This is a genomic window from Flavobacterium sp. FlaQc-47, assembly GCF_044006475.1.
Taxonomy (GTDB): Bacteria; Bacteroidota; Bacteroidia; order Flavobacteriales; family Flavobacteriaceae; genus Flavobacterium.
Genome location: NZ_JBIPCQ010000010.1, coordinates 1 through 57671 on the forward strand (window position 1 = coordinate 1; position 57671 = coordinate 57671).

55 protein-coding genes (1 of these 55 running past the window's edge) are annotated in these 57671 nt (G+C 31.8%); 35 read left to right on the plus strand and 20 right to left on the minus strand.

Annotated features, from left to right (window positions below):
• Positions 1–124: 124 nt before the first annotated feature.
• The gene (locus ACHRVX_RS22655) at positions 125–1294 is read right to left on the minus strand and encodes a proline dehydrogenase family protein (RefSeq protein WP_395336587.1); all 1170 of its coding nucleotides are present in this window, start codon (positions 1292–1294) and stop codon (positions 125–127) included.
• A gap of 408 nt (positions 1295–1702) precedes the next feature.
• On the opposite strand from ACHRVX_RS22655, the gene aroB reads away from it, so the two are divergent.
• From aroB to recQ, 6 genes are all read left to right on the plus strand, one after another.
• On the plus strand, positions 1703–2770 hold the full coding sequence (gene aroB, locus ACHRVX_RS22660; protein ID WP_395336589.1) for a 3-dehydroquinate synthase: 1068 nt from the start codon (positions 1703–1705) through the stop codon (positions 2768–2770).
• A gap of 57 nt (positions 2771–2827) precedes the next feature.
• Positions 2828–3007, plus strand: a complete 180-nt coding sequence (locus ACHRVX_RS22665; protein ID WP_395336591.1) for a hypothetical protein — start codon at positions 2828–2830, stop codon at positions 3005–3007.
• A gap of 57 nt (positions 3008–3064) precedes the next feature.
• Positions 3065–4468, plus strand: coding sequence for an arginine decarboxylase (locus ACHRVX_RS22670; RefSeq protein WP_395336593.1), 1404 nt, complete (start codon positions 3065–3067; stop codon positions 4466–4468).
• A gap of 105 nt (positions 4469–4573) precedes the next feature.
• Positions 4574–5542: a deoxyhypusine synthase family protein gene (locus ACHRVX_RS22675; protein WP_056253513.1), complete on the plus strand. Its 969-nt coding sequence runs from the start codon at positions 4574–4576 to the stop codon at positions 5540–5542.
• Between the two features lie 7 nt (positions 5543–5549).
• Positions 5550–5957 carry a DNA primase gene (locus ACHRVX_RS22680; protein ID WP_395336595.1) on the plus strand — a complete coding sequence of 136 codons (408 nt, stop codon included), beginning with the start codon at positions 5550–5552 and terminating at the stop codon, positions 5955–5957.
• A gap of 143 nt (positions 5958–6100) precedes the next feature.
• Positions 6101–8425, plus strand: a complete 2325-nt coding sequence (gene recQ / locus ACHRVX_RS22685) for a DNA helicase RecQ (protein WP_395336597.1) — start codon at positions 6101–6103, stop codon at positions 8423–8425.
• A gap of 114 nt (positions 8426–8539) precedes the next feature.
• On the opposite strand, the gene ACHRVX_RS22690 is transcribed toward recQ, so the two are convergent.
• The 4 genes from ACHRVX_RS22690 to ACHRVX_RS22705 form a co-directional block, all read right to left on the minus strand.
• A complete protein-coding gene (locus ACHRVX_RS22690) occupies positions 8540–9055 on the minus strand; it encodes a DinB family protein (RefSeq protein ID WP_395336600.1) in 516 nt (171 codons plus the stop codon).
• A gap of 51 nt (positions 9056–9106) precedes the next feature.
• Positions 9107–11692, minus strand: coding sequence for a phosphoenolpyruvate carboxylase (locus ACHRVX_RS22695; RefSeq protein WP_395336602.1), 2586 nt, complete (start codon positions 11690–11692; stop codon positions 9107–9109).
• Between the two features lie 88 nt (positions 11693–11780).
• Complete coding sequence (locus tag ACHRVX_RS22700) at positions 11781–12260, minus strand: Lrp/AsnC family transcriptional regulator (RefSeq protein WP_007805990.1); 480 nt, start codon at positions 12258–12260, stop codon at positions 11781–11783.
• A gap of 77 nt (positions 12261–12337) precedes the next feature.
• Positions 12338–13492, minus strand: coding sequence for a M14 metallopeptidase family protein (locus tag ACHRVX_RS22705; RefSeq protein WP_395336604.1), 1155 nt, complete (start codon positions 13490–13492; stop codon positions 12338–12340).
• A gap of 312 nt (positions 13493–13804) precedes the next feature.
• On the opposite strand from ACHRVX_RS22705, the gene ACHRVX_RS22710 reads away from it, so the two are divergent.
• Positions 13805–14257 (plus strand): helix-turn-helix domain-containing protein, encoded by a 453-nt coding sequence (locus ACHRVX_RS22710; protein ID WP_395336606.1) that lies wholly within the window; start codon positions 13805–13807, stop codon positions 14255–14257.
• Positions 14258–14338: 81 nt separating this feature from the next.
• On the opposite strand, the gene ACHRVX_RS22715 is transcribed toward ACHRVX_RS22710, so the two are convergent.
• Positions 14339–14890 (minus strand): 1-acyl-sn-glycerol-3-phosphate acyltransferase, encoded by a 552-nt coding sequence (locus tag ACHRVX_RS22715; protein ID WP_395336608.1) that lies wholly within the window; start codon positions 14888–14890, stop codon positions 14339–14341.
• Between the two features lie 64 nt (positions 14891–14954).
• Here ACHRVX_RS22715 and ACHRVX_RS22720 point away from each other — a divergent pair, with 64 nt between their 5' ends.
• From ACHRVX_RS22720 to ACHRVX_RS22745, 6 genes are all read left to right on the plus strand, one after another.
• Positions 14955–15620 carry a spermidine synthase gene (locus tag ACHRVX_RS22720; protein WP_395336610.1) on the plus strand — a complete coding sequence of 222 codons (666 nt, stop codon included), beginning with the start codon at positions 14955–14957 and terminating at the stop codon, positions 15618–15620.
• A gap of 12 nt (positions 15621–15632) precedes the next feature.
• Positions 15633–16310, plus strand: coding sequence for a peptidoglycan DD-metalloendopeptidase family protein (locus ACHRVX_RS22725; protein WP_395336612.1), 678 nt, complete (start codon positions 15633–15635; stop codon positions 16308–16310).
• Between the two features lie 6 nt (positions 16311–16316).
• A complete protein-coding gene (locus ACHRVX_RS22730; RefSeq protein WP_395336814.1) occupies positions 16317–16793 on the plus strand; it encodes a hypothetical protein in 477 nt (158 codons plus the stop codon).
• An 8-nt stretch (positions 16794–16801) separates the two neighbouring features.
• Positions 16802–17326 (plus strand): hypothetical protein, encoded by a 525-nt coding sequence (locus ACHRVX_RS22735; protein WP_395336614.1) that lies wholly within the window; start codon positions 16802–16804, stop codon positions 17324–17326.
• A 53-nt stretch (positions 17327–17379) separates the two neighbouring features.
• The gene (locus tag ACHRVX_RS22740) at positions 17380–17850 is read left to right on the plus strand and encodes a nuclear transport factor 2 family protein (RefSeq protein WP_395336617.1); all 471 of its coding nucleotides are present in this window, start codon (positions 17380–17382) and stop codon (positions 17848–17850) included.
• Between the two features lie 131 nt (positions 17851–17981).
• The gene (locus tag ACHRVX_RS22745; RefSeq protein WP_395336619.1) at positions 17982–19724 is read left to right on the plus strand and encodes an APC family permease; all 1743 of its coding nucleotides are present in this window, start codon (positions 17982–17984) and stop codon (positions 19722–19724) included.
• Between the two features lie 317 nt (positions 19725–20041).
• On the opposite strand, the gene ACHRVX_RS22750 is transcribed toward ACHRVX_RS22745, so the two are convergent.
• Entirely contained in the window at positions 20042–21529 is a 1488-nt protein-coding gene (locus ACHRVX_RS22750) for an aminotransferase class V-fold PLP-dependent enzyme (RefSeq protein ID WP_395336622.1), read from the minus strand.
• A 179-nt stretch (positions 21530–21708) separates the two neighbouring features.
• Here ACHRVX_RS22750 and msrA point away from each other — a divergent pair, with 179 nt between their 5' ends.
• Together msrA and ACHRVX_RS22760 are read left to right on the plus strand one after the other, a co-directional pair.
• Complete coding sequence (gene msrA, locus ACHRVX_RS22755; protein WP_395336624.1) at positions 21709–22242, plus strand: peptide-methionine (S)-S-oxide reductase MsrA; 534 nt, start codon at positions 21709–21711, stop codon at positions 22240–22242.
• A 13-nt stretch (positions 22243–22255) separates the two neighbouring features.
• The gene (locus tag ACHRVX_RS22760) at positions 22256–23824 is read left to right on the plus strand and encodes a YdiU family protein (RefSeq protein ID WP_395336627.1); all 1569 of its coding nucleotides are present in this window, start codon (positions 22256–22258) and stop codon (positions 23822–23824) included.
• Positions 23825–23910: 86 nt separating this feature from the next.
• Here ACHRVX_RS22760 and ACHRVX_RS22765 read toward each other — a convergent pair whose 3' ends face one another.
• On the minus strand, positions 23911–24879 hold the full coding sequence (locus ACHRVX_RS22765; protein WP_395336629.1) for a YpdA family putative bacillithiol disulfide reductase: 969 nt from the start codon (positions 24877–24879) through the stop codon (positions 23911–23913).
• A gap of 4 nt (positions 24880–24883) precedes the next feature.
• Positions 24884–25360: a CYTH domain-containing protein gene (locus tag ACHRVX_RS22770; RefSeq protein ID WP_395336631.1), complete on the minus strand. Its 477-nt coding sequence runs from the start codon at positions 25358–25360 to the stop codon at positions 24884–24886.
• Positions 25361–25565: 205 nt separating this feature from the next.
• On the opposite strand from ACHRVX_RS22770, the gene ACHRVX_RS22775 reads away from it, so the two are divergent.
• The gene (locus ACHRVX_RS22775) at positions 25566–26474 is read left to right on the plus strand and encodes an OmpA family protein (RefSeq protein WP_395336633.1); all 909 of its coding nucleotides are present in this window, start codon (positions 25566–25568) and stop codon (positions 26472–26474) included.
• Positions 26475–26492: 18 nt separating this feature from the next.
• Positions 26493–27035, plus strand: coding sequence for a hypothetical protein (locus tag ACHRVX_RS22780; protein ID WP_395336635.1), 543 nt, complete (start codon positions 26493–26495; stop codon positions 27033–27035).
• Between the two features lie 128 nt (positions 27036–27163).
• Here ACHRVX_RS22780 and ACHRVX_RS22785 read toward each other — a convergent pair whose 3' ends face one another.
• The 7 genes from ACHRVX_RS22785 to ACHRVX_RS22815 all read right to left on the minus strand — a co-directional run bounded on the left by ACHRVX_RS22785 (position 27164) and on the right by ACHRVX_RS22815 (position 35021).
• A complete protein-coding gene (locus ACHRVX_RS22785; protein WP_395336637.1) occupies positions 27164–28198 on the minus strand; it encodes an o-succinylbenzoate synthase in 1035 nt (344 codons plus the stop codon).
• A gap of 95 nt (positions 28199–28293) precedes the next feature.
• Positions 28294–29496 (minus strand): tetratricopeptide repeat protein, encoded by a 1203-nt coding sequence (locus tag ACHRVX_RS22790; RefSeq protein WP_395336817.1) that lies wholly within the window; start codon positions 29494–29496, stop codon positions 28294–28296.
• Positions 29497–29866: 370 nt separating this feature from the next.
• Positions 29867–30544, minus strand: a complete 678-nt coding sequence (locus ACHRVX_RS22795; protein WP_395336639.1) for a metal-dependent hydrolase — start codon at positions 30542–30544, stop codon at positions 29867–29869.
• Positions 30545–30573: 29 nt separating this feature from the next.
• The gene (menA, locus tag ACHRVX_RS22800; RefSeq protein ID WP_395336641.1) at positions 30574–31536 is read right to left on the minus strand and encodes a 1,4-dihydroxy-2-naphthoate octaprenyltransferase; all 963 of its coding nucleotides are present in this window, start codon (positions 31534–31536) and stop codon (positions 30574–30576) included.
• A gap of 114 nt (positions 31537–31650) precedes the next feature.
• Entirely contained in the window at positions 31651–32484 is an 834-nt protein-coding gene (locus tag ACHRVX_RS22805) for a 1,4-dihydroxy-2-naphthoyl-CoA synthase (protein WP_395336643.1), read from the minus strand.
• 750 nt (positions 32485–33234) lie between these two features.
• The gene (locus ACHRVX_RS22810) at positions 33235–34005 is read right to left on the minus strand and encodes a hypothetical protein (RefSeq protein ID WP_395336645.1); all 771 of its coding nucleotides are present in this window, start codon (positions 34003–34005) and stop codon (positions 33235–33237) included.
• A 161-nt stretch (positions 34006–34166) separates the two neighbouring features.
• The gene (locus ACHRVX_RS22815) at positions 34167–35021 is read right to left on the minus strand and encodes a S1 RNA-binding domain-containing protein (protein WP_395336647.1); all 855 of its coding nucleotides are present in this window, start codon (positions 35019–35021) and stop codon (positions 34167–34169) included.
• 167 nt (positions 35022–35188) lie between these two features.
• Between ACHRVX_RS22815 and ACHRVX_RS22820 the strand changes: the two genes are divergently transcribed.
• Positions 35189–36538, plus strand: a complete 1350-nt coding sequence (locus ACHRVX_RS22820; RefSeq protein ID WP_395336650.1) for a M28 family metallopeptidase — start codon at positions 35189–35191, stop codon at positions 36536–36538.
• A gap of 56 nt (positions 36539–36594) precedes the next feature.
• Here ACHRVX_RS22820 and ACHRVX_RS22825 read toward each other — a convergent pair whose 3' ends face one another.
• Positions 36595–36936: a DUF2853 family protein gene (locus tag ACHRVX_RS22825; protein WP_395336652.1), complete on the minus strand. Its 342-nt coding sequence runs from the start codon at positions 36934–36936 to the stop codon at positions 36595–36597.
• A 92-nt stretch (positions 36937–37028) separates the two neighbouring features.
• Positions 37029–38690 carry a 2-succinyl-5-enolpyruvyl-6-hydroxy-3-cyclohexene-1-carboxylic-acid synthase gene (gene menD / locus ACHRVX_RS22830; RefSeq protein WP_395336654.1) on the minus strand — a complete coding sequence of 554 codons (1662 nt, stop codon included), beginning with the start codon at positions 38688–38690 and terminating at the stop codon, positions 37029–37031.
• Positions 38691–38867: 177 nt separating this feature from the next.
• On the opposite strand from menD, the gene ACHRVX_RS22835 reads away from it, so the two are divergent.
• The gene (locus tag ACHRVX_RS22835) at positions 38868–40046 is read left to right on the plus strand and encodes a thioredoxin family protein (protein WP_395336657.1); all 1179 of its coding nucleotides are present in this window, start codon (positions 38868–38870) and stop codon (positions 40044–40046) included.
• Positions 40047–40143: 97 nt separating this feature from the next.
• Positions 40144–40641 (plus strand): GNAT family N-acetyltransferase, encoded by a 498-nt coding sequence (locus ACHRVX_RS22840; RefSeq protein WP_395336660.1) that lies wholly within the window; start codon positions 40144–40146, stop codon positions 40639–40641.
• A 238-nt stretch (positions 40642–40879) separates the two neighbouring features.
• On the opposite strand, the gene ACHRVX_RS22845 is transcribed toward ACHRVX_RS22840, so the two are convergent.
• Positions 40880–41467: a glutathione peroxidase gene (locus ACHRVX_RS22845; RefSeq protein ID WP_395336662.1), complete on the minus strand. Its 588-nt coding sequence runs from the start codon at positions 41465–41467 to the stop codon at positions 40880–40882.
• A 987-nt stretch (positions 41468–42454) separates the two neighbouring features.
• Here ACHRVX_RS22845 and ACHRVX_RS22850 point away from each other — a divergent pair.
• The 8 genes from ACHRVX_RS22850 to arsB all read left to right on the plus strand — a co-directional run bounded on the left by ACHRVX_RS22850 (position 42455) and on the right by arsB (position 47624).
• Positions 42455–42985, plus strand: a complete 531-nt coding sequence (locus tag ACHRVX_RS22850; protein ID WP_213296380.1) for an RNA polymerase sigma factor — start codon at positions 42455–42457, stop codon at positions 42983–42985.
• Positions 42985–43773: an anti-sigma factor domain-containing protein gene (locus ACHRVX_RS22855; RefSeq protein ID WP_395336665.1), complete on the plus strand. Its 789-nt coding sequence runs from the start codon at positions 42985–42987 to the stop codon at positions 43771–43773. The genes ACHRVX_RS22850 and ACHRVX_RS22855 overlap by 1 nt, the downstream gene beginning before the upstream one ends.
• 104 nt (positions 43774–43877) lie before the next feature.
• Positions 43878–44042 carry a hypothetical protein gene (locus ACHRVX_RS22860; protein WP_395336667.1) on the plus strand — a complete coding sequence of 55 codons (165 nt, stop codon included), beginning with the start codon at positions 43878–43880 and terminating at the stop codon, positions 44040–44042.
• Positions 44043–44277: 235 nt separating this feature from the next.
• Complete coding sequence (locus tag ACHRVX_RS22865) at positions 44278–45012, plus strand: DUF3667 domain-containing protein (RefSeq protein WP_395336669.1); 735 nt, start codon at positions 44278–44280, stop codon at positions 45010–45012.
• A gap of 82 nt (positions 45013–45094) precedes the next feature.
• A complete protein-coding gene (locus ACHRVX_RS22870) occupies positions 45095–45427 on the plus strand; it encodes an ArsR/SmtB family transcription factor (RefSeq protein WP_395336671.1) in 333 nt (110 codons plus the stop codon).
• An 18-nt stretch (positions 45428–45445) separates the two neighbouring features.
• Positions 45446–45919, plus strand: coding sequence for a DUF6428 family protein (locus tag ACHRVX_RS22875; protein ID WP_395336673.1), 474 nt, complete (start codon positions 45446–45448; stop codon positions 45917–45919).
• A gap of 15 nt (positions 45920–45934) precedes the next feature.
• The gene (locus tag ACHRVX_RS22880) at positions 45935–46564 is read left to right on the plus strand and encodes a protein-tyrosine-phosphatase (RefSeq protein ID WP_395336675.1); all 630 of its coding nucleotides are present in this window, start codon (positions 45935–45937) and stop codon (positions 46562–46564) included.
• Between the two features lies 1 nt (position 46565).
• Complete coding sequence (gene arsB, locus ACHRVX_RS22885; protein WP_395336677.1) at positions 46566–47624, plus strand: ACR3 family arsenite efflux transporter; 1059 nt, start codon at positions 46566–46568, stop codon at positions 47622–47624.
• Between the two features lie 298 nt (positions 47625–47922).
• Here arsB and ccsA read toward each other — a convergent pair whose 3' ends face one another.
• Positions 47923–51129 (minus strand): cytochrome c biogenesis protein CcsA, encoded by a 3207-nt coding sequence (ccsA, locus tag ACHRVX_RS22890; protein ID WP_395336680.1) that lies wholly within the window; start codon positions 51127–51129, stop codon positions 47923–47925.
• Between the two features lie 389 nt (positions 51130–51518).
• Between ccsA and ACHRVX_RS22895 the strand changes: the two genes are divergently transcribed.
• From ACHRVX_RS22895 to ACHRVX_RS22925, 7 genes are all read left to right on the plus strand, one after another.
• Positions 51519–52280, plus strand: a complete 762-nt coding sequence (locus ACHRVX_RS22895; protein WP_395336682.1) for a Rossmann-like and DUF2520 domain-containing protein — start codon at positions 51519–51521, stop codon at positions 52278–52280.
• On the plus strand, positions 52264–52791 hold the full coding sequence (locus ACHRVX_RS22900) for a KdsC family phosphatase (RefSeq protein WP_395336684.1): 528 nt from the start codon (positions 52264–52266) through the stop codon (positions 52789–52791). Before ACHRVX_RS22895 ends, ACHRVX_RS22900 begins: the two co-directional genes overlap by 17 nt.
• 140 nt (positions 52792–52931) lie before the next feature.
• Positions 52932–53858 (plus strand): geranylgeranylglycerol-phosphate geranylgeranyltransferase, encoded by a 927-nt coding sequence (locus ACHRVX_RS22905; RefSeq protein ID WP_395336686.1) that lies wholly within the window; start codon positions 52932–52934, stop codon positions 53856–53858.
• Entirely contained in the window at positions 53851–54435 is a 585-nt protein-coding gene (locus ACHRVX_RS22910) for a Maf-like protein (RefSeq protein ID WP_395336688.1), read from the plus strand. The genes ACHRVX_RS22905 and ACHRVX_RS22910 overlap by 8 nt, the downstream gene beginning before the upstream one ends.
• 10 nt (positions 54436–54445) lie before the next feature.
• On the plus strand, positions 54446–54976 hold the full coding sequence (locus ACHRVX_RS22915) for a mechanosensitive ion channel domain-containing protein (RefSeq protein WP_395336690.1): 531 nt from the start codon (positions 54446–54448) through the stop codon (positions 54974–54976).
• Between the two features lie 827 nt (positions 54977–55803).
• Positions 55804–56904 (plus strand): AI-2E family transporter, encoded by a 1101-nt coding sequence (locus ACHRVX_RS22920; protein WP_395336692.1) that lies wholly within the window; start codon positions 55804–55806, stop codon positions 56902–56904.
• An 84-nt stretch (positions 56905–56988) separates the two neighbouring features.
• Positions 56989–57671 carry the start of a hypothetical protein gene (locus ACHRVX_RS22925; protein ID WP_395336694.1) on the plus strand. The gene runs 1153 nt beyond the window's last position, so the window shows 683 of its 1836 coding nt (coding positions 1–683); the start codon lies at positions 56989–56991; the stop codon falls past the right edge of the window.

Below are 57671 nucleotides of genomic sequence, written 5' to 3' on the forward strand. Positions count from 1 at the left end.
AAAATCTAAAATCTAAAATCTAAAATCTAAAATCTAAAATCTAAAATCTAAAATCTAAAATCTAAAATCTAAAATCTAAAATCTAAAATCTAAAATCTAAAATCTAAAATCTAAAATCTAAAATCTATTTTCCCTTTCTGCGTTTACGTTCTGCTTTAATCATCGATAATTCGCGGCTTGTTTGACCAGCTACCGAAGTATTTTCTTCAGCGCGACGAATTAAGTATGGCATAACATCTTTTACAGGTCCAAAAGGCAAATATTTAGCCACATTATAACCGTTTTCGGCAAGATTGTAACTAATATTATCACTCATTCCGTATAGTTGTCCAAACCAGATTTTGTTATCGTTTTTGGCGATTCCTCTTTCCTGCATCATTTCCATCAATTTATAAGAACTTAATTCGTTATGAGTTCCTGCAAAAATGGACATAATCTCTAAATGCTCTAACATATAATGTACAGCAGCATCATAATTAATATCTGTAGCTTCTTTAGAAACACAAATTGGCGAAACATATCCTTTTTCTTCTGCTCTTTTGTTTTCTTTTTCCATGTAAGCGCCACGAACTAATTTCATTCCAATAAAAAATCCTTCATTTTTGGCCACTTCATGCAATTTTTTTAAATAATCCAAACGATCCCAACGGTACATTTGTAATGTATTAAAAACTATCGCTTTCTCTTTATTGTATTTACGCATCATTTCGGTAACTAAATCGTCAGCAGCATCTTGCATCCAGCTTTCTTCACCGTCAATCAATAAAGCAACATCTTTTTGGTGAGCAACACTGCAAACGTGATCAAAACGGGCTACTACTCTATCCCATTCTGCCTGTTCATCAGGAGTTAACGCTTGTTTTTCTCCTACCTTAGTATATAAATCAAAACGACCAAAACCTGTTGGTTTAAATACAGCAAACGGAATAGCTAATCTTTCCTTAGCAAATTCAACTGTTTTTAAAGTCATTTGTAAAGCAGCATCAAACTGTTCTTCTTCTTCTTTTCCTTCAACTGAATAATCGAGCACAGATGAAACACCTTTGGTAAACATTTTGTCAACCACTGTTATACAATCATTTTCGTTTACACCACCACAAAAATGGTCAAAAACAGTTGCACGAATCAATCCTTCTACAGGAAGTTTAGCTTTTATAGCAAAATTAGTAACAGCAGTTCCTATTCTTACTAAAGGCTGGCTGTCAATCATTTTAAAAAGAAAATAAGCTCTATCAAGTTCTGTATCGCTTTTTAACGAAAATGCAACTTGGGTGTTGTCGAATATTTTTTCCATTAAGGTCAGTTTTTTGTGCAAATATAGATAGAGTTTTAAATATTATTTACTAAAACGATGCCTATTTTTCAATATCGGTAATAATGATATGGAAAAACATAATGATTTTAGTGAAGTTTTGTTGCTTTGTTTCCTAAAACATTATCTTTTAAATGTTTTAAAGTATCCTGAATTAAACAACGGCAGTAGTGAATTTTTTATTGGCAAATATTATTTAATCAGTAATGATCGTATTTTTGGTTATTAAGTAAGAGTTTACTTTCTCTCCGTACTGATTCAGTTTTAAAAATAAATAAATGATCTAAATTCTAATTTAGAATCATTCATTTTTAAACAAATTAGAATAAAACTATGAATATTATTTAGTTAAAAATGCCTTATTTTGCGGTTATAATTAACTACAGAAATATGCAATCTATTCAAGCCAATAATTATCACGTACATTTTAATCAAAATGCTTACGAAGTCTTAAATAATCATTTGAAAGAAAATAAGTACTCTAATCTGTTTATTATAGTTGATAATGAGACAAATGAATATTGTTTGACAAAATTTTTACCTTTACTTGAAACTGATTTAACGATAGAAATTATTGAATTTGAATCAGGAGAAATCAATAAAAATATTGAAACCTGTATTGAAATCTGGAAAGTGCTTACTGAACTTGGTGCCGACAGAAAATCGCTTGTAATTAATCTTGGCGGTGGCGTTGTAACTGATTTAGGAGGTTTTGTAGCTTCGACTTTTAAGCGTGGAGTTGACTTTATAAATATTCCAACCACATTACTATCAATGGTTGATGCTTCTGTAGGAGGAAAAACCGGTGTTGACTTAGGAAATCTTAAAAACCAGATTGGTGTTATCAACGTTCCTCAAATGGTATTAATTGATACCGATTATCTTGAAACATTGCCTCAAAGTGAAATGCGTTCCGGTCTTGCCGAAATGCTAAAACATGGTTTAATTTATGATGCCGATTACTGGAAACAGTTTTTAGATCTAAAAGCAATTGATTTTGCCGACTTCGACGAATTAATTTATCGTTCTGTCGAAATTAAAAATGAAATCGTGATTCAGGATCCAACGGAGAAAAATATTCGCAAAGCATTGAATTTCGGACATACATTAGGGCACGCTATCGAAAGTTACTTTTTAGAAAGCGAAACTAAAAAAACATTATTGCATGGTGAAGCTATTGCGATAGGAATGATTTTAGAAAGTTATATATCTCTGCATAAAAACTTAATTACAGCAGAAGAATATGCTGAAATTAAAACAGCTATAAAAGGCATTTATGATGATGTAAAAATTGAAGAAAATGATATCGATCCGATCTTGGAATTACTCATTCATGACAAAAAAAATGAGTATGGTTTGATTCAATTTGCATTAATTGAAGGAATCGGAAAAATAAAAATTAACCAATCCGTTGAAAATAAATTGATTCTAGACGCGTTTCAAGATTATAAATCTTAAACTTTTTTTAATAAAAAGCTTTGCTTTAGGTATATATTATTTTTTACATTTGCCACAATGAAAACAAACAGAAAACAAAGACAATTCAGTTCTTATAGAAACCGACTCAATAGTTCCCTATTAAGAATATTGGATCGTTTTTATAATAGTAAAAGTCCGTTTTCTTGTGATGTTTTTTTATACTCAAAAGCAGAAAATGAAAAACTGCAAATTGTATTTGCGAATATTAGGGTTTGAATTTAAGATTTAGCACAGTTTTCTAAATTAAAAATGACAATCTTAAACATCGACTAAATGAATACAAAATATTCTGATCTAATTAATCAAACCTACTACTTTCCACAAGAGGAATTTAAATTAAACAAAGACAACTTACAATTTCACAATATCGATTTGATGAAATTAGTAGAACAATATGGTACACCATTAAAATTCACTTATTTACCACAGATTTCTGAAAATATCAATAAGGCTAAATCCTGGTTCAGAAAATCAATGGAAAAAAATAAGTATGATGCTAAATATTTTTACTGTTATTGTACAAAAAGTTCTCATTTTGAATATATTATGAATGAGGCTTTTAAAAATAACATTCATATTGAAACATCATCAGCTTTTGATGTGAATATTGTAGAGAATTTACTTGAAAATGGTAAAATCAATAAAAGTACTTATGTTATTTGCAACGGTTTTAAAAGAGATGAGTATATATCTAATATTGCACGATTAATTAATAACGGACATAAAAACACTATTCCGATTATTGATAATTATGAAGAACTGGATTTACTTCAGGCAGAAATCAAAGGAAAATTTAAAATTGGAATTCGTATTGCAGCCGAAGAAGAGCCTAAATTTGAATTTTATACGTCAAGATTAGGAATTGGATACAAGAATATAGTAGCTTTTTACAAGAAACAAATTCAGGAAAATGATAAATTAGAGCTTAAAATGCTTCACTTTTTCATTAATACCGGAATTAACGATACAGCATATTACTGGAATGAGTTAGTAAAATGTATCAAAGTATATATTGCACTTAAAAAAGAATGCCCTACTCTTGATGGCTTAAACATTGGTGGTGGTTTCCCAATTAAAAATTCTCTTGCATTCGAATACGATTATCAATACATGATTGATGAAATTATCAATCAGATCAAAATAGCATGCGACGAAGCCGAAGTTGATGTTCCTAATATCTTCACAGAATTTGGATCATTTACAGTAGGTGAAAGTGGTGGCGCCATCTATCAGATTTTATACCAAAAGCAACAAAATGATAGAGAAAAATGGAATATGATTGATTCATCATTCATTACGACTTTGCCGGATACATGGGCTATAAACAAACGTTTTATTATGCTGGCAGTAAATCGCTGGAATGATACATATGAGCGGGTTTTATTAGGAGGTTTGACTTGTGATAGTGACGATTATTACAATTCAGAGCAAAATATGAACGCCATTTATTTACCTAAGTACAACAAAGAAAAACCTTTGTATATTGGTTTCTTTAATACTGGTGCGTATCAGGAAACTATTGGAGGTTACGGTGGTTTACACCACTGTTTGATTCCGCAGCCTAAACATATTTTAATAGATCGTGACGAAAACGGTATTTTAGCTACTGAAGTTTTTTCAGAGCAGCAAACTTCTGATGATGTATTAAAGATTTTAGGATATACTAAAAAAGTATAAAAAAAAACCTGCAAAATAAAAGTTAATAACTATAAAATTATTAATTTGCAGTACCATCTAAAAGGTTAAACTTTTAATTCAAAAAAACAAAAAAACAAAAACAAAATGAAAGGACCAATCAGTCAGTTTATTGAAAAACATTATTTACACTTTAACTCTGCTTCACTTGTTGATGCAGCAAAAGCATACGAACAACAATTGGCAAACGGTGCTAAAATGATGGTAAGTATGGCCGGAGCTATGAGTACAGCAGAAATTGGTAAAATTTTTGCCGAAATAATCAGACAAGATAAAGTACAGATTATTTCATGTACAGGAGCCAATCTGGAAGAAGACATCATGAATTTAGTAGCACACTCTCACTATGAAAGAGTGCCTAATTATCGCGATTTAACGCCGGAAGATGAATGGGCTTTGCTTGAAAGAGGACTAAATCGTGTTACAGACACTTGTATTCCTGAGCATGAAGCGTTTCGTCGTTTACAAAAGCACATTTACAAAATCTGGAAAGATGCTGATGACAAAGGAGAACGTTATTTCCCGCATGAATTCATGTATAAAATGTTATTATCAGGCGTTTTAGAAGAATATTACGAGATAGATTTAAAAGATAGCTGGATGTATGCCGCTGCCGAGAAAAACTTACCTATTATTGTACCGGGATGGGAAGATAGTACGATGGGAAATATCTTTGCTTCATACGTAATCAAAGGAGATTTAAAAGCTTCTACGATGAAATCCGGAATTGAATATATGGTTTTCTTATCAGACTGGTATCCAAAAAATAGTGCTAACGGTATTGGATTTTTCCAAATTGGTGGTGGTATTGCAGGAGATTTCCCAATTTGTGTGGTACCAATGTTGTACCAGGATATGGAAATGCATGATATTCCGTTTTGGAGTTATTTCTGTCAGATTTCAGATTCGACAACCAGTTACGGATCATATTCAGGAGCTGTTCCAAACGAGAAAATTACTTGGGGTAAATTAGACATTAAAACCCCTAAATTTATTATTGAGTCGGATGCTACAATTGTTGCACCGTTAATTTTTGCTTACTTATTAGATTTATAGGATATTTATGAAAAGAGTTATAGTAGACTACGCTAAACTTACCAATGAAATTTTGAACCTTTTGGTTGAGAAATTTCCTGATGGTTATGATGATTCGGATGTAATCCGTTTTAGAAATGCTAAAAACGAATTGATCGAAGCTGTTGAAGTTCGTACTGAAGACACTATTTATTTAGTAAAAATTAGTACTAAACTTGCTGACAGAATCGAGAATTACGATGAAGATGATGATATCGACGTAGATGTTGATGTAATCGAACCAGTAAAAGGTCTTGATCTTGATGATGATATTGATGATGACGATGATGACGACAATCTGGATAAACCAGATATCGACGGTGGAGATGACGATGATGATGATGACAAAGATCCGGATGATATCGCTGACGAAGATGATGAAGACGATGAAGATTAATCTAAATCTTTCAAAATAAACTAAAGGAACTCCATTCGAGTTCCTTTTTTTATTAATTACAAAAAGTTTGAATATTTAAATATAAGAAAAATACTATATTTAATAAATTTGATTATATTTAGCTATCTATAAATATCAGCATAATGACTTCAGAAATTCTACACGCCAAATTAAAAGAAAATTTTGGATTTGAAAAATTCAGACCCAATCAGGAAACCATAATCAATACGATTCTTTCAGGTCAGGATACCTTGGCAATTATGCCTACTGGCGGAGGAAAGTCGATTTGTTTTCAGTTACCGGCCTTAGTTCTGCCAGGAATTACAATTGTTATTTCTCCTTTAATAGCCTTGATGAAAGATCAGGTGGATAGTTTAAAAACCAATGGAATTAATGCCTGCTATATAAATAGTAGTCAGACAAGTCAGGAACAGCAATTTTATATTGATAATTTAAAATCAAATAATTTCAAGCTTGTTTATATTGCTCCGGAAAGTCTATCTTATTTAGATGTTGTATTTAATGAGTTGACAGTCAGCTTGATTGCAATTGACGAAGCGCATTGTATTTCTTCATGGGGACATGATTTTCGTCCGGCGTACACTAATTTAGGATATCTAAAAAGTCGCTTCCCTTCTACTCCAGTTTTAGCTTTGACTGCAACGGCAGATAAAGCAACCCGAACTGATATTACAAAACAGCTAAAATTAAGAAATCCAAAAACTTTTGTAGCTTCTTTTGATCGAAAAAATCTAAGTCTGGAAGTTCGTCCGGCTTTAGATCGTGTCAAGCAAATTATTGATTTTGTAGAAAATAAACCCAATGAATCCGGAATAATTTACTGCTTGAGCAGAAAAACAACCGAAGAATTGGCTCTGAAATTGCAAAAAAATGGTGTTAAAGCAAAAGCTTATCACGCAGGTCTGGAAAATAAACTTCGTGCTAAAACACAAGATGAATTTATAAATGATGATTGTCAGGTAGTTTGTGCAACAATAGCATTTGGAATGGGAATTGATAAATCAAATGTTCGGTGGGTAATACATTATAATTTACCCAAAAATATCGAAGGTTATTATCAGGAAATTGGTCGTGCCGGTCGTGATGGATTGCCTGCAGAAACCGTTTTATTTGAAAGTTATGCCGATGTGATTCAGCTCCAGAAATTTGCTTCAGAAGGTTTGAACTCAGATGTTCAGTTGGCAAAACTCGAAAGAATGAAACAATATGCAGATGCTTTGAGCTGCAGACGAAAAATTCTGCTCTCCTACTTTGGCGAATTGGTAAAAGAGAATTGCGGAAACTGCGATATTTGCAAAAATCCTCCAACATTTTTTGATGGGACGATTCTCGCGCAAAAAGCATTGTCTGCAATTAGCCGCTTACAGGAATCTGAGCCTTTGGCGGTAATCGTAGATTTTTTAAGAGGCTCGAAAAACGCGTATATCTACGAAAAAAATTATCAAAGCTTAAAAACGTACGGAATTGGCGATGACATTTCATGGTATGATTGGAACCAATACCTGATTCAGCTTATAAATTTAGGCTATTGCGAAATTGCTTTTCATCAACACAATAAAATATTACTAACTCCTTTTGCCAGAAAAGTTTTGTTTGAAGGCGAAAAAGTAAAATTAAATACAGTTGTTAAAAAAGTAATTGATAAAAACGAAATCAAAGAAACAAAAACTAAAGCGGCAAAAAATTCTCTTTTTGAAATATTGAGAAAATTACGTTATGAAATTTCAAAAGATGAGGAAGTTCCTGCTTATGTAATTTTTAGCGATGCAGCTTTAAGACAAATGGAAACTTTGCGCCCAATGAGCGACGAAGAATTCCTGGCGATTGATGGTGTTGGAAAAGCAAAACTGGAAAAGTATGGTTCTGAATTTATTGATGCTATCGTTTATTATGAAAAAGTAAAAAAAGAAAATGCTAAGTCCAAACCTAAAAAAGAAGGAAACACCTATAAAACAACTTTAGAATTATTTCAAAGTGGAGTTTCTGTTGAAGAAATTGCCGAAAAACGAAATTTAGGTCATACAACAATTATCTCACATTTGGCCAAATTATATGTTGACGGAAATGATATTGAAATAAGTCAATTTGTTGGAGAAAAAGAAATTTCTGAATTGCAAAAAGCGCAAATCGAACTTGAATTTCCAACTGCATTGAAACCTTATTATGATTACTTTGAAGAAAAAATGTCTTACGATAAAATTAGATTTGGATTAGCTTTTCTTGAAAGGCACAAAAATGAAGATGAAAAGCTAAAAATTAAAGCTTATTCATTAGATGAGAAAAGATTAGAAAATCCTGAAGCCTATAAAAAATGGAGTTCAGGGGAAGATTCAGATCTTGTTCATAATTTTTATCTAGGAAAGAAAGTGAAAGAAATAGCGCTTTTGTTAGGAAGAAATGAAGGTGCAATAAACTCCAGATTGAAAAAATTAGAATTGAAAAAATAATTTTCTCGGTTTTTTTTTAAATTTTTGACGTGGTAGAAATTATAAATTATCTGTGAAATAAAAATCCTGTGAAAATAAACTTCACAGGATTTTTTATATGATAAAAAGACAAACTTACAAATATCGCTCTTCAAAAACTTTTTGATGATGTTTTTGATGACCAATTATGACAAAACCTAAAGCTCCAGCAGAAATTTGATGCGTTGATGCCGTTCCTGTTCTTTTAAGCTGCTCCTCAGATAAACTTTTATAAAACAATAAGGTTGAGTGTCTTACTGCAGAAAGTTCAGTCAATAAATCCTGAATACTCCTTTTGTCAGCTTCAGTATTATCTACATAATCATTTTCTTCAAATCCAGGCAATGCAGTTTTGTCATTTCTTGAAAAACGCAAAGCGCGATAAGCAAAAATACGTTCGCAATCAATCAAATGCTGAATGATCTCTTTAATAGTCCATTTTCCTTCTGCGTAACGGTAATCAAATTTATCAAGTGGAATATTTTGAACAAACCTGATGAAATCATGAAGAGAAATTTCTAACTCTTCGATTAAATTAACTTCTCCGGCTTCACGAACATAATTAGCAAAAGGACCGGAATATTCTGTTTCTGATAATTGACTTGAATTCATTTCTATGATTTTTACAATTTTTATACTACGTTCAAATTCTCTTAAGCTAATTTATGCCGAGTTTCTGCTTGCGTTAGTATTTCCGAAAAGAGATCTTGTAACAATTTTTTCGTATACTTTTACCAGTTCTTCATCGACTTCATTTTCTTTGTTCAATTCATTAATTCTCAACAAAGCATATTGTTGTATTGTTAACAATGGCAGTACAATACGCTCTCTTACCTGAATAGATGCTATACCATCAGGATAATTTTCCATTAAGGTTTTATGCCCAGCAATTTTCAGTAATAAACGCTTTGTCTCCTGAAATTCATCGAAGATAATTTGCCAGAATTCACCAAATTCAGGATCATTTCTCATGTATGCCGTTAGTGGTAAAAATGATTTTGCCAATGACATCATACTGTTTTCAAGCAACGTTTTAAAGAACAATGAATTGTGATACAAATCATGAATTTTGTCCCATTGATTCGTTTCTTCAAAATGTTTCAACGCAGTTCCAACTCCAAAGAATCCTGGTACGTTTTGTTTCAATTGACTCCACGATCCCACGAACGGAATCGCTCTTAAATCAGCAAAATCTAATGATTCAGATTTGCTTCTTTTTGACGGACGACTTCCTATATTTGTTTTAGAGTAATATTTTAACGTACTCATTTTTTCTAAATACGGAATAAATTTTGGGTGATTTTTGAAACTTAAATATTTTTCATAGCCTAAATCAGCTAATTGGGTCAAAATCTGAGTTTCATCTGCACTTAATTCATTTTTCTCTTTACTAAATACCTGATTTGTTACACCGGCAGTCAATAAATTTTCAATATTATAACGGCACGAATCTAAAGTCCCGAAATTTGAACTGATTGTTTGTCCCTGTACAGTAATCTGAATTTCGTTATTTTCAATTTTTGGTCCTAACGAGGCATAGAATTTATGCGTTTTTCCACCACCACGTGCAGGAGGTCCGCCACGTCCATCAAAGAAAATAACTTTAATGCCGTATTTTCTTGATATTTCAGTAAGAGCAATTTTTGCCTGATAAATACTCCAGTTTGCCATTAAATATCCACCATCTTTGGTTCCGTCAGAGAAACCTAACATAATAGTTTGCTTATTTCCCCTTTGTTTTAAGTGTTTAGAATATTCAGGATTGGTGTATAATTGTTCCATAATATGATGCGCACTTTGTAAATCATCAACAGATTCAAAAAGTGGAATAACATCAACACTCGGGTTTTCCCAATTGTTTAAACGAATCATTGCAAAAGTCTCCATAACATTCAGTGCACTTTCATTGTTACTAATAATGTAACGATTTGCACCAAATTCACCATTAGCTTTCTGAATGCTTTTAATAGCCTGAACAGATTCTAAAGTTAATCTTGTTATTTCATCCTCAAAGTCGGCAGGATTTAAATCTCCTTTTACTTTTGATAAAACAATTAATTTTTCATCTTCAGATAATTCAAAATAATTTTTAGGGAATATTTCAGAACCTGAATTCAAATAATGATTTACAACATCCTTAAAAACAACATTATGAATTTTGCTGTTTTGACGAATATCCAAAGTGGCAAAATGAAAGCCAAAAAGATTAATTTTTACCAAAAATGCTTCCAGTTCATCTAAATAAAGAGACTGATGCTTTTCTATAATGATATCACGAATAAGGTTTAATTGTGATAATAACTCTTCTAAAGTAATATAAATTTCCCCTTTAGAATAGAAAACAGAACGATAAAGTTTATGTTCAAGTTCAGATACCAAAGTATCTACACCTGAGAAGGTTAATTTACGTTTTAGATTTCTCATTTCAACATAATAACATTTCAAAATTGAGGTACGTAAACGTTCTGCAACTTTTAAGGTAATTTCAGTTGTAACAAACGGATTTCCATCACGATCTCCACCCGGCCAAAAACCAAGCTTGATTAATTTATTCTGAATGGCTTTTCCATGTAGAATATTTTTCTGCAAATAATGAACTATTTCTCCGGATGTAGCATAGAAAACATTCTCTAAATACCAAATCAAAGATACCGCTTCATCATAAGGATTTGGTTTTTCATTTTGTATAAAAGGAGTTTTTCCTAATTGAGCTAATAATTCTTTAATCTTTAATAAATCATTTGAACGAATTGCATCAGTCAAATCATTTATAATCCCTAAAACAGGTCCCGGATAAAATTGAGTTGGATGCGCTGTTAAAACAGTTCTTACATTGAAGTTTTCAAGGAATTCGATCAATTCACCGTCTTTTTCCTTAGCATCTGATTTTTCCTTAATATCACGTAAAGATCCACGGCCTTCCATGTTATTAACTTCAGGAAAAGCAGCATCTTCAATAGCATCAAATAATACAATCTGACGTTCTGTGTACTGAATAAATCGAAACATCAAATCAATTTTTTCTGCTTCGGAAGGGTTGTTTAAATATCTGTCAGAAAAGAAATTAAAAATTTCTTTCGGTGTTTCATGTTTTTTAAATCCTGTTTCGCAAGTTTCTGTAAATAAAGGAAGTAAGGCTCCCGTATTATCTATAGAATCAAAAGGTAAAGTTATAAATACACTATTATAAATGTGATATTTTGAGAGAACATCTTGATTAAAACGTTCTATTTTAGGCAACGTATACATAATCTATTGTAGTTGGTGGTTAATTAGTCATAAAAAAACCCCAAGAATAAACTTGAGGTTATATTTTAATATAGCATTCAAGAAAATATTACATATTTTTAAATATAGTATGCATCAAACGCTTCTTATCGTTTATACTTTCTTCTAATGAAATCATAGTTTCTGTTCTGTAAACACCTTCGATATCATCAATCATGAAGATAACCTCTTTTGCGTGTTTAGTATCTTTTGCTCTAATTTTGCAAAAAATATTGAATTTTCCTGTCGTTACAGAAGCTACTGTTACGAACGGGATTTGATTGATTCGCTCTAATACAAATTTAGTTTGAGACGTATTATTAAGGAATACACCAACATAAGCAATAAATGAATACCCTAATTTATCGTAATCTAAGGCTAGTGAAGATCCCATTATTATCCCGGCGTCCTCCATTTTTTTTACTCTAACATGCACTGTACCAGCAGATATCAATAGCTTTTTTGCAATGTCAGTAAACGGAACTCTCGTATTGTCTATTAACATATCTAAAATCTGGTGATCTACTTCATCTAAACGAAATTTACTCATAATTCTTTAATTAATATTACTAATTGCTATAACAAAGTATAAAAATATATATAAAAAACAACAAATTCACATAAAAATTAACTTTTTATCAATCCGTTAACAAATTTAACATTTTTATTTAAATAAAAATTTGCTTTTTGATGCAATTTCGGAAAACCACTGTAGTCATCGGAATAAATAGCTTCTTTACCATCATATTCATAATGTCCAAAATAATTTTCCAATTCGCCCACTTCAACAATATATGCGTTAAAATGAATCTTATTTTCAATCAATTCTTCTTTGTATTGTGCGACAAAATTCGTAATAATTTCGATACCATCATAATTTATTTTGATATTTTTATACATAAAATCATAAAAAACCACTTTATTTTGTGAAATATTCAAATAATCATTAATTCGATTATCAACTAAATCGTTTTCGCTGATAATTTCAAAACTCGAAATAAGTGAGAAAAAGATTAATTTTCTCGTAATTTCCCGATTGTAATCATTCTCAAAGTGCCCTGCTTCAAATAAAATGGTTGGTACTCCCATAAATTGAAACGTATCGCCTATACAGTTTATATTAAACGAATCATTAAAACGGCCCACTTGTCCAGGAATATATTGCTGCAAGACATCATTAATACCAGCTATCACATTTATCGCTTTTAGACGGTTTTCATTTACTTCTCTTTCCTCATTATAGGAAGGTGCCAGGAATGATACTGTTGCAGGTTTTCCTGTTGCTCCTGCACCAAAAATAGTACGCTGATCATGAAGATTAAAGCAATAATGAGGCTTGAATGATTCAAATGCCTCTCTTAAAACTTTACTTTCCGGCTGCGTTAGGTTTTGGGAGTCACGGTTTAGATCTATCTTATTAGCATTTTCACGAGTATATAATCTTGCGCCATCAGGGTTTAAAATTGGAATACTATAAAAGGTAAATGTTTTAAGCATTTTCTCAGCAAATTCAGATTCGCTGTTTAGTACGTTAATAAAGTCAAACAACGCTTTTGTTGTAGTGCTTTCATTTCCATGCATTTGTGACCATAAATAAACACGGGTTTCTCCAGTTCCAATTTGGTAACTATATATAGGTTCATCTAAAACGGATCGACCAATTATTTGTAGTTGATTATTAGTATTTAGTTTATCTAATAAAGGTTGGATATGATCTAAAGTCAAGTAACGACCTTGAATGCTTTGTTCTTTGTATTGGTTGAATAATTCTTCTAAATTCATTGTGTTTTGATTTGTTTACAAAAGTAAACATCTTTATTTTTACAATTGTAAACAATTAAAAAATGCAATAATTTATAATTGTAAACAGTATTTTAGGGATATATTATATATTTACGATCGTATGGGTTAACATTTGTTATTACTTTATATATTAATGTACTGTTTACTGTATTTCAATGATTTAAATACTATTATATAAAGTTATTATGAAGGTTATAATTTTACTAAACCACTATTTACAACTGTAAAATTGCTTAATTGATTTCTTTTAGTTACATTTGTAAACAACTGTTTTAAAAACAATAATTTACAATGGTAAACATCGATGATTTTGTAAAACGTCTTGAAATAATACTTGATTATTATGCCTTGAATGCCTCTACTTTCGCTGACAGAATTGGTGTGCAACGCTCAAGCATGTCACACCTGCTTTCTGGAAGAAACAAACCGAGCCTGGATTTTGTAATGAAAATTTTAGAAGTTTTTCCGGATGTAGATTTGTATTGGATTCTAAACGGAAAAGGAAGTTTCCCTAAAAGCAATGAACAAGTTCCTGCAGACATTAAAACTTCTGCTCCTATTTATGCAAATGAAAATTTTGCCGGACCGGATTTGTTTTCGGAGATTAATTATATGAAAACTGAAAAAGCAGAAACAAGAACAAGTCCTGAAATTAAAAATCAAAATTTAAATTCTGAAGAAGGGGAAATTGAGAAAATTGTTATTTTTTATAAAAACGGAACTTTTAAGGCCTATCATCCGTAAAGTGAAAAATCGCGTATTTGAAATAAATTAAAAATTATTTTCATTTAAGCGATTCTCCTGCACGATTGAAAATATTGAAAACTAGAGTTGAAATCCATTATCAGGAATTTTACCAATAACAGTTTCATAATGTTTTTTCAAAATCTGTAAATCCTCTTCGTAATTTCCTGTTGGAAAAAAAGCTTTACCAAAACTGACTTCTTTTTTGCCCCAATCAAATGCCACCGGAATAATTGGCACATTTGCTTTGAGTGCTATATAATAAAATCCACTTCTGATTTCATTCACTTCTTTGCGTGTTCCTTCGGGAGCAACAGCAAGACGAAAGACTTCTTTTCGGGCAAAAATTGCAGCAATCGAATCTACCTTATTTAATCCACCAGAGCGATCAAGCGGTTCTCCTCCTACACTTCTGAAATAATACCCAAGCGGAAATTTAAATAATTCCTTCTTTCCAACCCAGTTCATCTCTAATCCAGAGATGCCACGAGTAAATATTCCCAAATAAAAATCATGATTACTTGTATGTGGCATCACCATCATCACACATTTTTTCACTTCCGCATTTTCAATTCCTACTATTTTCCAGCCCATTAGCTTAAAAAAGATGAATTTATACAATCGTTTCTTCATTAAAATTTATTTTTTCATGCAAAATAAAAGATTTAAATGGTATTTTTGAGTAAAAGCATTTAAAATGATTCAAAAATTATTTAGTTATATAATTCCTATAAAAATATTCAAGAAAAAATCAGAAAGAAGTAAAATCATTGAAGTTACGTGGGCAAATGGAGAATTGGTTCTGGATTCTGAAAACACAAATTATTCATACGGAAGTTTACAACGCATATTAAGATACGGTTTAAGAACTATTGGTTATTCAACAATTCTTAAAATGGATCATATTTTATTATTAGGAGTTGCCGGCGGGAGCGTAATTAAAACTTTGGTTGACGAGATTGAATATAAAGGTAAAATTACAGGTGTCGAAATTGACTCTGATATAATTCAGATCGCGAATCAATATTTTAACCTGGATAAAATAAAACAACTGGAAATTATTATTGATGATGCTTTTGAGTTTGTTTTAAAAACAAAAAACAAGTATGATCTTATTATAATTGATATTTTTGAAGATATCAAAATGCCCAATTTTTTATTCGAAAGTTTTTTTAGTGAACGTATTTGTTTTCTTTTAAAAAACAATGGATTTGTTTTATTCAACACCATGATTTTAGATGAAGCTCATAATGTTCGAAACAGGAAATACGTTTCGGAAATAAATGCAGAATTATTTACTTCAAAAATGCTGCCCCGCGTAGAAGTTCATAATGAATTAATAATTATTGAAAAAGTCGCCTAAATTTTACATTTTATGAAACCTCTTGTGTCCATTTTAAAAGCCTTGCCATCTACTAAGATTATTGATTCCAGTATAGATTTCTCAAAATACATTCCGCTGGATTTATCTGTAACGAATCACGAATTAATGGAGAGTAAACCTGAAAATCCTATAGAATTTGAACGTTTCATTTCAAATTATTTAGAAAAAAACAATGCCGAAGTTGCCTTTGGCGGATATATTGAAGGACGGACTTTATATCAACGAAGTACGATTTTCAAAAATGATTCAATACCGGAACGCAATATTCATATTGGTCTGGATTTGTGGACAAAAGTTGACACCGCGGTTTTGGCGCCATTGAACGGAACAGTTCACAGTTTTAAAAACAACATTGGTTTAGGAGATTATGGGCCTACAATAATTTTGGAGCACATTGTTGAAAATGAAAAATTTTATACTTTATACGGACATTTATCGTTAGAAAGTATAGAAAACCTTAATGTTGGGACAGTTTTTAATAAAGGTGATAAAATTGGAACCTTAGGAAATTCAGACGTTAATGGTGATTATGCGCCACATGTACATTTTCAGATTATAAAAAATATTGAAGAGTACTTTGGTGATTATCCCGGAGTTTGCAATACAAACGATTTGAATTTTTACATAGAAAACTGCCCTGACCCTAACTTATTATTAAAAATTACTTAAATGATTATGAAGAAAGCAGGATTGATTATATGTTTGTTGTTGTTAATTGGATGTAAATCCAAAAACATTAGTAGAGACACTGAAGATTTGAAAATTAAGAAAATTTCCGGTGCAGAAATTAATGCCAATCAACAGCAAAAAGCCTACGAATTAGGTAAACGAGTTTTAGAAACTTGTAACACATCAAAATTCAAACCTTTTAATGAAACCGAAGTTACGTCATCAGTCAGAGAAAACACGACCGAAGAACGATTGACAAAAACATGTCAGCGATTTAGACAATACTACGGTAATTTTATAGATTTAAAATTAGATGGTGTTTACAAAACAAAACAAGAAGTGGTTTATCGTTATCACGCCTTATACACAAAAAAAGTTGCCAATAAAGAATTGCGCGTTTTTGTGAATGAAGATAATTTGGTTTCAGCCATTAAGTCAATGGATTGGGATGAAAAATTTGATTCAAAACTAACAGAACAATAAAGTAAACTATGAATTTAAAATTATCTCTTTTTATCCTACTGTTAATTTCGACTTTTGCAAATGCTCAGGAAACAATGAGCATAAAAGGTTCCAAGCCTTTTCCTGCAACACAAACGTATACTTTTATTTGCGAAAAATATGTTTATACAGGTGAAGCAAATGTTCAGATTGCAAAAACAGATAAGGGAGGAGTTTTAAAATTAAGCATTGGGACAACCAATGATAAAACAAAAATTTCAGGAGGTCTTTATGTTGATTTAGCAAACGGCGATGTGATTCCGTGCGTTGATAAAAACAGTAATGAAACTGTTGAAGGCAAAACATCTTCCTACTATTACTTTACTCCTGCTGAAATGGTTAAACTTAAAAAAAATGATATCAAAGGCATTAGATTTATTGTTACAGGAAATTCTAATGCTTTTGGTGATCAAACAGGATATTTTACTGCTTCAAATAAAATGACCTATTTTTCTACAGCCTTCGATAAATCTAAAAAATCATTTGATACGGCAAATGCAATTAGTGCTTTGTAAATAAATTATTTTCTTTAATAAATCTTATATTTATACTCTAATTACAATATCCTATGAATGCTAACGAAGCTTTAATTACAAAATTCTACACTGCTTTTTCTAATGCCGACGCTAAAACAATGAGCGAATGCTACCATCCTAAAGTTCATTTTGTTGATCCTGCATTTGGCTTATTGAAAGAGGATCAGGTTTCTAAAATGTGGGAAATGCTAATTATTAGAAGTAAAGGCAATCTTAAAATTGAGTTTTCAGATATAAAAGCAGATGATTCTACAGGTTCTGCAAGATGGATTGCGACCTATAAATTTACTAAAACCAATAGAAACGTAATTAATAGAATCTCAGCAGAATTTGCGTTTCAGGATGGACTAATTATCAAACATACGGATAGTTTTGATGTTTGGAAATGGTCAAAACAAGCCTTCGGTCCTACTGGATATTTATTAGGCTGGACAGGATTTTTTCAAAACAAAATTCAGGAACAAGCCCTATTGTCACTCAAAAAGTTTCAGCAATCCAAATAATTTCCATAATTTAGAACTTCAAAAATGCACATTAGCTAAAATACTTTTTAGTTCAATTTATCTGCCTTCCTTTAAGAATTTGCTTGTTGCTACATTTTGTTGAGTTAATCGTGTTTTAATCCTGAAGAACTATGAAAGAACTTGTACACAAAAAATTAAATCAATTACAGGCAACAGCAATTTGCGGTAATGATATTAGTTCCTCTTGTTTATATGTTTCGGCATTAACGATATTATATGCAGGACAATATGCCTGGATTTCATTGTTGATTGTTGCAGTAGTTTTGTATTTATTCAGAAAAATTTATGGAGAAGTTGTTGGTGCAATTCCTTTAAACGGAGGCGCTTATAACGTTTTATTAAATACATCCACTAAACGATTGGCCTCATTAGCTGCCACATTAACTGTTTTGTCTTATATGGCAACCGCAGTAATTTCGGCATCAGAAGGCATGCATTATCTACACGGAATATTTGAAAGTTTAAATATAACAATTGCAACCGTAGTCGTTTTAGTGCTATTTACAGGACTTGCAATTTTAGGAATTGGCGAATCAGCATTTGTGGCGGTTATTATTTTTATCACACATTTAGCTACTTTAAGTTTATTGGTTTTAGCCTCACTTTGGTTTGTTTTAAATAATGGCTTAGAAACTTTTCAGATCAATTGGGAAACCCCTATCGCATACGGAAACATTAAAACGGCTCTTTTTTTAGGATTTTCAGCAGCAATGCTCGGAATCTCTGGTTTTGAGAGTTCAGCTAATTTTGTGGAAGAACAGGAACATGCCGTTTTTCCAAAAACGCTAAGAAACATGTGGGCAATTGTCAGTTTCTTCAATCCTGTAATTGCCATTTTAATAATAAGTGTGATTCCGCTAACGGAAGTTGGAGCTAATAAACAAGCTCTTCTTGCCTATTTAGGACAAACCACAGGTGGATCCTGGCTGGCGTGGCTAATTTCTATTGATGCTGTTTTAGTATTATGCGGAGCCGTATTAACTTCATTTGTAGGAGTTTCCGGATTATTAAACCGAATGACGTTAGACAGAATTCTCCCAAATTATTTCCTAAAGCAAAATGCAAGAGGTTCTCATTATAGAATTGTAATTAGTTTTTTGGTTTTATGTATTTCTGTGCTATTTGCCACAAAAGGACATTTAGAATCTTTGGCAGGAGTTTACACATTTTCATTTTTAGCAGTAATGGCATTATTCGGAATCGGGAATTTATTACTCAAATTCAAGCGCCGAAAATTACCAAGACCGGAACGTGCCAAAGGAATTGCGGTAGTTTTAGCAGTTTCATTTATCATTGCTGCTTTTATCGGAAACATGAAATTGAATATCAATTCATTTTATACCTTTTTGAAATACATGGTTCCCTCCTTACTTTTCATCGGAATCATGCTTAATCGTGTCTTTTTAATTCGGCTTTTAATTGAAGCTTTAGAATATTTTTATCAGCCTTTAAGGAAAATGGTGATTTTGAGTAATCGCTATTTGCAGAAAATGAGTGTCGAAATTAATTCGCAGGAATTCGTCTTTTTTACCAAAGGCGATGATATAGCCATTCTCAACAAGGTTTTACAATATGTACAGGGAAATGAAACTACCAATAAATTAAAAATCGTTCATGTCAAAAACGATACCTCAAATAATGACGCGCTTATAAAAGATCTCGAAGTTTTAGATCGTGCCTATGATGAAATTGATCTCGAATATCTTGAAATTCAAGGAGTTTTTGGTCCTGAAATTATAGATGAACTTTCTAAAAAATGGAAAATTCCCAAAAACTTTATGTTCATAGGTTCTCCCGGAAATAAATTCTCGTACAGGGTTTCTGATTTAGGCGGAGTTCGATTAATTATGTAGCTGATTTTTAGGAGCAAACCAATCTAAATATAAAAACCTTTTGTCCCGCTTTCGCCTTAATCTTTGCTCGTTCCTCTCAAAGGATATCGGCTCTATCAGGGCTAAATAGAAAATATTGTGTTTTTTTTAAGTAACATTAAACTTTGCAAACGAAAATGTTTTTTACCGCAAAGCACGTAAAGTTTTTTTATTAAGAGTTCTATTAAAAATAAAATTCGCAAAGCTTTGTGTTTAAATAGCTTTGCGAACTTTATGTTTTCTAAATAAACGTAAACTAAAAATCTTAGCGACCTTTGCGGTTAATTTCGAAGTTCTAATTAAGATTTAAACCATCCCGCAACTAATTCATCTTCAAATGAATTCGCGTTTTTATGAACAAACTCATTCGTGTTTTTATTATAAGAATAGTCCAAAGCCCAAGTTTCATGATTCTCCGCTAAATCTTTGATACTAGCGCAAACAAAAGCAATTTCTTGATCAGTTGTTGTTGGGTGAATCGACATTCTGATCCATCCCGGTTTTTTAATTAAATCACCAATTGTAATTTCATCAACCAGTTTATTCGAAGTTTCCTGATCTACGTGCAATAAAAAATGCCCATAAGTTCCCGCACAGCTGCATCCTCCTCTGGTTTGAATTCCAAATTTATCATTCAGTAATTTTACGCCTAAATTAAAATGAAGATTTTCGATAAAAAATGAAACCACACCCAAACGATTTTGATGTTGTCCCGCCAAAATCTTAATATTAGAAACAGCATCTAATTCATTAAAAACAAAATCAACTATTTCATGTTCACGCTGCAAAATGTTTTCAATACCCATTTCTTCCTTTAGCTCAATCGCCAGTGCCGTTTTAATAACCTGTAGAAAGCCAGGAGTTCCGCCATCTTCGCGATCCTCAATATTATCGATATATTTATGTTCACCCCAGGGATTTGTCCAGCTTACGGTTCCACCGCCGGGACAATCAGGAATCATATTATTGTATAATTTTTTATTGAAAATTAAAACTCCCGAAGTTCCGGGACCGCCTAAAAATTTATGTGGTGAAAAGAAAATAGCATCAAGGTACGACTCAGGATCTTCAGGATGCATATCAATTTCTACATAAGGTCCTGAACAGGCGAAATCTACAAAACAGACTCCATTATTTTGGTGCATTAATTTTGCCGCTTCATGAAAAGGCGTTTTTAAACCCGTAACATTTGAGCATGAAGTAATAGAAGCAATTTTTATCGTTCTGTCAGCATATTTTTCAAGCAGCAAAGCTAAATTATCCAAACAAAAAAGTCCTTTTTCGCAAGAGGGAATAATTTCAACTTCAGCAATCGTTTCTAACCAGGACGTTTGATTAGAATGATGTTCCATATGCGAAATAAAAACAATTGGTTTTTTTTCTGCAGGAACAGTAACAAAATCTTTCAGATTCTCAGGGATTTTTAATCCTAAAATACGTTGAAATTTATTGACAACACCAGTCATTCCGGTTCCATCAGTAATTAAAACATCATCATTATTTGCATTTGTATGACGTTTGATAATATTTCTGGCATGATGATAGGCTTTTGTCATGGCAGTACCTGACACAGTAGTTTCTGTATGAGTATTGGCTACAAAAGGGCCAAAATTATTTAAAAGTTTTTCTTCAATTGGTCTATATAATCTTCCGCTGGCAGTCCAATCAGTGTAAATAATCTTTTTTTTGCCATAAGGCGAAGAAAATTCCTGATCGATTCCGACAATATGCTGTCTAAATTCCTGAAAATAAGTTTCTAAAGTGGTGGTACTATTTTTGCTATTCATTAGTGTGCCTGAGTTTGATTGCAAATATATTGCTTTTTTAGAGAATTGCGAATTTATCAATTGCAAACTTCAAACATTCAATAACCGTTTAGTATATTTAAGTAAATTGCTATTTTATTAATAATTTATCATAATATTCTATCGGATTAATAGGGCAAGTAAAATTAAACAATACTTTTATGGAAAATTTATCGGTCGCTACTTTTGGTGGTGGATGTTTTTGGTGTATTGAAGCAATAATTCAACGTTTGAAAGGGATTAAATCCGTAAAATCAGGTTTTTCGGGAGGTTTTATTAAAAATCCGCCATATCGTGAAGTTCGTACAGACAGAACCGGTCATGCGGAAGTTATACAAGTTACTTTTGATCCTGACATTATTTCATATCATGATTTAGTTTATATTTTTATGACGAGCCATGATCCAACAACTTTAAATCGTCAGGGCGCAGATAAAGGAACACAATATCGGTCGATTATTTTATATCATGATGTGGAACAAAAAGAGATTGTACAACAGGTTTTCGAAGAAATAAAATCATTATATGAAGATTCAATTGTAACCGAATTAAAACCTTTTGAAGTCTTTTATAACGCCGAAGACGACCATCAAAATTATTACAATAACAATCAGGATGCGCATTATTGCCAAATCGTAATCGATCCAAAAGTGCAGAAATTAAAGAAAATGTATTCTGATAAACTGGTTGATTAAATAAAAAAACAAAATGAAAAATTTAAAAATAAATAACAGATTTACTACTGAATTACCGGCTGATCCGGATGAAACTAATGAAATCCGTCAGGTAAAAAATACCGTTTTCTCTTATGTAGATCCTGTAAAACCATCAAATCCAACTTTAATTCATGCTTCAAAAGAAGTAGCTGAATTGATAGGGATTTTAGCTGATGAAATCCAGTCAGAATCTTTTTTGAATGTTTTTTCCGGCAATGAAATTCTTCCCGAAACCCGACCGTATGCAATGTGTTATGCAGGACATCAATTTGGGAATTGGGCGGGACAATTAGGAGATGGACGTGCCATTAATTTAACTGAAGTAGAACACAATAATAACTTTTTCACACTTCAGTTAAAAGGTACAGGAAAAACACCCTATTCCAGAACCGCAGATGGTTTGGCAGTATTACGTTCTTCAGTTAGAGAATATTTATGTGCCGAAGCAATGTATCATTTAGGCGTTCCCACTACCCGATCACTGTCGCTGATGTTATCCGGTGATGAAGTATTACGAGATATTTTATACAACGGAAATCCGGCTTATGAAAAAGGCGCTATTGTTTGTCGTGTTGCTCCATCTTTCATTCGTTTTGGAAGTTTTGAAATGCTGACAGCGCGAAACGAACTTAAAAATTTAAAAGAGTTTACAGAATACAATATCAAACATTATTTCCCTGAAATTACTGGCGAACCAAAAGAACAATATATACAATTCTTCAAATCCGTTGCCGATAAAACACGCGAAATGATCTTGCATTGGCAACGTGTCGGTTTTGTACACGGAGTTATGAATACTGATAATATGTCGATTCACGGCATCACGATTGATTATGGTCCTTACGGATGGCTGGAAAATTACGATCCAAATTGGACGCCAAACACAACCGATAGTCAGAACAGAAGATATCGTTTTGGAAATCAGCCTGAAATTGCACAATGGAATTTGTACCAGTTAGCAAATGCTTTGTATCCTTTAATCAATGAAGCTGAACCTCTCGAAAAAATATTAGAATCTTTTATTATTGATTTTGAATCAGATTATAAAACAATGTTTTTAAGTAAATTAGGAATCTTTACTTCAACTGAAACTGATGATAAATTAATTACTGCTTTAGAAACAGTTTTACAATTATCTGAAACTGATATGACAATATTTTTTAGAAATCTGAGCCAGATTCAGAAAAAAGATTCAGTTGATATTGTCATTAAAAAGATAAAAGATTCTTTCTATATTCCTGAAGAAATTAAAGGTGATATTCTTGAATCCTGGGAAAAATGGTTTACTGTTTATATCGAAAGATTACAGACTGAAGAAGTATCAGATGATGTTCGTTCAGAAAAAATGAACACTATAAATCCTAAATATGTATTGAGAAATTATATGTCACAACTGGCAATTGACGCAGCAGATAAAGGAGATTACTCTTTAATTGATGAGTTATACTTATTATTGCAAAACCCTTATGAAGAACAGCCGGAATATAAAAAATGGTTTGCAAAACGACCTGATTGGGCAAGATCAAAAGTAGGTTGTTCAATGCTTTCCTGCAGTTCATAAAAATTAACTAACTAAAAAGATGTCACATTGAGCGAAGTAGAAATACTCATAAAGTGTTCTCGACTTCGCTCAAACTGACAACAATTTTACTTAGAGGTAATGTAATCCACAATCATATTGGCGTGAACGCGCGAATTTTCAATAAACCATTTATGCGTGTGCATTCCGCCGCAAATAACTCCTGCCAAAAATAAACCATCAACATTTGTTTCCATCGTTTCAGGATTATAAGTTGGCGTTTTTAATTCATCGTCAGATAATTGAATTCCCATATCTTCAAGAAAAATCAAATCTGGTTTGTATCCGGTTAGCGCTAAAACAAAGTCATTTTCGATAGTAACTTTTCCATTTGGAGTATCAATTTCAACTTCATTTTCTCTAATTTCAGTAATATTAGATTGAAAATAAGCTTTTATACTTCCCTCTTCAATTCGGTTTTCAATATCTGGTTTTGCCCAATATTTTACCCTGCTGTTGATTTCATTTTTACGAATGACCATCGTTACATTTGCTCCTTTTCTCCAGCATTCCAAAGCAGCATCAACAGATGAATTATTGGCTCCTACAACTAAAACATTTCTAAAAGCATATTCGTGCGCTTCTTTATAATAATGACGTACTTTACATAATTCTTCTCCTTTTACGTTCATTTCGATAGGAATATCATAAAAACCCGTTGCAATCACCACATTTTTAGATTCGTAATTAGATTTGTCTGTTATAACTTTAAAAAAAGTATTTTCTAATTTCTTAACCTGAATTACTTTTTCGAATAAATTAATGGAAAATTTAAAATAGCGATGAATATTTCGATAATATTCTAAAGCTTCCTGCCGACCGGGTTTTGGTGCGAGACAGCTAAACGGAATATCACCTATTTCAAGTCTTTCGGCTGTCGAAAAAAAGGTCATATATAAAGGATAATTAAAAATACTATTTACAATTGCACCTTTTTCGATAATCAGATAACGTAAATTTTTATTTTGAGCTTCTATTGCACAGGCAAGACCAATTGGACCTCCTCCAACAATGATTAAATCATATTGTTCTGTCATAACTTTATTGTTTCCCCCAGTCTTTAAAAGGATTTTTGCTCAGATAAGCGTTGTAATATCTTTCGTCGTTGGTTACTTCTTCGCCCAGCCAATCCGGTTTTTCAAAGGAATCAGTTTCTGATTTTAATTCGATTTCGGCCATAATCAAGCCTTCATTTTCTCCATAAAACTCATCAACTTCATAAATATGATGTCCGGATTTTATTTCAAAACGAGTTTTCTCTATTTTACCTTTTTCACATAATTTAAGTAATTCCTGCGCTTCATCAACCGGTATTTCATTTTCCCATTCAAAGCGGGACATTCCCCCATGCTGACTAATTCCTTTAATTGTAATAAAGCCCTTATTTCCTTTAATTCTGACTCTGACAGTTCTTTCGGGAATTGAACTTAAATAACCCTGTGCAATATTATTTTGAGTAAAAGCCTGTTCTTTAAAATCATTAGATTTTACAAGAAATTTTCTTTCTATTTCGACCATTTTATTTCTAAAATTAATTTTTATGCAAGTTACTTATTTTCATCAAAATGAAAGGCATTTCATTTGATATCGTTGCAATGTATTCTATTTCTCTATAGTTCTGATGCTATTTATGATTACCCTATAATGATACAAAAATAGCTTATAGAAGTAAAAAATCATTTGGTGTGTAGCTAAATTTGGCACAACTTTAAATTTATTTTTTATGTCTAAAAAAGCGCTTTATTTACTAGGCATTGCTATAACAATCATTTTGGGTACTTTTTTGTACGTGAAATTTTGTTGCAATTGCTGTGTAAAAACACCAACATTTGGTAATGATAAAAACACCGATGTAACGGTTTCGAAAGGAGAACTTTCCCCCTTTATTCTTAATGGCTCCTCATTTGAGTATCGAACAACAGATAATCTCAAATTTCTAAAAAATAGTTCCGGCTTAATTTTGCCTGTTAGCGATTCTGTGACAATTGGAGTTGAAAAACTCAAAGAATTTTTAATTGCCAATCCAGATCAAAAAATTATTTTGACCGGTTTTGCTCTTAATAGCGAAACAAATAATACAGCGCTTAATGATCTTGGTTACGGAAGAGCAAACGAAGTCAAAAGATTTTTTATTTCTAAAGGATTAAACGAGTCTCAGTTAGATACTAAACAAGAATTAATTGATAGCTGGATTACAGACAATGATATTCTTTTAGGACCTGTAACATATAAATTTGAAAATACGGAAAGTGCAAATACAAATGACAAATGGAATGTTTTGAAAGAAAAAATAAATTCAGATCCATTAATTTTTCATTTCAATACTAACAAAAGCAGCAATCAATTAAGCAACATCGAAAAACAAAAAATTGATGAACTTAATACCTACATGAAAAATGTTAAAAATGCGGTTATGCTAGTAGTTGGGCATTCAGATAATGTTGGAGCGCGCAATTTAAATGTCGCTCTTGCGCAAAAACGTGCCGAATTTTCTAAAAAATATTTAACTAAACACGGTATAGAATCCGTCCGGATTGTAACCGAATCTAAAGGTCCTGATGAACCAGTTCAGGAAAACACAACACAAGAAGGAAAAGCAAAAAACAGAAGAACTGTAATTACAATAAAATAACAATTAAAAAATAGTATTATGAATTTACCTTGTATATTAATACCTATAGTAGTAGGATTAATTTGTGGAATTTTGGGTTACTTATTGGGCAAAATGAATTCTAATGGAGATTCATCTATATCATTGCAAAACAGTTTAGATGAATGTAATAAAAACACAAAGAAATTAGACGCTAAAATTGCGGTATTAGAAGCAGATTTAAAAGAAAAAACTTCTGTAAATTTCAAAAAGCGATCTTTTACAGATGCTGCTCCGTCAATGCTATTTGACAGCCTTTATTTCACCACTGTTTATGGAAAAAAAATAAAAGAAAATGATTTGAAAATAATTGAAGGAATAGGTCCAAAAATAGAAGGTTTGTTTCATGCTGCCGGAATTACTACATGGAAACATATGTCTCAATTATCAATCGAAAAATTACAGGACGTATTAGATACAGGCGGAGAAAATTACACAATACATAATCCGGGTACCTGGGCCAAACAAGCATTACTTGCCTATGAAGGAAATTGGAAGGAATTGAAAGACTGGCAAGATAATTTAATTGGAGGAAAAGAGTAAAAAACAGGTACTAAGGTTTTAAAAAATAGGTGCCTAGGGACAAAGGTTCAAAGAAATAAACTTACTCAGTTAAAGAGCTTTGTTACTTTGCACCTTTGCACCTTTGTACCTTTGTTACTTTGAACCTTCTAAAAAAAAGAATCCCACTTCTTAGCCGTATTATACCACAATTGACCTTCTGATACTTCAAGGGGACAATCAAAATTATTGGTATAAAGAGCTCCGGTTCCTAATCCTTGTGGCATTTTTGATTTTTGAATAAATGTCCATTGTGCAATAGCATTCAGTCCAATATTGCTTTCTAATGCTGATGTAATCCACCAGCCAATATTATATTTATCCGCAAGATCAATCCATTCTTTTGTTCCTCTAAAACCACCTATAAAACTTGGTTTGAGAATAATGTATTGGGGTTTGATCTCTTGTAGTAATTTTTCTTTTTCATTTAATGTAAAAATTCCAATTAGTTCTTCATCTAATGCAATAGGAAATGGTGTTGTTTTACATAAATCAGACATTGCTGCTATATTGCCTTTTTTGATGGGCTGTTCTATACTATGAAGTTGGAATTGATTTAATTGATTCAGTTTATTTAAAGCTTCATTTAAAGTAAAAGCTCCATTGGCATCAACTCTGATTTCGATTTGATCTGCTGAAAAATGGTTTCTGATAAAGTGCAACAACTCTAATTCTTTTTCAAAATCGATAGCGCCAATTTTGAGTTTAATGCAATTAAAACCATCGGCTAATTTCTCCTCGATTTGTTGTTTCATGTACGAAGCTTCGCCCATCCAAACCAAACCGTTGATAATAATTGATTTTGAATTATTAGTAAAATCCGAAGGAAATAACAAATAGGGATTATCGCTTTTAAGAGATAAAAAGGCTATTTCAATCCCAAATTGTATTGACGGAAATTCTAATAATGCTTCCCATAATTCGGCTTCCCCAAGATGAATATTTTCGCAGGTCCATTTTAGTTTTTCTTCATAATCATTGCGATCATCAGCACTTAAGCCGCGCAGGATTCCGCACTCGCCTATTCCTTTTTTACCGTTTTCTTCAAGAATAATAAACCAGGTTTCTTTTTCGGTCATAACACCTCTGGAAGTTCCGGAAGGACGTTTAAAATCGAGCATGTATTTATGGTAAGTCGCTTTCATGTTTTTTTTATCAAATCACATATGTGATAAGTTTATTTAAATTATGCTCACGCTGACTTATAATAACTTATATCACTTATATGGTGAAAAGAATTTTAATTATAAAGTTTTAAAACGCGTTCAAAATCTTTTGATGGTAATCCCGCTTTTTCAAAAACTGCAAAATCCTGTTTTGTTTTTTCTTTCCAGCTCAAACTATCGGTGACGTTTTGAGTTTGGTATTTTTTGTAGATTGCTTTGGCTTCGCTGTAATCATCGCTTACTAAATAAACGTGTGCTAAATTAAGTTTCACCATTAATTCAGTATCGTCTAATTTTTCACCTTCTTTAAGTGATTTTATTGCTTTTGCATATTGTTTCGTTAAAATATAGCCATAACCAATTGAACTATAGTCTAATGCAGTTGCTTTGCCGTCGTTAATGATGGTATTTAATTTTTGAATTGCTTCGTTGTATTTTTTTAATTTTATTAATGCAGAAGCCTGAGTTCTCAAATCATTGTAAACGTTTTTAGAAATATCGGCATCTTTATAACAGGCATTACCGAAATCTTTATATGCTTTTGTTTTTTCGATTGCCAATAATTTCTGAAACTCTGTATAACGATATTGTTTCATTATTTTTTCGAGGATACAAACACAAAAATCATCAGAATTCGCCATTTTTTGCGCCATCGTTGATGTTTTACAAAGACTTATGATTTCGTTTTTATTATCTTGATTCCAACCGCGATTTAATTTTGTATCCACCCACGGCACCACTTCCAAAACCACTTTTTGATTTAAAACCCAGTTTTTACTTGTAAAGCCGAACCAAATTGTAGTACTGTTTTGTTTAATACACGATGATTTATCGATAGACAATCTTTTAGCATCTTTGTTAACCGGATCAACCTGAGCATAACATGCTTTATCAGTTTTTCCGTCATCAACGTATTTTTTTGCATCATCATTTGAAGTAAATAATGCGTAAGTACAGGAATCATCTCCGGAAATTTTTGACATTAAAAAAACAGCGCCTGCAGAACCTTGTCCGATTCCATAAGGATCGGGAATGGCTTTTAACATAGAAACCAAACTGCTTGTCATTTGTTGGTTTTCATCCAGAAGTGTAATTCTATAGACTATTTCAGTGGTTCCTACGGGCAAATCTTCCGTTTTAATGGTAATTCTGTCACGTGCTGAAACGATAATTTCTTTTGTTGTAGCGCGTTCTTTGTCCCAATAACCGTCTTTTTGTGCAAACGTATTATAAGAAGCTGTTATTAAAAAGAATAGGGCTATCTTTTTAAAAGTCATATTGATATTTTTACCACTCATAACGCTAATTTTCTCTAATTTTTTGTTTGCCACAGATTTATAGATTAAAATGATTAAGTTTTGAATTACTTTGAGGGAGACTTCGACTCCGCTCAGTCTGACAAGTTGATTTCAATTTAGTCTCAAATTTGACTGCGATCACTCTAACAAGTTAATTTCGATCAATCTGATAACTTTATTTGCACGAACTAACACAAATATCAAATTTCTCTTCTATAGAAATGACATATATTGTGCCAAAAATAATTTTTATTTTGAAAACTAAAGCACTAGCCCCGATAGAAGCGATATCCTTTTGTGCCGGGGTTCGGCACAAAAGATATAGCGTATAGCGGGAAATAGCTCCTTACTACAATTCGATTGATGCTCCGATTTCAAGAAGCATTAAATCTTTTCCTTTATCAAAAAACTTACGAATAGCATCTTCATGATTGATTTCGATGTAACCGAAAGTATCAAAATGATATCCTAAAATTTTATCACATTCAACGAAATCTGACGCAATAATAGCATCTTCAACATCCATAGTAAAGTTGTTTCCAATTGGGAGAATTGCCAAATCTAATTTTGTGCGTAACGGAATCAATTTCATATCAAATGTAAGTGCTGTATCACCGGCGATATAGATATTTTTATGTTCGCTTTCGATTACAAAACCACCCGGATTTCCGCCGTAAGTTCCGTCAGGGAAAGAACTGGAGTGAATTGCATTTACATATCTTACTTTTCCGAAATCAAAATTCCAGCTTCCACCATGATTCATTGGGTGCGCTTTTAGCTCTCTTTGAGCATAATAACTGGTGATTTCTGCATTAGAAACAATAGTTGCGTTAGTACGTTTTGCAATGGCTTCAACGTCAAGAACGTGATCTCCATGTGCGTGTGTAAGCAAAATATAATCTGCTTTTATGGTGTTTATGTCTACTGTTGAAGCTTTTGGATTTCCTGTAATAAATGGATCTACAAGAATGTGTTTTCCTCCAACTTCAATGCCTAAAGATGCGTGTCCGTAAAATGTAATTTTCATTTTTATAAAATTTTAAAGTTGAACTTTGTTTATCTTCCGCCTAAGAAAAGATTCACGATAATGTCTGAAATCAATGAAATCATACATATTGTTAATAATAAAGAAAGTAAAAATGTACTTAATGCCAGTTTTTTTAATTCAGGATCTAACAACTTGGGATCTTGATTTTTATAAACGGTAATTAAATGTTTAGTTAAAGGAATAAATGCCAATAAAAACAAATACTGGTCGAAATTATAATCGCTTAAAATGGCAAAAATAACTACCAGAAGCATAGCTGTAATTATTAAAGTAAAATGATAAATTTTAGCTTTTGCTCCGCCAATTTGTACTACGATTGTATTTTTTCCTGATTTTTTATCTGATTCTTCATCGCGCATATTGTTCAGGTTTAAAACTCCTACGCTTAATAAACCAACAGAAATTGCTGGAAGAATCAAAAGGGGATCAACTTCTTTAGAATATAAAAAGTTAACGCCTAATGTACTGACAAGACCAAAGAATACAAAAACAAATACATCTCCAAATCCTTTATATCCGTAAGCCGAATTACCAACTGTGTAACGAATTGCTGAAGCGATTGCGGCAATTCCAAGCAATAAAAAAAAGATGGAATAACCGAAATTAGTTTCGCCAAATGCAAAATAAATCAAGGTTATTGCCGACAATAAAGTCAATAATGACGTTATAATTATTGCTTTTTTCATGGCTTGCGGCGTAATAACTCCGCTTTGTATCGCACGCTTTGGTCCTATTCGATCTTCATTATCAGTTCCTTTTACACCATCTCCGTAATCATTTGCAAAATTGGATAAAACCTGTAGACCAAGTGTTGTTAATAAGGCAAAACCAAAAATTTTCCAGCTAAATACTTCTGTTGGTGTATTGATGGCTTCGGTTGGATTTGAAAGCGCATAAATACTTCCAACTATAATTCCGGAAACTGATAAAGGTAATGTGCGCAAACGCGCGGCTTCAATCCAGTGTTTCATTATGTTTTGTTTAGTTAAATTTCTGTTTCAGGTTTCAAGTTTCAGGTTCTTGAAAAGTTTCCAGTCTCAGTCTCTGCTGTCAAACTGAGACTGAGACTAAAAACTAAGTACTTTTTATGGTAACCATTTATTATCGCCAAAATTTGGTTTTCTTTTTTCTAAGAAAGCGTTTCTTCCTTCTTTTGCTTCTTCGGTCATGTAGGCTAAACGAGTGGCTTCGCCGGCAAAAACTTGTTGTCCTACCATTCCGTCATCTGTTAAATTCATGGCGAATTTTAGCATTTTTATAGAAGTTGGTGATTTTTGAAGGATTTCCTGTGCCCATTCATAAGCTGTATCTTCTAATTCGTCGTGTGGAATAACGGCATTTACCATACCCATATCCATGGCATCCTGAGCGGAATAGTTTCTTCCTAAAAAGAAAATTTCACGTGCTTTTTTCTGTCCTACCATTTTAGCTAAATAAGCAGATCCGTAACCACCGTCAAAACTGGTAACGTCAGCATCTGTTTGTTTAAAAATAGCGTGTTCTTTGCTTGCCAGAGTCAAATCACAAACCACATGCAAACTATGTCCGCCACCAACTGCCCAACCCGGAACTACGGCAATGACTACTTTTGGCATGAAACGAATTAAACGCTGAACTTCAAGAATATTCAAACGATGCTGACCGTCTTCACCTACATATCCCTGATGTCCGCGTGCATTTTGATCTCCTCCGCTGCAAAAAGAATATACGCCGTCTTTAGTTGATGGCCCTTCTGCCGAAAGTAACACTACTCCTATCGAAGTATCTTCTTGTGCGTCGTAAAAAGCCTGGTATAATTCTGAAGTTGTTTTAGGACGAAAAGCATTTCTAACATTGGGTCTGTTAAATGCGATCCTTGCAACTCCGTTACATTTTTTATACGTTATATCTTCAAATTCTCTGGCAGTTATCCAATCCATTTCTATTTGTTTTATTTTAAATAATTATAGTGTAAAAATAAACCATTTTTATATTTTTACCTACTCAATTTAATTTAAGTCTGTGAGAAAATGACTTCTAATGTTAACAATTAGTATTACCCTACAAAAAATAACATTTTTTAACATTAGTTTTAAAAAATAATAAGTAATTTTACACCCTAGAAATCAATGAGATACATTTTATTTCATCGATTTAAGATTGAATTTCTTTCACTGATTTATTAACCTAAAAAATGATTTTTTTGAGAAAATTTAAAAAATTTGTCGCTCATTTTTTTACGGTTCTTATTAGTAACCCCTTAAATAATGAGCAAATGATTTATTCATTTGTTGAAACTTCGAAAAGGAGATAGTAACACCTAAGGTTAAATGCTGGATTGTTTGTGTAATTAGTATAAAATTGATTACGAAAAGAGGAAAAATGCTAATTCATACTTTCCATAAGTTATTTTATCAAACCAATGGCTGAGCCGTGAAATTGATGTTTCGTTTTTAATATGAATGTATAGATTGTTTAAAGACATACCGTTTCAGGAAGTAATTTCTAAAATTTTTAAAGTTTTACTTTTTGAAGGATTCGAATTTATTTTATTTCTGTTTTTTTTTAATTACAATTTTTTTTAAAACTAGAATAAAAAGGGAAAGGCTACTTGTAATGAGTAGCCTTTCCTGTTTTAGAAAAATAAATTCCAAAATAAAAATTCCAAATTCCAAAACAGTATCAACGTTTTAAATCTTTATTAGTTTAACCGGAACTTTGTTGGAGTAAATAATTCCATCAAATAAAATATATCCATTTTCTGCAATATTCTTTTTTTCATCCTGACTGATTTTTCTATTTGTAAAAATCGAATCATTCTGTAAAGAAAGTGATCCTAGGTTTGGTTTTTTCTTCTCAATATTCGAAAACCATTTTTCATTTTTTCTATAAGGCAAATTAACAATAGATGTAAAGTATTTTGTTTCTCCGGGCTGAAGAAAATAACCCTGAACAGAATCATTAAGTATATTTATAAATTCTACTTTGCATATCTTTTCAATTCTATTCTTTCTAAGAAATTTATAGACTATCGTGTCTAACTCTTCTATTTTATTTGATTCAAAAATATTACCACACATGCTTTCCATTTTTGTTGAACTGCCGTGTAGAACATAATTATTTTTATAAAGAGTTAAGGCTACACAATTTGGATTAATATAGTTTTTTTTACCCATTGCTTCCTTATAAAGATCAGGCTCTAGAGTTTCTAATATATTTTCGTTCAGCATTATAAAATACTTTTTGTTTGAAATATTTGTTATTTTATAACGAAGAATGTTTTTTGAAAGACTATCATATGTTGCATTTGGTTGATAAACGACTTCATAAAAATCATTTTGCTTAACGTTTTCAACGCAAATAATCTCATTGGTTAGTAGTTCAAGTTTTAAATCTTGTTTGTTTTTTTGACATGAAAAAAGAATTGTAACAAAGAAACTTAAAGAGATTATTTTTTTCATACTGCGCTATTTTAGTAAAGAAAATTCCAAAATTTTTAAATTCCAAATTCCAATTTTTGAATTCTGGCAAAATAAAAAATTCCAATTGACTTACATGACAATTGGAATTTGGATTTTTTATATTGGAATTTCTTCTTTTAGGAATTTGGAATTTAAAAAAACTATTCTTTAACCAGATAAATTCCGTCTTCCTTGATTTCTATGAGTTTATCTTTGTATAAAGCACCAATTGCTTTTTTGAAAGTTTTTTTACTCATTTTCAAAACTGTCTTAATATCTTCAGGATGTGAAGCATCGTTTAAACGTAAAAAACCACGATTCGCTCTTAATTCATCTAATATCTTTTCTGCATTTGGTTCAATACTTTGATATCCCTGCACTTGCAGTGCCACATCAATTTTATTATCAGGACGAATATTTTTGATAAATCCTATCATTCTGTCTCCGGTTCTGATAGCATCGTCATAAACTTCATCTTTGTACAACAAACCTTTGTGTTGCTCATTAATGATTACATTGATACCTAATTCGGTAATATGTGAAACTATTAAATCAACTTCCTCGCCTTTTTCAACTGTAAGCTGATCGTTCTTTAAAAATTGGTTCAATTTACTTGATGCAACTAAACGATTGGTTTTTTCGTCCATATAAAGGTAAACTAAGTAGCGTTTTCCTTTTTCCATTGGGCGGGCTTGTTCTTTAAAAGGAACAAGAATGTCTTTTTCCATTCCCCAATCCATAAAAGCACCAACCTGATTGATGTAATTCACGCGTAAAAGTGCAAATTCATTCAGTAATATATAAGGTTCAAGCGTTGTAGCAACCGGACGTTGTTCGTGATCTAAATAAACAAAAACGATTAGTTCTTCGCCTATTTCAAATTCGTTTGGAACGTATTTATTGGGTAATAATATATCGTGAATTCCTTCAGGATCTTCTTCAGGATTTCCTAAAAATAAACCAACTTTGGTATCACGTAATATAGTAAGGGTATTATATTTTCCTATTTCAATCATATTCTTGAGATTCTAAGCTGTAAAGCAGCTGAGTTTTTAAAGTGCAAATGTACGAAGTTTGAAAATGGTACGACGAAAAATGTTTTAGATAAAAATGCTTCTCAACATCTTTTTCAGGTTTGTCTTTTTTTTAATTAAATTTGAGGATCTAAATTAATACCAATTCAATGAAAAAGACCATTTTTTATTCTGTTTTTACCTTTCTGTTTTTTACACAAATTGCTATTTCACAAGTTGTAGAAGATCCTGAAATAAAAAAGATGATTGCTGAAGTTAAAGCTGAAAACCTTGAAATTACAGTTCGGAAATTAGTTTCTTTTGGAACAAGACATACTTTAAGCGATACAAAAAGCAAAACAAAAGGAATTGGCGCAGCTCAACAATGGGTAAAATCTGAGTTTGATAAATTTGCGTTGGAATCTAACGGAAGATTAACCTCTACAATTGATTATTTTACTGTAAAAGCTGACGGAAAACGAATTGCAAAAGACAGTCAGCTTGGGAATGTGATGGCAACATTAAAAGGAACTGATCCTAATGATAACCGCGTACTTATTATAAGCGGACATCTTGATTCGAGAGTTTCTGATGTTATGAATGTAAAATCAGACGCTCCGGGCGCAAATGATGACGGATCCGGTGTTGCAGCGGTAATAGAGCTGGCAAAGGTTATGAGTAAAAGATCATTTCCTGTAACAATCATTTTTGTTGCTGTAACAGGTGAAGAACAAGGACTTTATGGCGCTCGCCATCTGGCAGAATTTGCCCGTGAATCGAACTGGAATATTGTTGCAATGCTGAATAATGACATGATTGGAAATAGTTTATCAAGCGGAACATATTTAAGAGATAACACCCAAATCAGAATATTTAGCGAAACGATTCCGTTTATGGAGACCGAAGACGAAGCTAAGATGCGTAAAGCGACAAGCCGTGATAATGACAGCCCTTCGAGATTATTGGCACGATATATAAAAACGTTTACCGAACAATATGTAGATCAATTAAAAGTGAAACTGGTGTATAGAAACGATCGTTTTTTACGTGGAGGCGATCATACTCCTTTTAGTCAAAACGGATTTACAGCGGTTCGCTTTTGTGAAATGAATGAAAATTTTGATCATCAGCATCAGGATTTAAGAACTGAAAACGGTATTAAATACGGAGATCTTGTTGAATTCATGGATTTTGACTATTTAAGAAAAAATACCTGTTCTAACTTAGCGACTCTTGCAAATTTAGCATGGTCGCCAAAAGCGCCAACAAATGTGGGTATTGAAGTTAAAAACCTATCAAATTCTTCTTCATTTTCGTGGACTGCTCCTGAAGGAAAAGCACAGTACGGATATCAGATTTTGATGAGAGAAACGTCATCACCACATTGGGAAAAAACTTTTTTTGTAAAAGATACTAAAGCAGAAATTCCGTATTCTAAAGATAATTACTTTTTTGCTATTCAAGCTGTTGATGCTTTGGGACATGCAAGTCTGCCGGTTTTTCCGATTCCGATTCGTTAAGTTACCACATAAAAGAAGCGCCAATTGGCGCTTCTTTTTTTTAATTTAAGGATGTTTTATTTATAAACACTTTCTTTTTTAAAATGCAATGTCAGTAAATAATACACAACTGCTCTGTATTTATGTTTATTCGAATGTCCGTATTTTTCAAGAACGGCATGAATTGCAGCTTCTAACTCCGGACCGTTTGGTAATCCTAACTTTTTAATCAGGAAATTGTTTTTAACTGTATCTATTTCTGAATGTTGAGTTGCTGCAACTGTCGATGCATCCGCATTATAGATACTTGGTCCACAACCAATAGTAACTTTTGTAAGCAAATCCATATTGGGAGTTACTCCGCATTTTTCTTTTAAATCTGTAGCATACTTTTTAATTAACTCTTCTCTTGCGCTCATAATAAATTTTTAAATTAGACTATATTTTGAATAGCCAAATTTAAAGATATATCTTACATAAAATATTATTTTGTGTTAATTTATTTACAAAATTAAATTAGTTGCTTAAAGTAGTTTTTCAAAATCACATCATTTTCAAATGTTGGGGTGAAAACTTCTAATATCGCCGCAGCATTATCATCATTATAAAGTGATGTAATATTTTTCTCTAAAGATGGTACGTCAGTTGCAGTGTAATAAGTCATTTTATACATTTTGGCTAAATGTTCCGCGGTTAGTTGGTGTGACGTTTCAAAATAGGTATTGAAAACAGGTTTTTCCTCATGTCCGGGTAAAATTCTGAAGATTCCTCCTCCTCCATTATTAATTAAAATGATTTTAAAGTTTTTTGGAATATAAGCGTTCCATAATGCATTACTATCGTATAAAAAACCAATATCGCCTGTAATAAAAATAGTTGGTTTGCCGCTTCCTACAGCTGCGCCAATTGCGGTTGATGTACTTCCGTCGATTCCGCTCGTTCCACGATTACAAAATACTTCTATTGATGGATCAAGATGAATTAACTGTGCGTATCGAATTGCCGAACTATTGCTAATTTGCAACTGACTGTCAACTGGTAACGTTTCCAGTACTTTTTCGAATACTTTAAAGTCTGAAAATGAAATTTTATCTAAATATTCCTGTCTTCTTATTTTTCTTAAAGAATAAATCGTATCAATTTTAGAAAAATAATCACTTTCTACTTGTACAGATTGAGGCAGTAACGCTTTGAAAAAATCATTTGGCGTCATCACAAAATGTTGTGTCAAAGCCCCAAATGTATCATAGGCGCGTAATGTATCAATGTGCCAATGGTGTTTTGGTTTGTATTTTCGTAAAAATGCCTTGATTCGTTTAGAAACAATCATTCCTCCAAAAGTGATCAGAATTTCGGGCTGAAAAGCTTTAAAATCAGTATCGTCAAATGGCGTTATTAGCGTGTCTATACTGTTGATAAAGCTTGGGTGGTGTAAATTTGATGTTGTTTCTGTTAAAACCACAATTGACGGATCATTGGCAAAATTATCAACGATTTCCTGATCTATTGAATTGGCTTCGTTTACTCCTACTAGAACTAATTTACGTTTAGCCGAATTCCAAATAGAAAGTACATCTTCGATATTTTCAATTATTTTTGTTCCGATAATTTCTTCAGAATGTGTAATTTTTGACTTTACCGAAAGTGTATCGACTGTTTCATATAATGGTTCTTCGAATGGCGCGTTGATGTGAACCGGTCCTTTTTGAAGAATGGCGGTTTCGATCGCTTTATTGATTTTTAAATCATTTTCTACAGAAGCATCTTCGTTTAAATTGGCATTAAATACAGAATGATTCTGAAAAACATTTTCCTGACGAATGGTTTGTCCGTCGCCAATATCAATTTTGCTTTGCGGACGATCTGCCGAAATTACAATCAAAGGAATCTGACTGTAAAATGCTTCAGCTACAGCCGGATAATAGTTTAATAATGCTGATCCTGAAGTACAAACAATCGCAGTTGGTAATTTAGTTTGTTGCGCAATTCCTAATGCAAAAAAAGCAGCGCAGCGTTCATCTGCAATGCTGTAACATTTAAAATTAGGATTTTGTGCAAACCCAATTGTTAAAGGTGCGTTTCTGGATCCGGGAGAAATGATAATATTGGTGATTCCTTTTGCTAAACAAATTTCGATAATGCTTTGTGCAAGCGCTATTTTGGGGTAAATCATTATGATGGCGTATTACTTTTTTAAAGAAAATCTAAAAAGTACAAGATTTCTTTTTTGATATCACAAAGTTACAAACTTCGCACTGGATTTAACTTATAAATAGGAAGATATTAAGGGTTGAATTTAGAAAAAGGGGATATATTTGTAAAATAGATTCTTTAATAAAAATTACTCTTTATGCGTTTCTTTTCTATATTTTTCCTTTTTGTTTCGTTACAAATCTTACATTCTCAAAATCAGTTTGTTCCTGATGATGTTCCCTATAAAACGGCTTTAGAAAATGCAAAAACAAAGGGAAAACCGCTTTTTATAATGCTTTACGCCGATTGGTGTCCGCATTGTAATCAAATGAAAAAAGAAGTTTTTAGCGATCCCGCTGTAATGGAATTTTTGAATAAAAACTATGTTTGCATCTGGAAAAATATAGAAAAAGAAGAAGGAACGGCATTAAAGAATAAATATAATACAAAATCACTGCCGACTTTTTTATTTTTAGATCCTAATACCGAAACGCTTTTATATGCTTTAAAAGGAGAGTCAAAAAAAGCCGAATTTTTAAATGAAGCAAATTATGCATTGAATCCAAAATTGCAATTGCCTTATTTAGAGAAAGAATTTATGGCTGATCCCGGCAACTCAAATACTTTTTTTAACTATTTGAATACTTTAAAGAAAGGAAAAGACAGAACTGATTTATCGATTCCTACTCATATTTACCTTAATACACAATCTGATACACAATTAGTAAACGAAACAAATTGGCGCATTATTGCAAATGGTGTAACTGATATTAAGTCAAGAGAATTTCAATATGTATTACACCATCAGAAAGATTTTGCGGCTGTGGCTTCTCAAAATCGGGTTGATCGTAAAGTAGAAAGTATTGTAACAGAATTACTCCGACCTGATGTCGATAATTTAGATACTATTAATTATTATAAACACAGGGAAATTGCGAAATCGATAAAATTGCAGAAAACGGATTCTCTTGTTTTTAAATTTGATTTAACTTTGGCGGAAAGAACTGAAAAATGGCAATATTATAAAAAAGTTACACTTGAAGATACTCAGAAATTCGTTTGGAATGATGCCAGTTTTTTAAAAGATATTGGACAGACGTATTTAAAACATATTACCGATGAAGAAAGCCTGAAAAAATCGATTTTATGGGTAAAACATTCTTTAGAATTAAATGATTCTTATGATGGAAACCTTCTCTTGGCAAGACTTTATAATAAAATAAAGGATAAAAAATCTGCCATAAAATATGCCAAAGATGCGAAGGTTATTTGTACCGAAATGACCTGGAGTACAAAAGATGTTGATGCTTTATTAAAAGAATTAAACGCTAAATAAATATTTAAATTCCAAAAATAAAATTCCAATCTTAATAAACGTTTATTACTGCGTCTGGATTAGGAAATAAATAAAATAATTTATAATTATAACCACCATGAACCCAATACTAAGACCAGCTACAATAAATGATTTAGAGAAAATTCTTGAAATCGTAAATCATTCTATTATACACACAACTGCAAATTATAATTATGATGTGCAGACTATTGAAGTGCAAACAAAATGGTTTGAAGATAAAGAGGCCAAAAACCTCCCTATTGTTGTTGCGGAATTAAATGGCGAAGTGGTTGGTTTTGGGAGTTATGGGCAATTCCGCGAGAAAATTGGTTATCAATATACAGTAGAACATTCGGTTTATGTAATTGATAATGTGATAGGAAAAGGTATTGGATCTAAACTATTGCTTGAACTTATTCGTTTAGCAAAAGAACAAGGTTTGCATGTAATGATTGGTGCAATTGATGCTGATAATGCGGGAAGTATTGCGTTTCATGAAAAATTTGGATTTGTTGTAACCGGAACAATTCGTGAAGTGGGTTATAAATTTGATCATTGGCTTGATTTGGTTTTCATGCAATTGATATTGAAATAATCGCACACAGATGACACTGATTTAAACTGGTTTTCACGGTTTTTGTCATTTCGACGCAGGAGAAATCACAATAGAAACTCCACAGAGATGAAACTTTTATTAATGTAATACGACTGCGATTTCTCCTTCGTCTAAATGAAAATATTGTGGCTTCTATGTAATCAAAAAAACATAAAAAAATCCCCAAAACCTGAATTTTACTTCAATTTTGGGGATGTTATATTTTTTAGACTTTTAATTAACTTTTTATCCAGTTAACAACTTCTGGTTCTGTCACCAATGTTCTTGGTTTGATTACTTTTACCAATTCTCCCTTTTCGTCGATTAGGTATTTTTGAAAGTTCCACTCTACTTCAGAATCTTGTAAGCCATTTTTAGATTTTTGTGTCAGGAATTTGTACACTTCGCACATATCATCACCTTTTACAGAAACTTTGTCCATCATTGGGAATGTTACACCATAATTTTGTTGGCAAAACGTTTCGATTTCTTTGTTTGTTCCTGGTTCCTGAGAGGCAAAATTATTCGCAGGAAAACCTATAATTACAAAACCTTTGTCTTTATACTCTTTGTAAGTTGCTTCAAGATCTTTGTATTGAGGTGTTAATCCGCATTTTGAAGCGGTATTTACAATCATTACTTTTTTACCTTTTAAAGAGGCAAAATCAAATGTATCTCCTGATAAATCCTGTACTTTAAATTGGTAAATGTTTTCTTTTGCCATGACTTTATCAGTTTTAGATAATTTATTCTTACTTGTTTGAGCCTGAGCTTGTGAACTTAATAATAAGACAACGCTGCAAGCTAAAAATACTATTTTTTTCATTGTTTAATTTTTTATAAAATTAGTTAAAATCTGTTTTCGTTAATTACTTTGTCTGCTTTATTTTTATTAAACATAAGTTAAATAAAAAAAATGAAGCCTAACGTTAATCAGACGTTAGGCTTCCCCCCATACAAACAAATCAAACCATGAATTAATTGTTTCGTTTATTTTTTTATACTTTTTCAAATTATAGTTGATGTCCCGGTTATAGTGAAAATTATATTTTGAATTTATAATACCTTTAATTTTGTATATTATTTACTGGCGTTTATATCATAAAATTTACTAATTCTTTATGTTGAGATCATTCTGGTATTTTAAATTCTTATTTAATTTTCGGTTTGGAAGTCCGGAGACACCAACTAATCAATAAATTTGAATTAAATATTTTTGTTTTTAAAATTTCATTTTACAATGATAATAAACAGTATTACAAAAATTAATAAAACGAATATTTTCAGCATCTTCAAATTCATATTCTCGCTTTTCAATTAATCCTTTATCGTACTATATTAAAAATGAACTACAATTTTGTAAAATATGTTTTCGAAAATCACTTTCGGTAACATTCAATAATGCCAAAATTGCGGTTAAACCTATAATTACTATTTTTAAACTATATACGTTATACATGACGTTTTGGTTTTAATTATTGAGATTTACTTTACAGCTAATTTTTGTATAAATGTTAAAGTATATCATCATTATATTTTCATTGATAAAATAAAACATCAGAATTTTTCAATCGTTTATAATCTTCGTGCTATTTTACGGCATTATTGTTTTGATGTTATAATAGCATTTACGTAACTGGATTGCTTTTGGTTTTAAAAAAATAAAAAAAAAGTAATATTTTTTCTTAATGCTTGGTTTTACTAGGTTTTAGCCTGTTAAAAAATTTATGCTTTTCACAAAAAAATAAATTATCTTTATCTCTAAGTATAAAAAACTATACTAAATTTTTGTTTAAGCTTAAAATCCAGATCTATGAGTCAAGATGAGTTGTTAGTTTTAATTTACAAAAAAGACGAAAGAGCTTTTACCCATTTATATGATATGTACTCGAAAAGTTTATTTTCGGTTATTAACGTTCTTATAAAAAACCGCGAAGAAGCGGAAGATGTTTTGCAGGAAGTTTTTGTCAAAATCTGGAAAAATATCGATTCTTATAACGAAGGTAAAGGCAGATTTTATACGTGGATCCTTAATATAGCAAGGAATACGTCAATTGATAAGTTAAGATCTAAAAATTTTAATAACAGCCAAAAAAACCTTTCTTCAGATAATTTCGTAAATCTGTTAGACGACAGTAATAAACTCGTTAATAGAATTGATACTATTGGTATTCAGGAATTCGTCAAAAAACTGAAACCAAAATGTATTGAGATTATAGATTTATTATTTTTTAAAGGATATACCCAACAGGAAGCTTCAGAGGAATTAGCGATACCATTGGGAACTATCAAAACGCAAAACAGAAACTGTATTAATGATTTAAGAAATTACCTAAAAATATAATGGAAGCACAAGAATATATTGACTCAGGAATTCTGGAACTATATGTTTATGGTTTATTAACCGAAACTGAAAATCTGGAAATAGCCGAAATGGCGAAGAAGAATCCCGCAATGGATGAAGAAATTATTGCGATTGAAAGAGCTATTGTAGCTTTGTCATCCAGTTTTTCTCCTTTTCATTCGGTAGCCAATTTCGAGAAGATAAAAGCACGTTTAGAACTGAAACACGGCAAAGTAGTCGAAATGAAACCAGCATCAACCTGGTCTCAATATGTGGGCTGGGCCGCAGCTGTGTTATTGTTATTAGGTCTTGGGTATCAAACTCTTGAACTTACTAAAACAAAGGATGCTATTGCAACTGTTGGTACGGAGAAAAATAAAATCCAGAGAGACTTTGCTTATTTAGATTTGCAAAATAAACAAACTGAAAAGAACTTAAATATTGTTAGAGATATTAAAAATACCGGTGTAACGCTTGGTGGTCAGGCAGTTTCTCCGGCTTCATTTGCAAAAGTGTACTGGAATAAAGAAACAAAAACAACATATATTGATGCTGCGGGTTTACCAAAACCGCCTAAGGGAATGGTATATCAGGTTTGGGCTTTGAAATTAAGTCCGGTTCTTACGCCAACCAGTATTGGTTTATTGAGCGATTTTGAAGGAAATAATCAAAAGATATTCGCCGTTAGTCAAACAGATTCTGCTGAAGCTTTTGGTATTACTTTAGAACCTGCCGGAGGAAGTTTAACACCTACAATGGAGCAACTGTATACTTTAGGAAAAGTATAAGCTTAACTTTAGATAAAACTTAAAACGCATATTAATTTATTTTAATATGCGTTTTTTTATTATTTTTAATTCTGATACCTATCTCAACCAAACCAGTTTAAACCATGAACGGAACTTTACTTTTAAGATTTGCAGTTGCTGTTATTCTGCTTACCCATTCTGTTTTTGGAATGTTTGATAACGGAGTTAATGACTTTGGGAATTTATATTTAAACCAGATTGGCTTTGCTCCTTTTGGTGTATTTATTGCCTGGTTAATTAAATTATAGCACCTTGTTGCAGCTATACTTTTAATTGTAAATAAATATATTAAACTGGCAGGATTCGTTACCATTTTTGTCTTGATTATGGGTATTATATTAGTTCATTTTCAGGAAGGTTGGTTTGTAGTTGGCGGTGGTAGAAACGGTATGGAATATAACTTTTTACTCATCATAGTGTTGCTGACCGTTATGTATCCTAATGGATTTAAAAAAGAAATTAATCATTCAATAAATACCACAAATGGAAATAACCTGTAAAAATTGTTATCAGATTTATAAAGGACATTATTGCAATAATTGTGGTCAGCCTGCTGAAACCCATAAAATAAACTGGCATTTTTTGTGGCATGATATTCAGCATGGATTGTTGCATTTTGATGAAGGTATTCCCTATTCCTTAAAGCAGTTATTTACCAGACCGGGAAATTCTGTTAGGGAATTTATTGAAGGTAAAAGGATAAAACATTTTAAACCTTTGTCTTTAGTTGTCGTTTTAGCAACTCTGTATGGTGTTTTGTATCACTATTTTAAGATCAATTTGCTTCCGGCAAAAACTGATGTCAATTTAAATTATGTTGAATTCAACGAATGGATGTCTACTCATTTTTCATGGATAACAATCGCTACAATTCCTTTTTTTACCTTAGGAACTTATATTTGCTTTAGAAAACAGGGATATAATTTTGTAGAATATTTTGTTTTAAACACATTTAAAGCTTCTCAGAAACTTTTTTCCCATATTTTACTATTTCCATTGCTAATATATTATAATGGAACACCAGAGATTCAAAAGGTCACAAGTTTTATTTATGCTGTTGACATTGTACTGATATTCTGGACTAATATTCAGTTTTTTAATAAGATGTCAAAAGTAAAAGCTTTCTTTTTATCCGTATTAAGTCATATCATTTTTTTAATTTGTTTTGTATTAGTAATGGCAATTATTCTTGTGTTATCAGGAAAACTATCTCAATAAAAAACTTAGAAAAGAAAATACTGACCTATTTTCTTTTTTGTTTAAATACTATATCGTAATATTGCAATATAAAAATATAACAATGGGAGCTACTAAAACAGATCACTTTACAGACAAACAAAACGAGTTGGCTATTTTGACCAAAGCTTTAGGTCATCCGGCCAGAATTGCCATTATAGAATATTTGCTTAAAGTAAATGCTTGTATTTGCGGCGATATTGTCAATGAACTTCCGCTTTCTCAGCCCACGGTTTCCCAACATTTAAAAGAGCTTAAAAACGCTGGTTTGATTAAAGGAAATATTGAAGGAAATGCAATTTGTTATTGTATTAACGAAACTGGATTTGAGAAAATAAAAATTTTCTTCAACGAAATTCACTTTCATTTAGAAAAAAGAAAACAAGAATGTTGTTAACTATTCAATCATATTATTATGAAACTATCAGAAATAAAAAAAATACTGACTACTGTTGCATCAGTAAATTTTCAATTACCGAATGGAAAATTTGTACCGGAATATTTTCACGTAACCGAAGTTGGTCTGATTACCAAAAACTTTATCGATTGTGGCGGAGTTGTTCGAAAAGAAACTGTGGTGAATTTTCAGCTTTGGGATGCGAGTGATTATGAGCATCGGTTAAAACCAAATAAGTTAATTCATATTATCGAACTTTCAGAAAAAGTATTGAAAATTGAAGATTTTGAAATCGAAGTGGAATATCAGGATACTACAATCGGAAAATATGATTTAGGTTTTAACGGAAAGGATTTTCTATTACTGAACAAAACTACTGCTTGTTTAGCACAGGATCAATGCGGGATTACATCTGAAAAACCAAAGCTTAAATTAATACAATTAAACGCTGATGAAGTAAATTTATGTACTCCCGGTGCAAGCTGTTGCTAATTTTAAATTTATACTATGCAGAATCAAAATATTTTATTTCCAGAAATTCAATCTTTAGTTCAATCATTTGATTTTACAGGAATTACAAAAGAACGCACACACACACTACAACCTATTGTTGATTTTATACAGCTAAAATTTGATAACCAACAAGAGATCAGATTGAACCTGATTTGTACACATAATTCCAGAAGAAGTCATTTCTCTCAAGTTTGGGCACAAACTGCTGCACATTATTACGGAATAAAAAACGTATTTTGTTATTCTGGAGGAACACAAGCTACAGCATTATTTCCTAAAGTTATTGAAACATTAGAAAAATCGGGTTTTAAAATAAAGAAATTATCAGAAGTAAATAATCCTGTTTACGCCATAAAATTTTCTGAGAATGAAACTCCCGTAATCGGTTTCTCTAAAACTTATGATGATGATTTTAATCCGGTGAATGGTTTCGCAGCAATTATGACGTGTTCTCAGGCTGATGGCGATTGCCCTTTTATTGCCGGAGCTGAAAAACGTATTCCTGTAAATTTTGATGATCCAAAAGCTTTTGATGATACTCCACAACAAACTGAAAAATATCAGGAACGAAACCTTCAAATTGCAATTGAAATGTTTTACATATTCTCACAAATAAAAAAATAAAATGGATTTAAATCATTGTCATCCTGCTGGAGAAAGAAAAAAATTAGGTTTTCTGGATCGTTTTCTAACGCTTTGGATTTTTATGGCTATGATCATTGGTGTCTCAATAGGATATTTTTTACCGTCAAGCGGAAATTTCATTAATTCATTTTCGAACGGAACAACAAATATTCCGTTGGCTGTTGGTTTAATTTTGATGATGTATCCGCCACTCGCTAAAGTAAATTATGAAAAAATGAGTGAGGTTTTTAAAAATACGAAGGTATTAGGCGCCTCACTATTTTTAAACTGGATTGTTGGACCTCTTTTGATGTTTGCTTTGGCGTTATTATTTCTAAAAGATTATCCTGAATATATGATTGGTTTAATATTAATTGGATTAGCGCGCTGCATTGCCATGGTTGTAGTCTGGAATGATTTAGCAGATGGAAATCGTGAATATGCCGCTGGATTAATTGCCTTAAACAGTATTTTTCAGGTTTTACTTTATAGTGTTTATGCTTATATTTTTATAACTGTTTTACCTCCGTATTTTGGATATAAAGGTTTTAATGTCAATATCAGTATTATTCAGATTGCAGAAAGTGTTGGTATTTATTTAGGAATTCCCTTTGCACTTGGAATCATAAGTCGGTATGCATTAATAAAGCTAAAAGGAAAAGAATGGTTTCAAACTAAATATATTCCTTTTATATCGCCTGTTACTTTAATTGCTTTGCTGTTTACTATTATCATCATGTTTAGTTTAAAAGGGAAATTGATTGTGCAGATTCCTTTAGATGTTGCTAGGATCGCTATTCCTTTGGTACTCTATTTTACGGCGATGTTTATTATAAGTTTTTTTACTGGAAAGTATTTTGGTGCAGATTATTCTAAAAGTACTGCAATTGCCTTTACAGCAACAGGAAATAATTTTGAATTGGCAATTGCAGTTGCGATCGGCGTTTTTGGAATCAATAGCGGTCAGGCTTTTACTGGCGTAATTGGTCCATTAGTCGAAGTTCCAGCTTTGATTGCTTTAGTGAATGTTGCTTTTTGGTTTAGAAAGAAGTTTTTTTAATGAGCTGCTAAGTTCTAAATGTAAAGATTATAAGATTCTTAGATTTCTCCTAATTATTAGGATTTCTTCTGAAAACAAATCCCCTAACCCTGATAGAAGTGGAAATCCTTTTGCTTTTTTCTTTAAAAAGCAAAAGATTGAAACGGATAGCAGGAAATAGCTCCTGACTAAAAAAAGTTTCATGTTTCATGTTTGTCTCAAGTTTCATGTTTGTCGTTACTGGAAAAAATATAAAAACAAAAAAGGCTCAACCGTAAAGTTGAACCTTTTTTTATGAATTAATAAAAACTATTTTGTATTACTTTTTCTTGCTTTTGTAATGTTTACGGTATTTAGGATATGTGATGGCTCCAATAATTGAAATAGTTCCTAATGAATACCAGATCCAGCTTAATGAATGTGCTTCTCCGCTTGCGTATGAATGCAGACCAACTAAGTGAAAGTTTACTCCGTAATAGGTAAACAAAATAGAAACAAAGGCGTACATACTCATTAAATTAAAGAACCATTTTCCTCTTAGTGAAGGCACAAAACGAGCGTGAATCACAAAGGCATACACCATAATCGAGATTAAAGCCCAGGTTTCTTTTGGATCCCATCCCCAGTAACGTCCCCAGCTTTCGTTTGCCCATTGTCCGCCTAAAAAGTTACCTATTGTCAACATTATCAAACCAATAGTCAAGGACATTTCGTTGATATACGTGATTTCTTTGATGTTTAAATCCATTTTGGCTTTGTTATTTTCATTGGTAAAAAAGATCAAAATCAATGCTACAAAACCTAAAATCATTCCTAGTGCAAATGGTCCGTAACTTGCTACAATTACTGCAACGTGAATCATTAACCAATAAGAGTTTAGAACCGGCTGTAAGTTTGCAATTTCAGGATCGATCCAGTTCGCGTTTGCTGCCATAAAAATCATTGCCGTTACAAATGCTGCTGATGCTACGGTAAGTTTTGATTTGCGGTCAAATGCCAGACCAAAGAACATGGTAGCCCAGGCAACGTATACAATAGCTTCGTAAGCATTACTCCACGGCGCGTGTCCTGAAATATACCAACGTCCTATTAATGCAATTGTATGAAATGCAAATATGGTTCCTATCAATATATGAAAACCATTTACTGTGATTCGTAACCATTTTTTATCAAAAAAGATACTAAAAAGTGTAAAAATCAGCATAAAGATTCCGGCAAGCGAATACCAATAAAACATTTTTGGTAAAATATTGTAGGTGTTATACGCTATTTCAAGATCGATTTTTTTGTCACTTGGTCGAACTGCACTTCCAAATTTCTTTTGGAAACCATTGATACTTTCTACCAAATGATCTGCATTTGTAAAATCTTTTGAAATTGCTCCGTTGTTTAAAGCGCTAAAATACATTGGTAAAATTTGCTTTACATACGTAGAATCCATTCCTTTTAATCCTGCATTTTGAATTTCTAAGTACGAAATCCATTTGTTATTAGGATCATTTGGAATCGGGAAAATTTTCAGGATACTTCCGCTTAACGCAGATTCCATTAAGTTTACTTTTTTATCCGTTTCGATAAAACCTTTCTCAAAATTATTTGGATTTGCTGCTTTGTATGCTGCATCTAAATAAGGAGAAAGTTTGTAGTTTCCGTTTTCATCAAAGAATTTTACAAAAGGAGCAAATTTAGCTTCTTTTTCAATTCCGATAATTCTGCGAATACTATCATTTTCAGGTTTAATATAGATAAGGGGAATCTGTATCCAAACCTGAGCATATTGTGTCATTGACAAAAATACCTGATCAGAATTCATTCCGTTATACGTATCATCATGGCTTACTTTTCTCAATAATTCAGAAGAGAAAGTATTAATAGGTTTCATTCTACCTCCTGCATCCTGAATAATCAAACGCCCAAATTTTGCTGCGTGCGCTTCCGGTGCTTTATAGATTGTCAATAATGAATCTAATTGTTTTTGACTTGGCGGTGCTGTTACGTGGTTTGCGTGATCGTTAGGATCTGTTGTATGATTGTGCTCGTGTCCCGGTGTGTGAACATGCGGTGCCTGAGCAAAACCACTTAAACTGATCATTAAAACCAAAATGGTAATTAATTTTTCTTTCTTTTTTTTCACGCCTTCTAGTTTGCGTTTTAGATCTGCAAAACGAGAATGTTTGGTAAACATGATTGCCATTAAACCAAAAAATAACATAAAATATCCTAAATAAGTTATTGATGTTCCCCAAAAATCGTGGTTTACAGATAATACTGTTCCTTTTTCGTCCGGATCAAATGAAGATTGAAAAAATCTATATCCTTTATAATCTAATACATTATTCATAAAAATTCTGGCATCAAAAGTTTCTGATGAATCCTGAACGGTTACTTTACTTTCAAAAGCCGAATAACTTTTCTCTGTTCCTGGATATTTTGTCGCGATAAAGTCGTTTAATTTTACTTTAAAAGGCAAGATATACGCTTTACTTCCGTAGAATAAACTGTATTCAATTTTACCAATTTTTACTGTTTGAGGTTCTCCTACGCTTCCTTTTGAACCTAAAAGGCGAACTTCTTTTTCCTGACCGTCGGCTTTTACTTTTACAATCAAAGCGTCGTTATGAGATTTTGCTTTAAAATCTTTATTGGATTCATAATCAACAATTCCTTTTACGGCAGGATCAGGAAATACGATACGGATATCGCCAATACTGTATAAGGAACGCATCATTAAAGGCTGAACATTATCTTTGGTTACAGTTCCTTTTAACTTATCTGCCATTCGCATAAATTCCCCTTCAAAAGGAGTCTGAATCGTATATTTTTCGCCTTTAGTATTGATATTAATTGCGCCATCTGTTGGTTTATTAAGGGCAAACAACACATTATGAATGTTTTGAACTTCCCCTTCTTTTAGGAAATGTTCTTCACGCCCACCTGCTCCTGCTTCAACCAGTTTAAGGTATAAAGTTCCGTTTGCAGTTGGTTTTATAGTTTCTTTTGCTCCCATAATATAATTTACGTAACTCACTTCAAAAGGAGTTTCATCAAATTTACCTGAAAGTGTAAAATCGTTATTCGTTACAGGCGAGAACAATAAAGCTTTATCAAAAACCCTGCGTTTCATTTCGCCTTTGTATTCTCCATCTGCAAAAACGGTTAAGAATGTTTTATCTGAAAAAATTTGGTTTTCGGCAGCGCCTTCACGAATGGGCATCATTCCTTCGTAGCTGATATAACGTGTTATAAATGCTCCTAACAGAATAAAAATAAAAGCAATGTGAAGTATTAGAGTTGCCCATTTTTCTTTTTTATGCAATTGATAACGCTTGATGTTTCCAAAGAAATTGATCATAAAAAAAACCATTATTGCTTCAAACCACCAGGTATTATAAATTAAAATTCGGGCTGTGTCTGTGTTGTATTTACTTTCGATAAAAGTACCAACACCCATTGCGATTGCAAATGTTAAAAAAAGAACAGACATTAATCGTGTAGAAAACAAAAAAGAGAATATTTTTTTATCCATTTTTGAGGAATTACATTGTATAAAAGTGGCACAAAAGTACTTAAAAATGTTGAGTTCCAATATTTGAACTTTGTTAATAAAAACTAAAAAAAGGTGATATAATTAAATTGAATTCTTAAAATAGTGTACTAAATTCTATAAATTTAAATAGTAAATTTTTTATTTAAATTAGATATTTATCACAGATGTAAGGGATTAAATAGAATTTTAAAATTTTTACCTACTCTTTTCTTATAGTAGAAATAAGCACCAATAACAATTCTTCCTTATAATACGTTTGAATATCATTAACAAATAATATTAAGTAAAAATAAGTTTAATCAGTTTTATCTGTGACCAAAGTTTATTTTCATAATTCTGTTTAAAAAAATTAATGCTAATTTTGCGCTATGATTCGAATAACGTTATTAGGTTCCGGAAATGTTGCACAACATTTAATTAAAGCTTTTACCAAAAGTGAAACTATCGAAATTGTGCAGGTATATTCGAGAAAAAAGGAAAATCTGGCTTCTTTAATCGATTTTGATAAAATTGTAAATGATTTTGAAGACTTAAAAGAAGCTGATTTATATATTATAGCAGTTTCTGACAAGGCTATTGCAGAAGTTTCCAGACAATTGCCTTTTCAAAACCAAATCGTAGTTCACACATCTGGCGCGGCTTCTCTTGATGTTTTAGATATAAAAAACAGAAAAGGTGTTTTTTATCCGTTGCAGACATTTTCTAAAAGCAAAGAAATTGATTTTTCTGCGGTTCCCATGTGTTTGGAAGCTGAAAATACTTTTGATTTTCATGTTTTAGAAACTGCTGCAAAAAGTATTTCAAACGTGGTTCATGCCATCAATTCAGATCAAAGAAAAGCGTTGCATGTTGCGGCGGTTTTTGTGAATAATTTCACCAATTACTTATATCAAATAGGACACGAAATTTGTGAAGAACATCAGGTTCCTTTTGAAATTTTAAAACCTTTGATTCAGGAAACTGCAGAAAAAATAAATACACTCGATCCAATTGACGCGCAAACTGGTCCTGCAAAACGCAATGATTTAACTACAATCGAGGCTCATTTAGATTATTTATCAAATGAGAATCAAAAGAATATCTATAAAATAATAACACAATCTATACAGAATAATGGCAAAAAGTTATAAGGAAATAATGAACGACATCACAACATTTGTTTTTGATGTTGATGGCGTACTTACAGACAGTTCGGTTTTTGTAACCAATGAAGGAGAAATACTTCGCACAATGAATATTCGTGACGGTTATGCAATGAAAGCAGCAGTTGAAAGTGGCTATAATGTTTGCATTATTTCTGGCGGAAGCAACGAAGGCGTTCGTATTCGTTTGCATAATCTTGGTATTAAAGATATCCATTTAGGAACTCCTGATAAAGTAAAAACTTTTAAAGAATACACTGATACATATAAAATTAACCCGGAAGAAGTATTGTATATGGGCGATGATATTCCTGATTTTCATGTAATGAAATTAGTAGGATTACCAACTTGTCCGCAAGATGCAAGCCCTGAAATTAAAAATATATGTCGTTATATTTCGCACGTAAAAGGCGGAAAAGGCGCTGCACGCGACGTCATCGAGCAAGTAATGAAAGTACAGGGAAAATGGATGGAACATTTTAGCGGGAAACACGATTAGGTAATTGTTTTAGTCTCAGTTTTCAGTAACAGTTTACAGTGATTTGCTTGATATTATCTTTCTTTGTTTAAGTTTTCAAGAGAAACCTTTGAACCTCAGAACCTGTGTTCCTTTGTACCTTTAAAAAAAACCTTAAAAAAATGAAATTCCTCAAACTCATTCGATATAAAAACCTTTTGATGCTTGCTTTTATGCAGATATTATTTCGCTATGCTTTTTTAAAACAGCAGAATATTCCTTTGGCTTTAGCCGACTGGCAATATGCATTATTGGTTTTAAGTACCGTTTTACTGGCTGCTGCCGGTTATGTCATTAATAATATTTATGATGTCGCCACAGATTCTATCAATAAACCAAATGATGTTGTTGTAGGCAAAGGAATCTCAGAAACTGCTGCTTATAATATTTATATAGGACTTAATATTTCGGGCGTTGCGCTTGGTTTTTTATTATCCAATATTATTATGAGACCAATGTTTGCTTCATTATTTATTTTGATTGCTTCATTGCTTTATTTTTACGCTACGACCTTAAAACAAATCATGATTTTAGGCAATTTTGTTGTGGCAGCATTACTTTCTGTGAGCGTTATTATTATTGGTGTTTTTGATTTATTTCCTGCAACCAATTCTGAGAATCAGGCACAAATGGCAAGTTTCTTTTCTATATTAACAGATTATGCTTTGTTTGCTTTTATGATCAATTTTATACGTGAAATTATTAAAGATATCGAAGATGTAAACGGCGATTACAACCAGGGGATGAATACATTACCAATTGCAATAGGAATTAGCCGTGCTGCTAAAATAGCTGTAGCTTTTGCTGTTGTATCTTTTATTTTATGCTTGCTTTATGTCAATAAATACTTTTTTGACAATAATCTTTTTATCGCGACATTTTATGCCTTCGCATTTGTTTTGGCTCCGCTATTGTACTTTATTGTAAAAATAGTTGGTGCAAAAGGTCAAAAAGATTATCATCATTTAAGTATGGTTTTAAAGCTGATTTTGTTTTTCGGAATCTTATCAATTTTGGTTATAACAATTAATATCAAGTACAATGCTTAAAGAAAAATTAAAAAAGTATACTTTAATATTAGCATCGGAATCGCCTCGCAGACAGCAATTTTTCAAGGATTTGGATCTTGATTTTGAGATTAGATTAAAAGATATTGAAGAAATTTATCCACCAGAATTAAAAGCAGTTGAAATAACTGATTTTTTAGCTCAATTAAAAGCAAACGCTTTTGATGGTGAACTGAAAGAAAATGAAATTCTCGTAACAAGCGACACCATTGTCTGGCATCAAAATAAAGCGTTGGGAAAACCAAAAAGTGCCGACGAAGCTTTTGAAATGATCAAATCAATGTCAAATACTACACATGAAGTATTTACATCAGTTTGCTTTAAAACCAACTCTGCTTCTACCCTGATTAATGATGTAACAAAAGTAACTTTCAACAATTTATCTGATGAATCTATTTTATATTACATCGAAAATTACAAACCTTATGATAAAGCCGGTGCTTACGGAATTCAGGAATGGTTTGGTTTTATGGCAGTTGCAAAAGTTGAAGGTTCTTATACCAATGTTATGGGCTTGCCAACAGCTAAAGTTTACGAATATTTGAGTACTTTAGTGTAAAAAATTATTTATGTTTTCTTTTAAAGAGTATAGTCACGAAATTTTCATAACCATAATTATCATAGCAGCTTTAATAGCACTAAGGGTAATTATTGCAAAATTAATTCGACGTTACGCCAGTACAAGTCAGTTATTGGAGCATCGTACTAATTTGGTCATCAAGTATATTCATATTTTAATGAATATATTAGTTACGATTAGCTTAATTGTTATTTGGGGAGTTGACACAAAAGATATTTTTATAACAGTTTCCTCGATTACAACGGTTATTGGTGTGGCGATGTTTGCACAATGGTCTATTTTGAGCAACATTACTTCTGGAATGATTTTGTTTTTTTCCTTTCCTTTCAGAATTGGAGATACAATTAAAATCCATGATAAAGATTTTCCTATCGAAGCCGAAATTGAAGATATTAGTGCTTTTCATGTCAATTTAAGAACAAAAGAAGGCGAACGTATCATTTTTCCAAATAATTTACTGCTTCAAAAAGGTATTTCGATTATGCCCACTCATTACGAGGAAAAAGAGTTTTATGATTAAAATTATCTAATCTTTGGTAAAATTTCACTACAAACTCAGCAAAGATTTACGCAGCTAATTTGCATTCGTGGCGAAAAGAAAATTTCACGCAGATTTAGCAGATAATGCAGATTTTCAAAAATCATTTAATCTTTTCTAATCTGTGGCAAAAGAAAATTTGTGCTAATTTGTGTAATTTGTGGTTAAAAAATTTAAGCAGATTCTTTTTATCTGAGACAAAAAAATTCGAGCAAATTCGTGACATTCTTGGCGAAAAAGTTTCACGCAGATTTAGCAGATATAGCAGATTTTCAAAAAATCATTTTAATCTTTCAATCCGTAGCAAAAAAAAAATTCGAGCTAATTCGTGACATTCTTGGCAAAAAAATTTCACGCAGATTTAGCAAATAAAGCAGATTTTCAAAAATAATTTTAATATTTTCTAACCTGTAGCAAAAGAAAATTTGTGCTAATTTGTGTAATTTGTGGTTAAAAAATTTAAGCAGATTCTTTTTAATCTGGAACAAAAAAAAATCGCGCTAATTCGTGAAATTAATGGCGAAAAAAGTTTCACGCAGATTTAGCAGATAAAGCAGATTTTAAAAAGTCATTTTAATCTTTTCTAATCTGTGGTAAAAAAATTCGCGCTAATTCGTGAAATTCGTGGCGAAAAAGTTTCACGCAGATTTAGCTGATAAAGAGATTGTGATCTATAGCAAAAAAATTAAAAACTTCAAAATTATAATGGGAATTTTATAAACTATTATAAAAAAGCTAAAACGATATATTTTAATTAAAATATAATATTTGCTTTACCAATTTCTAGTTTTTACTAATTCACCCTAAACATGATTCGCACCATAAAATTACCGTTTTATGCTAAACTTGCCTTTATACTAGTTAGCTTTATTTCTTTCGCATTTATATTCTGTATTGGAAAAGACATTATTACTCCCGTATTAATGGCATTCTTATTTTCGGTATTATTAGTACCTATTTTCACCTTTTTAAATATTCGTTTAAAATTTCCACGACATCTTGCTGCCGCTTGCTGTATATTAATTTTTGCTGCTTTTATTGTTGGTATTTTGGTTTTTATCTCCTATCAGGTTAGTGATATTGCGAATGATTTTGATACCATAAAAAAGAACGCAAATACCTTTATAACTGATATTCATAGATTTATAACCAAAAGTTTTCATGTTAGTATTGGTGAACAAAAAAAATACATTGATACTGTTGCAAAAGATTCTGTCCAAAACGGAAAAGCAACTATTGGATCTGCGATATTATCCATAACAGATTTACTTGTAGATTGTACAATTATACCAATTTATACATTTTTATTCCTTTTGTATAAAGATCACTTTATTCTCTTTTTAGCCAAATTAGTTGACAAGGAAGATCATGCTACCTTAAAAGGAATATTATCCCAAATAAAAGTTTCTATCAATAATTATATTGTCAGCCTTATTCTCGAAATGATAGTCGTATCTGTTTTAACAAGTTTAGGACTTTGGATTATCGGAATCAAATATTTTATCTTATTAGGATTGATTACAGGAATTTTGAATTTAATTCCATACATCGGAATTTTAATTGCTGGTATAATCACCGTTTTGGCCTCTTTAACAGGTTCGGCGGAAATGTCAGTTATTCTGGGAATTCTAATTGTAAATGTTATTGTACAACTGATAGACAATAACTTATTAGTTCCTTTAATCATAAATTCTAAAGTAGAAATCAATGCCTTTGTTTCTATTATAGGTATTATTATCGGCGGTGCTTCGGCAGGAATATCAGGTATGTTTTTAGCCATTCCTCTATTGGCTATTTTAAAAATAATTTTTGACCGAATCGAATCTTTAGAACCGTGGGGTTATTTAATGGGAAATCATATGCCGAGAAGGTTTACCTGGAGAATTAGAAAAATGAAGGTGGAAAACTAAATCCTTACTTTTTTTTTACAATATATTCTTATTAATTTCTTATATTCATACTTTAATATAACTTTAAGTCAGTCTCTTTCAATAATGTCTATAAATAAAAATATAATCTTTTTCATTTTCATTTTGTTGTGCTTTTGCTTGCAAGGTGCGTATGGTCAAAAAGGTAAATCTAAAAAAGATGGTCACGAGAAAAAAGACAGCATAGAAGTTTATACCAAAATTAAAAATTATTCTAAAAAAAATAAGTTTACACAAACTTTGCACAAACTGTTGTTTAGAGGAAGTAAACCTAGAAAAAAGGAAATTCTGGTTCAAAATGATACTACGGATTTTAGTGGGAAAATTATCAGGAATATAAATATTGTGACGCTTGATCCATTTGGATATTCTATTTCTGATTCTACGCAAACGCCAAAAAATTGGGGAGAAAGAACGGGAAACAGATTGCATTTAAAAACAAAAAAAATAGCAATCAAAAATTTATTATTGTTCAAGCGAAATTCTGTTTACGATACTTATAAAGTACAGGAATCGGAGCGTTTGATACGTTCTCAGAAATATGTGACTGCCGTGAGAATAACAAACAAACTTGTTGGTGCGGCTTCAGATTCTATAGATGTTACCATTCGGGTTTTGGATTCATGGAGTACCATTCCAAAATTTTCCATTTCCAGTAATCAGGTTTCTCTCGGAATAAAAGAAAAAGATTTCTTTGGTTCAGGGCAACAATTAGAATATCGATTTGCGAATAGATTCAATGACGGACG

What these genes read in the sequence shown, in the direction of transcription:
- ACHRVX_RS22655 (WP_395336587.1), bottom strand. Translation starts at nt 1,294, where the DNA reads ATGGAAAAAATATTCGACAACACCCAAGTTGCATTTTCGTTAAAAAGC.
- aroB (WP_395336589.1), top strand. Translation starts at nt 1,703, where the DNA reads ATGCAATCTATTCAAGCCAATAATTATCACGTACATTTTAATCAAAAT.
- ACHRVX_RS22665 (WP_395336591.1), top strand. Translation starts at nt 2,828, where the DNA reads ATGAAAACAAACAGAAAACAAAGACAATTCAGTTCTTATAGAAACCGA.
- ACHRVX_RS22670 (WP_395336593.1), top strand. Translation starts at nt 3,065, where the DNA reads ATGAATACAAAATATTCTGATCTAATTAATCAAACCTACTACTTTCCA.
- ACHRVX_RS22675 (WP_056253513.1), top strand. Translation starts at nt 4,574, where the DNA reads ATGAAAGGACCAATCAGTCAGTTTATTGAAAAACATTATTTACACTTT.
- ACHRVX_RS22680 (WP_395336595.1), top strand. Translation starts at nt 5,550, where the DNA reads ATGAAAAGAGTTATAGTAGACTACGCTAAACTTACCAATGAAATTTTG.
- recQ (WP_395336597.1), top strand. Translation starts at nt 6,101, where the DNA reads ATGACTTCAGAAATTCTACACGCCAAATTAAAAGAAAATTTTGGATTT.
- ACHRVX_RS22690 (WP_395336600.1), bottom strand. Translation starts at nt 9,055, where the DNA reads ATGAATTCAAGTCAATTATCAGAAACAGAATATTCCGGTCCTTTTGCT.
- ACHRVX_RS22695 (WP_395336602.1), bottom strand. Translation starts at nt 11,692, where the DNA reads ATGTATACGTTGCCTAAAATAGAACGTTTTAATCAAGATGTTCTCTCA.
- ACHRVX_RS22700 (WP_007805990.1), bottom strand. Translation starts at nt 12,260, where the DNA reads ATGAGTAAATTTCGTTTAGATGAAGTAGATCACCAGATTTTAGATATG.
- ACHRVX_RS22705 (WP_395336604.1), bottom strand. Translation starts at nt 13,492, where the DNA reads ATGAATTTAGAAGAATTATTCAACCAATACAAAGAACAAAGCATTCAA.
- ACHRVX_RS22710 (WP_395336606.1), top strand. Translation starts at nt 13,805, where the DNA reads ATGGTAAACATCGATGATTTTGTAAAACGTCTTGAAATAATACTTGAT.
- ACHRVX_RS22715 (WP_395336608.1), bottom strand. Translation starts at nt 14,890, where the DNA reads ATGAAGAAACGATTGTATAAATTCATCTTTTTTAAGCTAATGGGCTGG.
- ACHRVX_RS22720 (WP_395336610.1), top strand. Translation starts at nt 14,955, where the DNA reads ATGATTCAAAAATTATTTAGTTATATAATTCCTATAAAAATATTCAAG.
- ACHRVX_RS22725 (WP_395336612.1), top strand. Translation starts at nt 15,633, where the DNA reads ATGAAACCTCTTGTGTCCATTTTAAAAGCCTTGCCATCTACTAAGATT.
- ACHRVX_RS22730 (WP_395336814.1), top strand. Translation starts at nt 16,317, where the DNA reads ATGAAGAAAGCAGGATTGATTATATGTTTGTTGTTGTTAATTGGATGT.
- ACHRVX_RS22735 (WP_395336614.1), top strand. Translation starts at nt 16,802, where the DNA reads ATGAATTTAAAATTATCTCTTTTTATCCTACTGTTAATTTCGACTTTT.
- ACHRVX_RS22740 (WP_395336617.1), top strand. Translation starts at nt 17,380, where the DNA reads ATGAATGCTAACGAAGCTTTAATTACAAAATTCTACACTGCTTTTTCT.
- ACHRVX_RS22745 (WP_395336619.1), top strand. Translation starts at nt 17,982, where the DNA reads ATGAAAGAACTTGTACACAAAAAATTAAATCAATTACAGGCAACAGCA.
- ACHRVX_RS22750 (WP_395336622.1), bottom strand. Translation starts at nt 21,529, where the DNA reads ATGAATAGCAAAAATAGTACCACCACTTTAGAAACTTATTTTCAGGAA.
- msrA (WP_395336624.1), top strand. Translation starts at nt 21,709, where the DNA reads ATGGAAAATTTATCGGTCGCTACTTTTGGTGGTGGATGTTTTTGGTGT.
- ACHRVX_RS22760 (WP_395336627.1), top strand. Translation starts at nt 22,256, where the DNA reads ATGAAAAATTTAAAAATAAATAACAGATTTACTACTGAATTACCGGCT.
- ACHRVX_RS22765 (WP_395336629.1), bottom strand. Translation starts at nt 24,879, where the DNA reads ATGACAGAACAATATGATTTAATCATTGTTGGAGGAGGTCCAATTGGT.
- ACHRVX_RS22770 (WP_395336631.1), bottom strand. Translation starts at nt 25,360, where the DNA reads ATGGTCGAAATAGAAAGAAAATTTCTTGTAAAATCTAATGATTTTAAA.
- ACHRVX_RS22775 (WP_395336633.1), top strand. Translation starts at nt 25,566, where the DNA reads ATGTCTAAAAAAGCGCTTTATTTACTAGGCATTGCTATAACAATCATT.
- ACHRVX_RS22780 (WP_395336635.1), top strand. Translation starts at nt 26,493, where the DNA reads ATGAATTTACCTTGTATATTAATACCTATAGTAGTAGGATTAATTTGT.
- ACHRVX_RS22785 (WP_395336637.1), bottom strand. Translation starts at nt 28,198, where the DNA reads ATGAAAGCGACTTACCATAAATACATGCTCGATTTTAAACGTCCTTCC.
- ACHRVX_RS22790 (WP_395336817.1), bottom strand. Translation starts at nt 29,496, where the DNA reads ATGACTTTTAAAAAGATAGCCCTATTCTTTTTAATAACAGCTTCTTAT.
- ACHRVX_RS22795 (WP_395336639.1), bottom strand. Translation starts at nt 30,544, where the DNA reads ATGAAAATTACATTTTACGGACACGCATCTTTAGGCATTGAAGTTGGA.
- menA (WP_395336641.1), bottom strand. Translation starts at nt 31,536, where the DNA reads ATGAAACACTGGATTGAAGCCGCGCGTTTGCGCACATTACCTTTATCA.
- ACHRVX_RS22805 (WP_395336643.1), bottom strand. Translation starts at nt 32,484, where the DNA reads ATGGATTGGATAACTGCCAGAGAATTTGAAGATATAACGTATAAAAAA.
- ACHRVX_RS22810 (WP_395336645.1), bottom strand. Translation starts at nt 34,005, where the DNA reads ATGAAAAAAATAATCTCTTTAAGTTTCTTTGTTACAATTCTTTTTTCA.
- ACHRVX_RS22815 (WP_395336647.1), bottom strand. Translation starts at nt 35,021, where the DNA reads ATGATTGAAATAGGAAAATATAATACCCTTACTATATTACGTGATACC.
- ACHRVX_RS22820 (WP_395336650.1), top strand. Translation starts at nt 35,189, where the DNA reads ATGAAAAAGACCATTTTTTATTCTGTTTTTACCTTTCTGTTTTTTACA.
- ACHRVX_RS22825 (WP_395336652.1), bottom strand. Translation starts at nt 36,936, where the DNA reads ATGAGCGCAAGAGAAGAGTTAATTAAAAAGTATGCTACAGATTTAAAA.
- menD (WP_395336654.1), bottom strand. Translation starts at nt 38,690, where the DNA reads ATGATTTACCCCAAAATAGCGCTTGCACAAAGCATTATCGAAATTTGT.
- ACHRVX_RS22835 (WP_395336657.1), top strand. Translation starts at nt 38,868, where the DNA reads ATGCGTTTCTTTTCTATATTTTTCCTTTTTGTTTCGTTACAAATCTTA.
- ACHRVX_RS22840 (WP_395336660.1), top strand. Translation starts at nt 40,144, where the DNA reads ATGAACCCAATACTAAGACCAGCTACAATAAATGATTTAGAGAAAATT.
- ACHRVX_RS22845 (WP_395336662.1), bottom strand. Translation starts at nt 41,467, where the DNA reads ATGAAAAAAATAGTATTTTTAGCTTGCAGCGTTGTCTTATTATTAAGT.
- ACHRVX_RS22850 (WP_213296380.1), top strand. Translation starts at nt 42,455, where the DNA reads ATGAGTCAAGATGAGTTGTTAGTTTTAATTTACAAAAAAGACGAAAGA.
- ACHRVX_RS22855 (WP_395336665.1), top strand. Translation starts at nt 42,985, where the DNA reads ATGGAAGCACAAGAATATATTGACTCAGGAATTCTGGAACTATATGTT.
- ACHRVX_RS22860 (WP_395336667.1), top strand. Translation starts at nt 43,878, where the DNA reads ATGAACGGAACTTTACTTTTAAGATTTGCAGTTGCTGTTATTCTGCTT.
- ACHRVX_RS22865 (WP_395336669.1), top strand. Translation starts at nt 44,278, where the DNA reads ATGGAAATAACCTGTAAAAATTGTTATCAGATTTATAAAGGACATTAT.
- ACHRVX_RS22870 (WP_395336671.1), top strand. Translation starts at nt 45,095, where the DNA reads ATGGGAGCTACTAAAACAGATCACTTTACAGACAAACAAAACGAGTTG.
- ACHRVX_RS22875 (WP_395336673.1), top strand. Translation starts at nt 45,446, where the DNA reads ATGAAACTATCAGAAATAAAAAAAATACTGACTACTGTTGCATCAGTA.
- ACHRVX_RS22880 (WP_395336675.1), top strand. Translation starts at nt 45,935, where the DNA reads ATGCAGAATCAAAATATTTTATTTCCAGAAATTCAATCTTTAGTTCAA.
- arsB (WP_395336677.1), top strand. Translation starts at nt 46,566, where the DNA reads ATGGATTTAAATCATTGTCATCCTGCTGGAGAAAGAAAAAAATTAGGT.
- ccsA (WP_395336680.1), bottom strand. Translation starts at nt 51,129, where the DNA reads ATGGATAAAAAAATATTCTCTTTTTTGTTTTCTACACGATTAATGTCT.
- ACHRVX_RS22895 (WP_395336682.1), top strand. Translation starts at nt 51,519, where the DNA reads ATGATTCGAATAACGTTATTAGGTTCCGGAAATGTTGCACAACATTTA.
- ACHRVX_RS22900 (WP_395336684.1), top strand. Translation starts at nt 52,264, where the DNA reads ATGGCAAAAAGTTATAAGGAAATAATGAACGACATCACAACATTTGTT.
- ACHRVX_RS22905 (WP_395336686.1), top strand. Translation starts at nt 52,932, where the DNA reads ATGAAATTCCTCAAACTCATTCGATATAAAAACCTTTTGATGCTTGCT.
- ACHRVX_RS22910 (WP_395336688.1), top strand. Translation starts at nt 53,851, where the DNA reads ATGCTTAAAGAAAAATTAAAAAAGTATACTTTAATATTAGCATCGGAA.
- ACHRVX_RS22915 (WP_395336690.1), top strand. Translation starts at nt 54,446, where the DNA reads ATGTTTTCTTTTAAAGAGTATAGTCACGAAATTTTCATAACCATAATT.
- ACHRVX_RS22920 (WP_395336692.1), top strand. Translation starts at nt 55,804, where the DNA reads ATGATTCGCACCATAAAATTACCGTTTTATGCTAAACTTGCCTTTATA.